This window comes from Corynebacterium tuberculostearicum (genome assembly GCF_022347385.1).
Classification (GTDB): domain Bacteria; phylum Actinomycetota; class Actinomycetes; order Mycobacteriales; family Mycobacteriaceae; genus Corynebacterium; species Corynebacterium tuberculostearicum_M.
Genome location: NZ_JAKRDT010000007.1, coordinates 1 through 57,671 on the forward strand (window position 1 = coordinate 1; position 57,671 = coordinate 57,671).

Annotated in this window: 49 protein-coding genes, 6 tRNA genes and 1 rRNA gene (1 of these 56 running past the window's edge); 21 read left to right on the forward strand and 35 right to left on the reverse strand. The window is 60.5% G+C overall.

Annotated features, from left to right (window positions below; all coding sequences use genetic code 11):
- The 3 genes from MHK00_RS05255 to ramA all read right to left on the reverse strand — a co-directional run.
- Window positions 1-106, reverse strand: a 16S ribosomal RNA gene (locus MHK00_RS05255); the annotation flags it as partial.
- A 597-nt stretch (window positions 107-703) separates the two neighbouring features.
- Window positions 704-1,972 (reverse strand): UDP-N-acetylglucosamine 1-carboxyvinyltransferase, encoded by a 1,269-nt coding sequence (gene murA, locus MHK00_RS05260; protein ID WP_005325837.1) that lies wholly within the window; start codon window positions 1,970-1,972, stop codon window positions 704-706.
- 21 nt (window positions 1,973-1,993) lie between these two features.
- Entirely contained in the window at window positions 1,994-2,833 is an 840-nt protein-coding gene (ramA, locus tag MHK00_RS05265) for an acetate metabolism transcriptional regulator RamA (protein WP_250410772.1), read from the reverse strand.
- Window positions 2,834-3,096: 263 nt separating this feature from the next.
- Here ramA and cysK point away from each other — a divergent pair, with 263 nt between their 5' ends.
- Together cysK and epsC are read left to right on the forward strand one after the other, a co-directional pair.
- Window positions 3,097-4,032 carry a cysteine synthase A gene (gene cysK, locus MHK00_RS05270; protein ID WP_005325832.1) on the forward strand — a complete coding sequence of 312 codons (936 nt, stop codon included), beginning with the start codon at window positions 3,097-3,099 and terminating at the stop codon, window positions 4,030-4,032.
- 70 nt (window positions 4,033-4,102) lie between these two features.
- A complete protein-coding gene (epsC, locus tag MHK00_RS05275; protein WP_034668818.1) occupies window positions 4,103-4,666 on the forward strand; it encodes a serine O-acetyltransferase EpsC in 564 nt (187 codons plus the stop codon).
- A gap of 39 nt (window positions 4,667-4,705) precedes the next feature.
- Here the strand turns inward: epsC and MHK00_RS05280 are convergent, their stop codons facing one another.
- The 6 genes from MHK00_RS05280 to MHK00_RS05305 all read right to left on the reverse strand — a co-directional run bounded on the left by MHK00_RS05280 (window position 4,706) and on the right by MHK00_RS05305 (window position 5,853).
- Window positions 4,706-4,996, reverse strand: coding sequence for a GNAT family N-acetyltransferase (locus MHK00_RS05280; RefSeq protein ID WP_005330054.1), 291 nt, complete (start codon window positions 4,994-4,996; stop codon window positions 4,706-4,708).
- A gap of 48 nt (window positions 4,997-5,044) precedes the next feature.
- A tRNA-Phe gene (locus MHK00_RS05285) sits at window positions 5,045-5,117 on the reverse strand.
- A 19-nt stretch (window positions 5,118-5,136) separates the two neighbouring features.
- Window positions 5,137-5,210: transfer RNA gene (locus MHK00_RS05290), tRNA-Asp, on the reverse strand.
- Between the two features lie 85 nt (window positions 5,211-5,295).
- The gene (locus MHK00_RS05295; RefSeq protein ID WP_005330052.1) at window positions 5,296-5,610 is read right to left on the reverse strand and encodes a DUF4288 domain-containing protein; all 315 of its coding nucleotides are present in this window, start codon (window positions 5,608-5,610) and stop codon (window positions 5,296-5,298) included.
- 58 nt (window positions 5,611-5,668) lie between these two features.
- Window positions 5,669-5,742 (reverse strand) — tRNA-Asp (locus tag MHK00_RS05300).
- Window positions 5,743-5,777: 35 nt separating this feature from the next.
- Window positions 5,778-5,853: transfer RNA gene (locus tag MHK00_RS05305), tRNA-Glu, on the reverse strand.
- An 82-nt stretch (window positions 5,854-5,935) separates the two neighbouring features.
- Between MHK00_RS05305 and MHK00_RS05310 the strand changes: the two genes are divergently transcribed.
- Entirely contained in the window at window positions 5,936-6,268 is a 333-nt protein-coding gene (locus MHK00_RS05310; protein WP_005325826.1) for a metal-sensitive transcriptional regulator, read from the forward strand.
- A gap of 31 nt (window positions 6,269-6,299) precedes the next feature.
- On the opposite strand, the gene MHK00_RS05315 is transcribed toward MHK00_RS05310, so the two are convergent.
- Window positions 6,300-6,372 (reverse strand) — tRNA-Lys (locus MHK00_RS05315).
- A gap of 108 nt (window positions 6,373-6,480) precedes the next feature.
- Window positions 6,481-7,983, reverse strand: coding sequence for a succinyl-CoA:acetate CoA-transferase ScpC (gene scpC / locus MHK00_RS05320; RefSeq protein ID WP_250410773.1), 1,503 nt, complete (start codon window positions 7,981-7,983; stop codon window positions 6,481-6,483).
- A 191-nt stretch (window positions 7,984-8,174) separates the two neighbouring features.
- Here scpC and dusB point away from each other — a divergent pair, with 191 nt between their 5' ends.
- Both dusB and phoU read left to right on the forward strand, forming a co-directional pair.
- Window positions 8,175-9,320, forward strand: coding sequence for a tRNA dihydrouridine synthase DusB (gene dusB, locus MHK00_RS05325; RefSeq protein WP_250410774.1), 1,146 nt, complete (start codon window positions 8,175-8,177; stop codon window positions 9,318-9,320).
- 101 nt (window positions 9,321-9,421) lie between these two features.
- The gene (gene phoU, locus MHK00_RS05330; RefSeq protein WP_250409067.1) at window positions 9,422-10,150 is read left to right on the forward strand and encodes a phosphate signaling complex protein PhoU; all 729 of its coding nucleotides are present in this window, start codon (window positions 9,422-9,424) and stop codon (window positions 10,148-10,150) included.
- Window positions 10,151-10,225: 75 nt separating this feature from the next.
- Here the strand turns inward: phoU and pstB are convergent, their stop codons facing one another.
- From pstB to mshD, 5 genes are all read right to left on the reverse strand, one after another.
- The gene (gene pstB, locus MHK00_RS05335) at window positions 10,226-10,999 is read right to left on the reverse strand and encodes a phosphate ABC transporter ATP-binding protein PstB (RefSeq protein WP_005325820.1); all 774 of its coding nucleotides are present in this window, start codon (window positions 10,997-10,999) and stop codon (window positions 10,226-10,228) included.
- A 51-nt stretch (window positions 11,000-11,050) separates the two neighbouring features.
- Window positions 11,051-11,965, reverse strand: a complete 915-nt coding sequence (gene pstA, locus MHK00_RS05340; protein ID WP_179386948.1) for a phosphate ABC transporter permease PstA — start codon at window positions 11,963-11,965, stop codon at window positions 11,051-11,053.
- Between the two features lie 14 nt (window positions 11,966-11,979).
- Window positions 11,980-13,026 (reverse strand): phosphate ABC transporter permease subunit PstC, encoded by a 1,047-nt coding sequence (gene pstC / locus MHK00_RS05345; RefSeq protein WP_250410775.1) that lies wholly within the window; start codon window positions 13,024-13,026, stop codon window positions 11,980-11,982.
- A 122-nt stretch (window positions 13,027-13,148) separates the two neighbouring features.
- A complete protein-coding gene (pstS, locus tag MHK00_RS05350; protein WP_179386949.1) occupies window positions 13,149-14,252 on the reverse strand; it encodes a phosphate ABC transporter substrate-binding protein PstS in 1,104 nt (367 codons plus the stop codon).
- Between the two features lie 214 nt (window positions 14,253-14,466).
- Window positions 14,467-15,384 (reverse strand): mycothiol synthase, encoded by a 918-nt coding sequence (mshD, locus tag MHK00_RS05355; protein WP_005325815.1) that lies wholly within the window; start codon window positions 15,382-15,384, stop codon window positions 14,467-14,469.
- A gap of 33 nt (window positions 15,385-15,417) precedes the next feature.
- On the opposite strand from mshD, the gene MHK00_RS05360 reads away from it, so the two are divergent.
- Window positions 15,418-16,245 carry an LmeA family phospholipid-binding protein gene (locus MHK00_RS05360; RefSeq protein WP_005330041.1) on the forward strand — a complete coding sequence of 276 codons (828 nt, stop codon included), beginning with the start codon at window positions 15,418-15,420 and terminating at the stop codon, window positions 16,243-16,245.
- On the opposite strand, the gene MHK00_RS05365 is transcribed toward MHK00_RS05360, so the two are convergent.
- On the reverse strand, window positions 16,229-17,254 hold the full coding sequence (locus MHK00_RS05365) for a diacylglycerol/lipid kinase family protein (RefSeq protein WP_251068492.1): 1,026 nt from the start codon (window positions 17,252-17,254) through the stop codon (window positions 16,229-16,231). The two genes, MHK00_RS05360 and MHK00_RS05365, sit on opposite strands and share 17 nt — an antisense overlap.
- A gap of 65 nt (window positions 17,255-17,319) precedes the next feature.
- On the opposite strand from MHK00_RS05365, the gene MHK00_RS05370 reads away from it, so the two are divergent.
- Window positions 17,320-18,015, forward strand: a complete 696-nt coding sequence (locus MHK00_RS05370; RefSeq protein WP_005325810.1) for a heme-binding beta-barrel domain-containing protein — start codon at window positions 17,320-17,322, stop codon at window positions 18,013-18,015.
- Here MHK00_RS05370 and MHK00_RS05375 read toward each other — a convergent pair.
- Window positions 18,012-18,875 (reverse strand): aminodeoxychorismate lyase, encoded by an 864-nt coding sequence (locus tag MHK00_RS05375; protein WP_250409057.1) that lies wholly within the window; start codon window positions 18,873-18,875, stop codon window positions 18,012-18,014. The two genes, MHK00_RS05370 and MHK00_RS05375, sit on opposite strands and share 4 nt — an antisense overlap.
- Window positions 18,876-18,905: 30 nt before the next feature.
- Between MHK00_RS05375 and ygfZ the strand changes: the two genes are divergently transcribed.
- Together ygfZ and MHK00_RS05385 are read left to right on the forward strand one after the other, a co-directional pair.
- Window positions 18,906-19,970 (forward strand): CAF17-like 4Fe-4S cluster assembly/insertion protein YgfZ, encoded by a 1,065-nt coding sequence (gene ygfZ, locus MHK00_RS05380; RefSeq protein ID WP_250409056.1) that lies wholly within the window; start codon window positions 18,906-18,908, stop codon window positions 19,968-19,970.
- A 140-nt stretch (window positions 19,971-20,110) separates the two neighbouring features.
- Window positions 20,111-20,308 carry a DUF3073 domain-containing protein gene (locus MHK00_RS05385; RefSeq protein WP_005330028.1) on the forward strand — a complete coding sequence of 66 codons (198 nt, stop codon included), beginning with the start codon at window positions 20,111-20,113 and terminating at the stop codon, window positions 20,306-20,308.
- A 90-nt stretch (window positions 20,309-20,398) separates the two neighbouring features.
- Here the strand turns inward: MHK00_RS05385 and purM are convergent, their stop codons facing one another.
- The 3 genes from purM to MHK00_RS05400 are packed head-to-tail and all read right to left on the reverse strand — an operon-like array spanning window position 20,399 to window position 23,381.
- Window positions 20,399-21,451, reverse strand: coding sequence for a phosphoribosylformylglycinamidine cyclo-ligase (purM, locus tag MHK00_RS05390; protein WP_250409055.1), 1,053 nt, complete (start codon window positions 21,449-21,451; stop codon window positions 20,399-20,401).
- An 18-nt stretch (window positions 21,452-21,469) separates the two neighbouring features.
- Window positions 21,470-22,966, reverse strand: coding sequence for an amidophosphoribosyltransferase (gene purF, locus MHK00_RS05395; protein WP_005325804.1), 1,497 nt, complete (start codon window positions 22,964-22,966; stop codon window positions 21,470-21,472).
- 10 nt (window positions 22,967-22,976) lie between these two features.
- Window positions 22,977-23,381, reverse strand: a complete 405-nt coding sequence (locus MHK00_RS05400; protein WP_250410777.1) for a sterol carrier family protein — start codon at window positions 23,379-23,381, stop codon at window positions 22,977-22,979.
- Between the two features lie 33 nt (window positions 23,382-23,414).
- Here MHK00_RS05400 and MHK00_RS05405 point away from each other — a divergent pair, with 33 nt between their 5' ends.
- On the forward strand, window positions 23,415-24,425 hold the full coding sequence (locus tag MHK00_RS05405) for an acyl-CoA thioesterase (RefSeq protein ID WP_250410778.1): 1,011 nt from the start codon (window positions 23,415-23,417) through the stop codon (window positions 24,423-24,425).
- 133 nt (window positions 24,426-24,558) lie between these two features.
- The gene (locus tag MHK00_RS05410) at window positions 24,559-25,722 is read left to right on the forward strand and encodes an asparaginase (protein ID WP_250410779.1); all 1,164 of its coding nucleotides are present in this window, start codon (window positions 24,559-24,561) and stop codon (window positions 25,720-25,722) included.
- Here the strand turns inward: MHK00_RS05410 and trhA are convergent.
- Window positions 25,719-26,381 (reverse strand): PAQR family membrane homeostasis protein TrhA, encoded by a 663-nt coding sequence (trhA, locus tag MHK00_RS05415; RefSeq protein ID WP_250410835.1) that lies wholly within the window; start codon window positions 26,379-26,381, stop codon window positions 25,719-25,721. The genes MHK00_RS05410 and trhA overlap by 4 nt on opposite strands.
- Window positions 26,382-26,550: 169 nt before the next feature.
- Complete coding sequence (locus MHK00_RS05420) at window positions 26,551-31,554, reverse strand: DEAD/DEAH box helicase (protein ID WP_250410780.1); 5,004 nt, start codon at window positions 31,552-31,554, stop codon at window positions 26,551-26,553.
- Between the two features lie 90 nt (window positions 31,555-31,644).
- Between MHK00_RS05420 and MHK00_RS05425 the strand changes: the two genes are divergently transcribed.
- Window positions 31,645-32,616, forward strand: coding sequence for a GIY-YIG nuclease family protein (locus tag MHK00_RS05425; RefSeq protein WP_250409050.1), 972 nt, complete (start codon window positions 31,645-31,647; stop codon window positions 32,614-32,616).
- Window positions 32,617-32,699: 83 nt separating this feature from the next.
- Here MHK00_RS05425 and purL read toward each other — a convergent pair whose 3' ends face one another.
- From purL to purS, 3 genes are read right to left on the reverse strand one after another with little or no spacing between them, the layout of a single operon-like run.
- The gene (purL, locus tag MHK00_RS05430; RefSeq protein ID WP_250410781.1) at window positions 32,700-35,009 is read right to left on the reverse strand and encodes a phosphoribosylformylglycinamidine synthase subunit PurL; all 2,310 of its coding nucleotides are present in this window, start codon (window positions 35,007-35,009) and stop codon (window positions 32,700-32,702) included.
- A gap of 13 nt (window positions 35,010-35,022) precedes the next feature.
- Window positions 35,023-35,706 (reverse strand): phosphoribosylformylglycinamidine synthase subunit PurQ, encoded by a 684-nt coding sequence (purQ, locus tag MHK00_RS05435; protein ID WP_200435770.1) that lies wholly within the window; start codon window positions 35,704-35,706, stop codon window positions 35,023-35,025.
- Window positions 35,707-35,949: a phosphoribosylformylglycinamidine synthase subunit PurS gene (gene purS, locus MHK00_RS05440; RefSeq protein ID WP_005330015.1), complete on the reverse strand. Its 243-nt coding sequence runs from the start codon at window positions 35,947-35,949 to the stop codon at window positions 35,707-35,709.
- Between the two features lie 232 nt (window positions 35,950-36,181).
- On the opposite strand from purS, the gene MHK00_RS05445 reads away from it, so the two are divergent.
- Entirely contained in the window at window positions 36,182-38,956 is a 2,775-nt protein-coding gene (locus MHK00_RS05445; protein ID WP_250410782.1) for an ExeM/NucH family extracellular endonuclease, read from the forward strand.
- 187 nt (window positions 38,957-39,143) lie between these two features.
- Here the strand turns inward: MHK00_RS05445 and MHK00_RS05450 are convergent, their stop codons facing one another.
- The 5 genes from MHK00_RS05450 to purD form a co-directional block, all read right to left on the reverse strand.
- A complete protein-coding gene (locus MHK00_RS05450; RefSeq protein ID WP_250409047.1) occupies window positions 39,144-39,827 on the reverse strand; it encodes a DUF2334 domain-containing protein in 684 nt (227 codons plus the stop codon).
- Between the two features lie 56 nt (window positions 39,828-39,883).
- Window positions 39,884-42,007 carry a S9 family peptidase gene (locus MHK00_RS05455; protein ID WP_250410783.1) on the reverse strand — a complete coding sequence of 708 codons (2,124 nt, stop codon included), beginning with the start codon at window positions 42,005-42,007 and terminating at the stop codon, window positions 39,884-39,886.
- Window positions 42,008-42,046: 39 nt separating this feature from the next.
- Window positions 42,047-42,940: a phosphoribosylaminoimidazolesuccinocarboxamide synthase gene (locus MHK00_RS05460; protein WP_250410784.1), complete on the reverse strand. Its 894-nt coding sequence runs from the start codon at window positions 42,938-42,940 to the stop codon at window positions 42,047-42,049.
- Window positions 42,941-43,101: 161 nt separating this feature from the next.
- Window positions 43,102-44,532, reverse strand: coding sequence for an adenylosuccinate lyase (purB, locus tag MHK00_RS05465; protein WP_005325782.1), 1,431 nt, complete (start codon window positions 44,530-44,532; stop codon window positions 43,102-43,104).
- 41 nt (window positions 44,533-44,573) lie between these two features.
- Entirely contained in the window at window positions 44,574-45,848 is a 1,275-nt protein-coding gene (gene purD / locus MHK00_RS05470; protein WP_250410785.1) for a phosphoribosylamine--glycine ligase, read from the reverse strand.
- A 35-nt stretch (window positions 45,849-45,883) separates the two neighbouring features.
- Between purD and MHK00_RS05475 the strand changes: the two genes are divergently transcribed.
- Complete coding sequence (locus tag MHK00_RS05475; protein WP_005325778.1) at window positions 45,884-46,312, forward strand: HIT family protein; 429 nt, start codon at window positions 45,884-45,886, stop codon at window positions 46,310-46,312.
- On the opposite strand, the gene MHK00_RS05480 is transcribed toward MHK00_RS05475, so the two are convergent.
- The 3 genes from MHK00_RS05480 to MHK00_RS05490 form a co-directional block, all read right to left on the reverse strand.
- The gene (locus MHK00_RS05480) at window positions 46,309-47,820 is read right to left on the reverse strand and encodes a sensor histidine kinase (protein WP_250410786.1); all 1,512 of its coding nucleotides are present in this window, start codon (window positions 47,818-47,820) and stop codon (window positions 46,309-46,311) included. The two genes, MHK00_RS05475 and MHK00_RS05480, sit on opposite strands and share 4 nt — an antisense overlap.
- A gap of 12 nt (window positions 47,821-47,832) precedes the next feature.
- Window positions 47,833-48,537, reverse strand: a complete 705-nt coding sequence (locus MHK00_RS05485) for a response regulator transcription factor (protein WP_150850895.1) — start codon at window positions 48,535-48,537, stop codon at window positions 47,833-47,835.
- 186 nt (window positions 48,538-48,723) lie between these two features.
- A complete protein-coding gene (locus MHK00_RS05490; protein ID WP_250410787.1) occupies window positions 48,724-50,469 on the reverse strand; it encodes a pyruvate dehydrogenase in 1,746 nt (581 codons plus the stop codon).
- A 172-nt stretch (window positions 50,470-50,641) separates the two neighbouring features.
- Here MHK00_RS05490 and MHK00_RS05495 point away from each other — a divergent pair, with 172 nt between their 5' ends.
- The gene (locus tag MHK00_RS05495) at window positions 50,642-52,153 is read left to right on the forward strand and encodes an MFS transporter (protein WP_250410788.1); all 1,512 of its coding nucleotides are present in this window, start codon (window positions 50,642-50,644) and stop codon (window positions 52,151-52,153) included.
- Window positions 52,119-52,673, forward strand: a complete 555-nt coding sequence (locus MHK00_RS05500; RefSeq protein WP_005325753.1) for a TetR/AcrR family transcriptional regulator — start codon at window positions 52,119-52,121, stop codon at window positions 52,671-52,673. Before MHK00_RS05495 ends, MHK00_RS05500 begins: the two co-directional genes overlap by 35 nt.
- Window positions 52,674-52,701: 28 nt before the next feature.
- Here MHK00_RS05500 and MHK00_RS05505 read toward each other — a convergent pair.
- Window positions 52,702-52,774 (reverse strand) — tRNA-Thr (locus MHK00_RS05505).
- A gap of 150 nt (window positions 52,775-52,924) precedes the next feature.
- Here MHK00_RS05505 and thrE point away from each other — a divergent pair.
- From thrE to otsB, 5 genes are all read left to right on the forward strand, one after another.
- Complete coding sequence (gene thrE / locus MHK00_RS05510) at window positions 52,925-54,661, forward strand: threonine/serine exporter ThrE (protein ID WP_250410789.1); 1,737 nt, start codon at window positions 52,925-52,927, stop codon at window positions 54,659-54,661.
- An 86-nt stretch (window positions 54,662-54,747) separates the two neighbouring features.
- A complete protein-coding gene (locus tag MHK00_RS05515) occupies window positions 54,748-55,119 on the forward strand; it encodes a hypothetical protein (protein WP_005325749.1) in 372 nt (123 codons plus the stop codon).
- 14 nt (window positions 55,120-55,133) lie between these two features.
- Window positions 55,134-56,576: an alpha,alpha-trehalose-phosphate synthase (UDP-forming) gene (locus MHK00_RS05520; RefSeq protein ID WP_200435759.1), complete on the forward strand. Its 1,443-nt coding sequence runs from the start codon at window positions 55,134-55,136 to the stop codon at window positions 56,574-56,576.
- A complete protein-coding gene (locus MHK00_RS05525; protein WP_005325746.1) occupies window positions 56,573-57,094 on the forward strand; it encodes an META domain-containing protein in 522 nt (173 codons plus the stop codon). Before MHK00_RS05520 ends, MHK00_RS05525 begins: the two co-directional genes overlap by 4 nt.
- A gap of 18 nt (window positions 57,095-57,112) precedes the next feature.
- Window positions 57,113-57,671: the 5' portion of a trehalose-phosphatase gene (otsB, locus tag MHK00_RS05530; RefSeq protein ID WP_250410790.1), read on the forward strand. It continues 224 nt past the right edge of the window; 559 of the gene's 783 nt are visible here — the first part of the coding sequence; its start codon is at window positions 57,113-57,115; its stop codon lies off the right edge, out of view.

The window sequence follows — 57,671 nt, forward strand, 5'->3', positions numbered from 1 at the left end:
CCGTTCGCCACTCGAGTACCCTGCAAGCAGGGCCTTTCCGTTCGACTTGCATGTGTTAAGCACGCCGCCAGCGTTCGTCCTGAGCCAGGATCAAACTCTCCACAAAAAAATTTCAGAACAAAATCCGAAACAGGCCGTGAAAAGCCCGAAACCCAACAAAAGAACAAACCACCACAAACCACAAAAGCCTGTGCTGGCGTCCAAAAAATTACTACAAAGAAAAAAATAAGTTCCCTCAACCCGACGGGGTCAAAAATAAGGAAACCAAAAAAGTTGAACACAATCACATGCCAACCAATCCATCTCAATGCAGCCGAAACACCAAACAGCATTCAAAAGAGTACGTGTTCCACATACCCAACCGGCACACACCAACCAACAAACCACTAAGCCTGCTGGCAGACAAACCAATCAACACACAACCATGCACACAAAAAATAAAAAGTACATTGGCACACTATTGAGTTCTCAAACATCATCCGCACACCACAAAAAATTAACCTACCGTTAACCTCTCGTTGGCGGCTCGTACAAACTTACTCAACTCAATGAACCCTGTCAAATCATCGAACCAAGTCCGTACAAAATTCGCTAGGAAGTAACCTCCCGGCTACCTCGCGGCGACTTCGATTAATGTAGTCCAACCCCTCCAACAATGACAAATCCCCAGCACACAACGGAAAACGGTGTGCTGGGGGCGTCGTTAAAAGAGCTCTTCTTCTTGAGTTCTTTCAATTGTGGCGCCGAGGCGCTGCAGGTTTTCTACAAAGTTGGGATATCCGCGGTCGATGTGGAAGACATCGTGGACCGTAGTGGTCTCATCCGCGCACAGTGCAGAAAGTACAAGACCCGCACCCGCACGAATATCGGAACTCCACACGTGAGTAGAAGAGAGTCGTTCTTTACCGCGGACTACTACATGGTGGCCGTCAACCTGGGCGTCGGCACCCAAGCGCAGCATTTCGTCCACAAAGCGGAAGCGGGATTCAAAGACATTCTCCGTAATGACGGTCGTTCCGTCCGCAATGGCAGAGATGCCAATAGCCATCGGCTGCAGGTCGGTGGGAAATCCCGGAAATGGCAGGGTCTGGTAGTCCACAGCCTGTGGTCGCTGATCCATGCGCACGCGGAAACCATTCTCATAGGTCTCTAGTTCCGCGCCGGCGGACTTCAGCTTTTCTAGCGGCAAGTGCAGGTGGCGCGGGGAAATTCCACCCACGGTGATATCGCCCTGGGTCATAGCGGCGGCATACGCCCAAGTGCCTGCCACAATTCGGTCACCAATAACCTCATGCTGGGTGGGCTGCAGCTTATCGACGCCGCGGATGGTCACCACCGAGCTTCCCTCGCCCTCGATATCGGCGCCCATGGACTTGAGCATGGTGCACAGATCGACGATTTCCGGCTCGCGAGCTGCGTTATGGAGAACGGTTTCCCCTTCAGCGAGGACCGCAGCGGTAAGGATATTTTCGGTTGCGCCTACGGACGGGAAGTCCAAGCGGATATTCGCACCCCGCAGGTGTGTAGCCTCTGCCACGACTGCACCGTGTTCAATACGGGTGGTGGCACCGAGCTTTTCTAGGCCGGTTTGGTGCATATCGAGCGGGCGGGAGCCAATCGCGTCACCACCGGGCAACGCTACCTTCGCGTGGCCACAGCGAGAGGTCAAAGGACCAAGCACGCAGACGGATGCGCGGAATTGGCGGACCGCGTCAAAATCCGCGTTGGATTGCGGCTGTGCAGGGGTAGTAATCCGGACCTCAGAGCCCTCGATGACTACCTCGCAGCCGAGCCCCTCGAGAACCTTCTTCATGAGGGGGACGTCCAGAATTTCTGGGCAGTTGGTCAGCGTCGTAGTGCCCTCCGCCAGCAAGGATGCGGCCATGAGCTTCAAGACGCTATTTTTCGCGCCATCTACTTTAACGGTGCCCTCAAGGCGGGCACCGCCGGAAACAATAAACTGATCTTTCACAACTGCCTACGCTACCGGTTCTTAGGGCAACGCGCCGATACGACGGGCTGCATTAACCGCCTCGTAGCGGGTATGCGCACCGAGTTTACGCATTACCGAGCGCAGATAAGACTTCACGGTTTCTGCGCCGATTCCCATTTCCTCAGCTGCTTCTACGTTGGTGTGGCCTAGGGCCACACAAGAGAGAACGTCGAGTTCGCGGGCGGAGAGCTTGGTGGATTGCTTCACGCGCACCGGCGAGACCATCTGGTCACACAGCGTCTCCAGCTCCTTGCGTAGCTCTTCGTCTTCTACGCGGTTGGCCAGCATGCGCAGCTTGGAGTGAGTGGAGCGCACTTGTTCCCACTCGGCACCGTTCATGACGTGGCCGCGGGCCGCTCCGCCCTTGGACCCATCGGCGCGTCGCATTGCGGAATTAACAGCCAGGTCTTGCTCGAGGGTGCGCGCGGTCATCGTCACTTCTTCGATGACCTTGTCACCCAAACGAACTGGGGAGTGCACGCCTACGTAGAGGACGCCGCGAATTTCGCGCTGCACCGTAACGGGCACGGCCACGATGGAGTGCAGGCCCTCATCTTGGATTACGCGGTCGTTCTCGTGCGAAATGGTGGTGGCACGAGTGTAATCGGATACACCTACCGCGCGGCGAGTGCTGACCACTCGCCCACCTACACCGACGCCAGAGTCAATGATCAGACTCTGCAGCGCTGGGGTGCGTAGCCCCACCCACTGTGTGATCTGCAGGCGATTATCGGGCAGCAGCGTGGCGTACATCGTCACTGGAATACCTGTAGCGGTCTTCAGGGACGACAGGGCCGCGCGTACGGATTCTTCATCATCTTTGAGGCGATGCGACTCCATGAGACTCTTTCCTCGTCGGGGGTAACCAAGCAGGTGTACCCGTCCTCCCCGGGAATTTGGGGACCAGCGGGCAACTGAGTGGAAGTATAGACAGCATGTGGGGGTAATTCGAAATCGCCCTCGGCTTATCCGGCGCTGCAATCCCACATGAAATGCCCGAATGCTCAGTCTAGAATTCATATACTGACTGGTCTACTTGTGTAGTGTACGCTTGCGTTGTACGCGATTTGAACCCAAATCTGATTCCCAAAGGAGTCCACAGAATGGCTGTCTACAACAACATCATGGAAACCATCGGCGGCACCCCGCTGGTCCGCCTGAACCGTATTACCGAGGGCAAGGGCGCTACCGTGCTTGCCAAGGTTGAATCCTTTAACCCGGCTAACTCCGTGAAGGACCGCATCGGCAAGGCCATCGTCGCAGCGGCCGAGAAGTCCGGTCAGCTCAAGCCGGGCGGCACCATCGTGGAGGCCACCTCCGGCAACACCGGTATTGCTCTGGCCCTGGCGGGCGCCACCTTGGGCTACAAGGTCATCCTGACCATGCCGGAGACCATGTCCAATGAGCGCAAGGTACTGCTGCGTGCCTACGGCGCAGAAATCGTGCTGACCCCGGGCGCTGCGGGCATGCAGGGCGCCGTCGACAAGGCGAATGAAATTGTCGCTGAGACCGATAACGCCATCCTTGCCGCACAGTTCGCTAACGAGGCGAACCCGAAGATTCACGAGGAAACCACCGGCCCAGAGATTTGGGAAGACGCCGAGGGCAAGGTTGACGCCTTCGTTGCTGGCGTAGGCACCGGCGGCACCGTTACCGGTGTGGGCCGCTTCCTGAAGTCCAAGAACCCAGACCTGCACCTGGCTGCGGTCGAGCCGTCCGACTCCCCTGTCCTGTCTGAAGGCCACGCTGGCCCGCACAAGATTCAGGGCATCGGCGCTAACTTCGTTCCTGAGGTGCTTGACCGCGAGCTTCTCGACGAAGTCTTTACCGCTACCACCGAGGAGTCCATCAAGGCATCCCGCGACCTGGCTACCCAGGAAGGCCTGCTGGTTGGTATCTCCGCCGGCGCTAACGTTTCCGCTGCTCTGAAGCTGGCGGAGCGACCAGAGTTCGAGGGCAAGACCATCGTGGTTGTCCTGCCGGACTTCGGTGAGCGCTACGTCTCCACCATCCTCTTCGAGGACATCCGCGAAGCTTAAAAGACTTCGCTTGAATAAAAGCACCCGCCAACCTTGGCGGGTGCCTTTTTTATGCCAGTACTATGTGGGCATGAACATTATGAGCTACATCCGTGAAGACTTAGCAAATGCAAGAGATCACGATCCGGCCGCGCGTGGCGACGTCGAAAATGCAGTAGTGTACTCCGGCCTCCACGCGGTGTGGTCTCACCGCATTTCGCACTGGATGTGGAAGCGCGGGCTGCGCGGGCCTGCGCGCATCTTGGCGCAGATTAACCGCTTCTTTACCGGCGTGGAGATCCACCCGGGCGCCACAATCGGCCGCCGCTTCTTTATTGACCATGGCATGGGCATCGTCATTGGTGAAACCGCAGAGATTGGCGATGGCGTCATGCTCTACCATGGCGTCACCCTCGGCGGCCAGGTGCTCACCCAGACCAAGCGCCACCCCACTATCGAAGACAATGTCACTATCGGTGCGGGCGCCAAGGTGCTCGGCCCCATTACGATCGGTGAAGGTTCGGCCATTGGCGCCAATGCCGTGGTGACGAAGGATGTTCCCGCCGAAAATATCGCGGTGGGCATTCCGGCCAAGAACCGTCCGCGCAACCCGAATGAGCGCATCAAACTGGTCGATCCCGACTACTACATCTAAATTCTTTCCCAGCGGCTCCCAGGCAACTGCGGGCCGCTTTTATATGCCTTCTGAGCGCAGCAGGTCGCGGTATTCGGGATTCTTTTCTATAAAGTGCGCCACTGCCGAGCAGGAAGCAATGACGTGCTTGCCGACGCCCCGGACGTCGTCAAGCGCTGCCTTAATCAGCGGCGCGGACAATCCTTGGCCACGGAAAGCATCCTTGATGACCGTGTGGTTGAACTCGCGGGTACTGCCGGCGTCTACGTAGTGGCACGCGCCCGCCTCAACACCGTCCACGGTAAGGACGTAACGGGACTTATCGGTCTGGTGTGCAATAGCGTGTTCCATGTGCCCATACTAAGCAAAAATGGCCCCTCTTACGAGGAGCCATTATTGTGGCCAGAGCCAGGATCGAACTGGCGACCCCACACTTTTCAGGCGTGTGCTCTACCGACTGAGCTATCTGGCCAGAAACCCGAAGGTTTCCGCGACCCTGACGGGACTTGAACCCGCGACCTCCGCCGTGACAGGGCGGCGCGCTAACCAACTGCGCCACAGGGCCATTTTTAATTGTGCGTGTGCTCTTGGGCACGGATAAATACTTTACAGAAGACTCCCAAGACTCACCAAATCAGCACGTCAGAACGCTATTTAGGCGGTGAAAGCGGATCTTTTCCACCCAAGTTCATCTCGAAGCGTTTGTAGTCTTCCAGCGAGGAAAAGTGCCGCGAATAGAGGTCACAATCTCGATCCACATGGCCGTAGAGGGCGGGTGCGACGTCGACAATGTGGCGCAGCTTCAGGCCCTCATATTCCTGCTCGCGAGTCCATTCAACGGCCTTGCGGTGCGCCTCCTCATCCGAATCTGCATAGATGAGAAAGAAGTCCTCTCGGAAGAAGTTAGAATGCTCCGAGCTTTCGGAGGCGAGCTCAAAGACAGCGATTCCGACGTATGGTTCCATGGCGCCAGCCTAACAAAACCAAAAGCAGCAACCGCCGAAGCGATTGCTGCTCATTCTGCGACCTTGACGGGACTTGAACCCGCGACCTCCGCCGTGACAGGGCGGCGCGCTAACCAACTGCGCCACAAGGCCAATCGAATATTCAATTCGAACCAACACTTTCGTGTTGGTACCCCCAACGGGATTCGAACCCGTGCCGCTGCCGTGAAAGGGCAGTGTCCTAGGCCGCTAGACGATGGGGGCCCGTCGCGCTAAGGCGACTTCTAGAAATATACTGGAGACCTCACCGAGTTACAAAATCGCTCCCCCAGAAAGATTAGGAACCATGTCTGACCAGCATCAAACGTGCTCCTGCCACGAGCCGCACGTGCACGGATATAACGCGGATTCTAAGAGCAAGGATCGCTACCTCGCCAGACTCAAGCGCATTGAGGGGCAGGCTCGCGGCATCCACCGGATGGTCGAGGAAGACCAATACTGCATCGACATCATCACCCAGATTTCGGCGGTGAAGTCGGCGCTGGAAAATGTCTCGCTAGCGCTCCTAGAAGACCATATTGAGCACTGTGTGGCCGGTGCCGCCGCCGAGGACGGTGAAGTAGCCACCGAGAAGCTAGAAGAGGCCATGCGCGCCATTAAGAAGATGGTGAAAAACTAAAAGGAGCCACCCGAAAAGGTGGCTCCAGTTGTGGGCCCTGTGGGGATCGAACCCACGACCTGCGGATTAAAAGTCCGTAGCTCTACCAACTGAGCTAAAGGCCCAACGTCGCTACATTTTAGCTTGCGGTATTTGCAAAGTCCTAATTAGGGGGCGTCGGCAAGCGAAAGGCGCCCAGCTCGCCGCTGAGCGCCTGCCGGGGAGTGGCTACATTAGCCGCGCATATCGCCCTTCTCCATGAAGCGGACCTGGAAGTCAAAGGCGGTCTTCAGGTCGTGCGGGGTGTGCTGGAACTTGTTTTCCTTGGCACGGTTGAAGTACTCCTCGAGCAACGGACGGTAATCCGGGTGCGCCACGGAGATGACCTTCTCCACGCGCTCCTTCGGCGCCAGGCCACGCAGGTCAGCCACGCCGTACTCGGTAATGATGACCATGGTGTCGTGCTCGGTGTGGTCCGTGTGGGACACGAACGGAACCAGCGCGGAAATTGCGCCATCCTTGGCCACGGACGGGGAAACGAAGGTGGAGATATACGCGTTGCGGGTGAAGTCACCCGAGCCGCCGGTGCCGTTCATGATGCGGGAGCCGGATACGTTGGTGGAGTTGATATTGCCGTAGATATCGGCCTCAATCATGCCGTTAGAGGAAATCAGACCGACGCGGCGAATGACCTCCGGGTGGTTGGAAACCTGCTGCGGACGGAGGATGATGTGCTTGCGGTAGCGCTCTGCCTCCTCATTCATCTTCTCCGCGTAGTCCGGGGACAGCGCGAAGGAGGTGGCGGAAGCCATGGTCATCTTGCCCGCATCGATGAGATCGAGCATGCCGTCCTGAATGACCTCGGTATAGGCCTGAATATTCTCAAACTTGGAATCCAGCAGGCCGGCCATCACGGCGTTGGGGACGTTGCCCACACCGGATTGCATGATGAACTTGTCATACTCAAGGCGACCAGCGGCAACCTCACCCTCGAGGAACTCGATGAAGTTGGCGGCGATCTTCTCGGAAATCTCGTCCGGTTCCTTAAACGGCGCGTTGCGGTCCGGAGCATCGGTCTTCACCACTGCAACAACCTTGTCCTCCGGCACCTCCATGTAGGTGGTACCGATGCGGTCGCCCGGCTTAGTGATAGGGATTGGCTGGCGGTTAGGCAGCTTTTCAATGCGGTAGATATCGTGCATGCCCTCGAGGTTGAGGGACTGCCACTCATTGATCTCAATGATGATTTTATCGGCAGCCTCGATGAACTCGAGGTTATTGCCCACTGCGGAGGACGGCACCACGTGGCCTTCTTCGGTAATGCGCACGGCCTCAATAATGGCTACCTGGAAGTCACCGTAGAAGCCCTCTTCTACCTGCTGGCCCGAGTGCGACAGGTGGATATCCTGATAGAGCGCGGTGCCATCATTGAACTGCTTACGCAGGGTGGGATCGGAGTTATAAGGAGAGCGGAAGCGAATCGCCTCGGCTTCCGCCAGAACACCATCGCAGTCCGGGGCGGTGGACGCGCCGGAGAAGACGTCGATCTTAAATTCCTCGCCCTTTTCATGGAGAGCCTTGGCCTTCTCTGCAATGGCGGTGGGCAGACCCTTGGGGTAGCCAGCACCGGTGAAGCCGGAAATGCCCACGCGGTCACCGTGGTTGACGTGCTGAGCAGCCTCTTCTGCAGAAACCACGAGCTTCTCGAATGGGGCGTACGCGATTCTCTCGGACAAGGGTAATCCTCCTTCATTAAGGGGCCAGCCAAAATAACGGCCGTTCTAATTAGTTACACAGCCCACATTAGCGAATCCTTGCAAGATTTCCACCACTTTTGTGTGACCTCTACCCCATAAAGCAGAAATAGGGAATGGCGCCACTGTGGGCCCGGTTGCTATTTTCCCCCGTTAACTAGCACAATTGGGGCGTGAATTTGCGCATTGGACACTACGACCTCTCCTCCCCCGTCATCCTCGCCCCGATGGCGGGGGTAACCAACGTTGCCTTCCGCACGTTGTGCCGAGAGCAGGAGCTGCAACGCACCGGCACGGTGTCGGGCCTCTATGTCTGCGAGATGGTCACCGCCCGCGCCTTGGTGGAGCGCAATGAAAAGACGCTGCACATGACCACCTTTGCGCCACAGGAAGATCCTCGTTCCCTCCAGATCTATACGGTGGATCCGGAATATACCTACAAAGCCGCAAAGATGATCGTCGACGAAAACTTGGCGGACCACATCGATATGAATTTTGGCTGCCCGGTTCCCAAGGTGACCCGCCGCGGCGGCGGTTCCGCGCTGCCTTATAAACGACGCCTCTTTGGCAATATCGTCTCCGCCGCGGTCAAGGCCACAGAGGGCACCAATATCCCGGTCACGGTAAAAATGCGCGTGGGCATTGACGACGAGCACCATACGCATCTCGACGCCGGGCGCATCGCCGTCGAGTCCGGTGCCGCCGCCGTTACCCTGCACGGCCGCACCGCCGCTCAGCGCTACTCCGGCGAGGCACGATGGGACGAAATCGCCCGCCTCAAAGAGCATCTGGCAGATACTGGCGTGCCAGTGCTGGGCAATGGCGATATCTTCCGTGCCGAGGATGCCCGCCGCATGATGGAACAGACCGGCTGCGACGGCGTGCAGGTAGGCCGCGGCTGCCTCGGCCGCCCGTGGCTTTTTGCCGAGCTCGGCGCCGCACTGCGCGGCGACTCCATTCCGGCAGAGCCCACCCTGGGCGAGGTCACCCAGGTAATCCTCCGCCACGCGGAGCTACTGGCGGAGCACGATGGCGAGGACAATGCTTCCCGCGATATCCGCAAACACATCGGTTGGTACCTGCGTGGTTTCCCAGTTGGTGGCCAGGTCCGCGCGGGCTTAGCCAAGGTCAATTCCCTCGATGCCTTGCGTGAGCTACTTGCACCTTGGGCAGAGTCCGATGCCCTGGCTGCCGACGCCGACGGAGCCCGCGGCCGCCAGGGCTCCCCATCCAAGGTGGCTTTGCCGGATGGTTGGCTCGACGATCCAGAAGACGACTGCGTTCCGGTTGCCGCTGACATTATGAACTCCGGCGGATAACCTAACAAAGATATAAGAGCAGCTAGGGGCACCCAGGAAACTCGCATTTATGCTCCACTTAAGTTGCGCAGGGGCCGAATTTTTTCGCTATTATCTTTGGCATGCGTGCCGCTTACAGGGAACACCTAGACAATTTCTCCCACGACCTCATCGTGATGTGCGATACCGTACGCGACATCATGGATAAGGCCTCCCTGGCGCTGCTGCAAGGCGCCTTGGACTCCGCGGAAGATGCCCTCACCATGACTGAGGAGCTAGATGAGATCCGCGCTAGGTGTTCTGAACGTGCCGTGAAACTCTTGGCCCTGGAAAACCCCATGGCACAGGACCTCCGTCAGGTGGTCTCCTCGATTTATATCGTGGAGGATCTCTACCGCATGGGCCGTTTAGCCCAGCACATCGCGGACTCCGCGCGCCGCCGCCACCCTGACGCCGTGGTACCGGCGAATTACATCGGCTACTTCGAGGAGATGTACCGCCTCACTGAAGAAATGGGGTCAGTGCTGCACGATATCCTCGTCACCCCTGATGCGGATTTGTCCGTCAACCTCCGTGCCGACGATGATGCGGTGGATGATATCAACTCCCATATTCTGCGCATCCTGACCCAGCGCGAATGGGAGGGCACCGTGCGCGAGGCAGTAGAGACCTCGCAAATTACGCGTTACTACGAGCGCTATGCAGACCACTGCGTCTCCGTGGCCGGCCACATCATCTATCTGACCACGGGTCTTTTGCCCAATGACTATGCCAAGAAACTAGAAGAGGACAAAAAGGACGCCGAATTTGAGGCACGGATGGCGGACCTCGAGCGTCAATTCCGCCGTTAGACGGATTTAAGCACCAAAGAAGGGGGCCGGTTCTTTCGAACCGGTCCCCTTCTCTCGGACAATCTCTCTTACTCTTTAGCCAAAGCGGCCAGAGATGTAATCCTCGGTCTCCTTCTGAGAAGGATTCTCAAAGATCTTGGTGGTGTCATCGAACTCCACCAGGTGGCCCGGCTTACCGGTTGCTTCTAGGGAGAAGAAGCCGGTCTTATCGGACACGCGGGCTGCCTGCTGCATGTTGTGGGTCACGATAACGATGGTGAAGTTTTCCTTCAGCTCGTGGATGAGGTCCTCCACAGCGAGGGTGGAAATCGGGTCCAGTGCGGAACAAGGCTCGTCCATGAGTAGCACCTCTGGCTCCACGGCGATAGCGCGGGCGATGCACAGACGCTGCTGCTGACCACCGGAGAGGCCGCCGCCTGGCTTGTCCAGGCGGTCCTTAACCTCGTCCCACAAGTTGGCGCCGCGCAGGGATTTCTCCGCGACTTCCTTGAGCTTCTTCTTGTTCTTTTCACCGGACAGCTTCAGGCCTGCCACGACGTTGTCCTCGATGGACATCGTGGGGAACGGGTTAGCCTTCTGGAAGACCATGCCGATGGTGTTGCGTACGGATACCGGGTCGACCTTCGGTCCGTAAATATTGGTGCCATCGAGCAGGATTTCGCCCTTCACGTAGGCGCCGGGGATGACCTCGTGCATGCGGTTGATGGTGCGCAGCACGGTGGACTTACCACAGCCGGAAGGGCCGATGAATGCGGTCACGGCCTGGGCCGGAATCTGCATATTCACGTTCTGCACGGCGTGGAAGTCGCCGTAAAAAATGTTCACGTCATTGAGCGCGAGCTTAGACATTTGGGAGTTTCTCCTCTAGCAAGTGTTTGGCGGAATCGAGTGGTACGGCGTTTACTTCTTAACCGAGAACTTCGCGGAAACGATGCGGGCCGCAATGTTGAGGACGGCGATGAGGATAACCAGCGTCAACGCTGCTCCCCAGAGCTTGTCCAGTACGGCGGGCTGTGCGCCGGCCTTGTACATATCCAGCATCATCAGTGGGAGCGAGGACTGAGAGCCCTTGAAGGCGTCCCAGTTGATGACGGAGGAGGAACCAACCAAGACCAGCACCGGCGAGGACTCACCCATCACGCGGGCAATCGCCAGCATGATGCCGGTGACGATGCCGGACAGGGCGGTAGGCAGAACGATGCGGGCGATGGTCTTCCACTTCGGAACGCCGAGTGCGTAGGATGCCTCACGCAGATCCATTGGGACCACGCGTAGCATCTCTTCGGTATTGCGCACCACGATCGGAATCATCAGCAGCACCAGGGACAGCGCCACGGCGAAGCCGGAGCGGCCGAAGCCGAACAGGGTGATCCACATGGCGAAGATAAACAGGGCAGCAACGATGGAAGGCACACCGGACAGGATGTCCACCATGAAGGTGGTGATGCGGCCGAGCCAGCCGCCCTTGGAGTACTCCACCAAGTAGATGGCGGTAAAGATACCGATCGGGATAGAGATAATGGAGGCCAGAATGGTCTGGACGAAGGTACCAACGATGGCGTGAGCGGCACCGCCGCCGGCAGAGCTATTCATGATGCCGCGCTGGGAGGCGGTCCACCACTCAGGGTTGAGGATGACGCCACTGCCGCGGGCGATGAGTTCCCACAGAACCCACACCAGCGGAATCATGGCCAGAATCATTGCGCCCCAGACCACCGCGGTGGCGATGTTATTGGTCATCTTGCGGGAGCCGGAGATATCCAGGAAGGTCGCGCCGCCTTGGGAGGCAGGCTTGGCATTAGTAGTCGTAGTCATTGATCCTCCCCTCCTTACTTATTCTTCACGATGGCGCGGGCAATTGCGTTGACCACGAAGGTCAGCAAGAACAGCATGAGGCCGGCGGCGATGTAGGCACCAGCGCGCATCTCGTTACCGAACTCGGCAGATGCCAGGGCGATGGCCGTGGCGAAGGTCGTGCCGCCGTCGAAAAGCGAGAAGCGGAAGTCAATCAGCGGGGAGACAACCATGTACAGCGCCATGGTCTCACCCAGTGCACGGCCCAGGCCGAGCATGGAGCCGGCGATGTAGCCGGACATACCGAATGGCAGAACGGTCATGCGGATAACTTCCCAGCGGGTAGCGCCCAGAGCCAGGGCGGATTCCACCTGGCCCGGAGGGGTCTGCACGAAGACCTCGCGCGCGGTAGCAGCGATGATCGGCAGAATCATCACGGCAAGCACGATGCCACCGGTAAACAGGTTGCGGCCGGTTGCAAACGACGGCGAGTTACCGAAGACGTGGAACAGGAAGAAGCCACCCGCCCAGGATTCCATCCAGGAGTAGAAACCGGACAGTGCCGGGCCAAGAACCTGCCAACCCCACAGGCCGTAGACGATGGACGGAACTGCAGCGAGCATGTCCACGAGGAAGCCGAGCGGCTTAACCAAGCGGGCAGGCGCGTAGTTGGACAGGAAGATGGCGATGGCTAGGGCCACCGGCATAGCCAGCAGAAGGGCGAAGACGGAGATGAGAACGGTGGTACCGAACATGGTCGGGATACCGAACTTCATCGCAGAGGTATCGGTGGTCTCCCATCGTCCGCCATAGGTGAAGAAGCCCATGATGCCGCCGTCGTTAACGCCTAGGGCGGGAACCGCACGCCACAGCAGGAAGGCGGCAATGGCGGCAATCATAACGGTGATGAGGGTTGCCGAAGCAGTGGACAGGAATTCAAAGACACGGTCGCCTGGGCGCTTAACGCCGCTATTGGAGCTGGTGGTAGCTACCTCGTCGTGTCCGCTGTTGGAGACTCGCTCGGCAGAGGTGGCGTTTGCATCCGTCTGCTCTGGAGCCGTGGTGAGATTATTGTCTGCCATGAGACTGTTAATCCTTTTCAGCGTTAAGAATGGAAAATATCGTTACATACCTGCGCCCCCAAAGCGCGAATCGTGTGCGGCAGTGGGGGCGGGGAGGTATTAAGCTATTGCAGCTTTAGCGCTTACTGCAGAGCGTCAACAGCAGCCTTCAGCTTGTCCAGGTGTGCACCCTCAACCGGGATGAATCCCTGCTCAGCCAGCTGGTCATCCTGGTGATCCAGGACGGTGGTGAAGAAGGACTTGACCAGCTTGGAGGTCTCCTCATCGTAGCCCTTGGAGCAGACGATGTTGTAGGTGGTCAGAATGAGCGGGTATGCACCCTCGTTGTCGGAGGAGAACAGTGCCTCGGAGTCAACAACCATGTTGTGCTCGGAGTCGGTCTTCTTGAACTCCAGGTTCTCCAGAGCCTTGTTGACGGACTCGGTGGACAGCTCAACCGGGCCGTGGCCGAAGTCGATCTTGGCCTTCTTGACGCCCTCGCCTTCCTTCTGGTCTGCGAAGCCAGCCTCGACGTAGGTGATAGCACCATCGATGCTTGCAACCTGGTCAGCAACGCCGGAGGAGCCGTTAGCACCCTCACCAACAGAGTCTGGGAACTGCTTGCCCTCGGAGTCCCAGTCACCGGTAGCGGCCTTCAGGAACTTCTGGAAGTTTGCGGAGGTACCGGACTCGTCAGAACGGAAGATGACGGTGATGTCCTTGTCCGGCAGGTCAGTGCCCTCGTTATCAGCAGCGATGGCCTTGTCGTTCCACTTCTTGATTTCGCCCTTGAAGATCTTGCCCAGGGTCTTGGTGGAGAGGTTAATCTCGGTGTCACCCAGGTTGTAGGCGATTGCAACCGGACCGATGGTGGTTGGCAGGTGCCATGCCTCGTTGCCATCGCAACGCTTAGCAGCAGCCTCGACCTCACCCTCGTCTTCCTTCAGAGCGGAGTCAGAACCAGCGAAGTCAGCCTGGCCATTGGTGAAGGCCTCAACGCCGGCGCCGGAACCGGAAGCGTTGTAGGACAGGGAAGCGTCTGGGTGATCCTCGGAGAACGCGGTCTGGAAGTAGGACATTGCGTTCTGCTGGGAGGATGCGCCGTCACCGACGAGCTCGCCGGAGACGTCCTCGCCACCAGCGGAATCGGAGGAGGAGCCAGACTCCTCAGAGCAAGCTACGAGAGCGGTGGAGGTTGCGGCTACGATGCCGAAGATTGCGGCAGTGCGCTTGAAGTTGCGAATCACGGGAAAACCCTTTCCGGTGCAGATCAGAGATTGATTGTCCGAGGAAACCGCATCTCCTAGAGAGATACTTCCTGCATCCCGCTCCGCCTTCTGGGGCGAGATGCAGGCGCACAGGTGCGGTTAACTCACAGGGTGTAAAGCTATCCGCAGGATCTGACCAAAAGGGTGCCAAGAGGTGAACACTGGGTGAACAAACGTCGTGCACCCCATGACGTTAGTCACACACGCCCCATACGACGTGCTCTTCATCGACTTCAAAGCCTAGGCGCTCATACGCCTTCAGCGCCGGATCATTATCCGCTTCTACATAAAGAATTACCCGCTGAGCTCCCTTTTCCACCATGCGGCGCAGGCCGATTTGCAGCAGCGGACCTCCCAACTTCTTGCCGCGGTAATCTTCCGCCAAGCCCACCACGTAGACCTCACCGAAGCCCGGAGTTTCCTCCGCATGCCACTTGGTCCAGTGGAAGCCGGCCAGGACCGGCTCCTCTGCCGTATCCCACAGGAAAAGCAGGTCTGCGGGGTCGAACCAGTCTGCCTCCATGCCACGGTGCAGGCGATCGAAATCCCAGCCGCCTTGTTCGGGATGCCAGGAAAAGGCCTCGTTATTGACCTTGAGCCACTGCTCTTCCACAAAATCCGTGCCCCACTTATCCACCGCTTCGGTGTAATTCAGGGCGGTCAGTGGCAAGCCTTCGGGGCGCGCAGCTGCTGCGAGCTCTTCTCCCCCGATACCCATGACCACCAGCTTGCGGGTGACCTGCAGATCGCGGGAGTGCGCCAGCGCCTGTGCCGCCGGCAGGTTTCCGTGGGCCCAAGCTTGCAGGTTGGGGGTCTTAGCGGCGGCGTCGTAAAGCGCGGCACCATAGCCCTGCCCACGGAAGTCAGGGGCAATGAATAGCTCGGCGGTAGAGCCCTCCAGACTGGCTACGCCGCATGGCTCCTCCCCTGCCCAGGCCACCAGGTGGCGGTGCTGCAAGCGGGAATCGCTAAGACCGTTGAGGAATTGCTCCGACAGCGGCGCCATCCCATCCTGGCGTTCGGCCTGCTCAGCCAGCGCTTTTACGCGGCGAGCCAGCTCCGGGGCGTCCGGCAGTTTTTCTTCCGTAATCTTAAAGGCATTGCTAGTCATAGGCCCCAGAATACGTAGGGTAAGAATGAAAGGGTGAGTGTTCTAAAGATTGACCGGCGCATCGTGCACGTCCTCCTCGTGGTGTGCGTGCTGATTGCGGCCTGGGTGGCGGATGCCTGCGTGGCTATGCACACGGAACACAAGGTGGCTCAAGCCGTGAAAGCCAATTCGCGGCTGGATAATACGCCGGATGTCTTCATCGGCGGCACCCCCTACGTGTGGGCGGCGGCTTCGAAGGAAATCCCTTATCTCGAGGTCAAGGCGCTGGACGTGGAGGTGCCCAAGCTGGGCATGGTCAACGCTTCGACCGTACTGCGCGATATCACCGTCACCCCAGAGCAGGTCATGAACGGAGATATTGAGGGCGCGCCCGTCTCCACCTATTCGCGCGGCATTTCCTTGGATGGTGTGGCCCTGGGCCGCCTGTTGGGAATTACCGATCTCTCGATTGCTAACCCGGACGATATTTCCCCCTCCGGTGGCACCTCTGCAGAAGCAGAGCTAACGGGCACCCTGCCTGGCGACGCCCACAAGTCCACCGCCAAGGTCACCCTCCGCCTGGTTGGTCCGGAGTTTCGCATGCAGGTCTATGACACGGACGATGAGCGCCTACAAAAGGCCTTTTCCCTCAACTTCGACACCCGCCAGCTGCCGCTTCCGGCGCAAGCGACCGCGGTAAAGATGCAGGGAGGAACCATTTCCTTCGAGGTACAGCGCCGCAATATCAAGGTGCAGCTGGCCCAGCTCTCCCCGCTAGAGATTGAAGGCTCGGAGCAAAAGGCCGTGGAAGAGGCGGAAAAGAAGGCCGCCGATACCAAGCACCGGGTCGGCCCCGCGCCGCAGACTAGCGCAGGCGAATAAAGTCCCGGAGAACTTCCTTCATCGTGCGCTGATGGGCCTCCCGCCTATCCTGCGGGGCGAATACCTCAATGGCATCCTTCACGGAGGCCAAGGTAACCGCGTCAAAGCGCCCCTCCGATTCTCCATCGGCTTGGAAGCGCTGCGGTTCGCGGCAGACTAGCGCTACCCGCATGGCGTCGTCGAAGGCCACCGTCTTTTCTTTGGTGAGCTTATTGAGCCATCCGCGCTTATCGGCACCGAAGAGGTGCAGCAGGCCGACGACGCCACCGAGCCCGCTAAACTCCTCCAGCCCAAAGAGGGCAAGGCCCTCGTCAAAGGAATTGCGCGGATTAGTTACTACCGGCAGCGGGCCCAGGAAGGTCCACGGGTTGGTATTGGAGGTAAACAGCAGTGGCACATCGTCCTTGTGCAGCTGCTCGCCGCTGCTGGATTCGGCCGTTACCGCGATATGCGGTGGGTTCTTCCGCGCACGGCTCCAGGCCCGAATGGCGACGTTGAGGTAGCGCAGCGGAGTTGCCGAAAATCCCTGCTCACGAGCGCGATCCACGCGGGCCAGGACATCCGCGTCCAAACCGAAGCCGGCATTTACGGCAAACCACCGCTCGTTCCACGTTCCTAGGTAAATGGTGCGGCGCAGATCCCGGTCGAGCATGCGAGCCAGCACATGGGTGGCCTCCATTGGGGTGTTGGGGAACCCTAGAGCGCGCACAAAGACATTGGCGGAGCCGGTAGGAATGACGGCCAGTGCCGGGATGGACTGCGGATCGGGGCGCTGCTCATCCGCCGGGCCGAGGAGCCCGTTGACTACCTCGTTGACGGTTCCGTCCCCGCCCACGGCAATGATGACGTCGTAGTCTTCCCTGGTCATTCCCTTGACCATCTCTTCTGCGTGGCCAGAGTAATGCGTAAATTTCACCTTGAGGTGCAGGCCCTCTACCGCTTGTAGGCAGGGAACGATTTGGCGGAAGAGGGCGTTAGTTTGTGAGGTCGAGTTTGGATTCGAGATCATCAATGCGTGCACGAGGTCCAAGTCTAGTAGTTAAAAAGGCGGGTGCACGACTAGGCTGGACGCCCATGAGCGAAAATAATAATGAAACCACCCCTGAAAACATCGAGACCACCGCGGCTTCCCACCCGGAAAACGATCCAGGAAAACTCAATGGCAACGATGCCGTGAACCAGGCTGCCGAGCAGTGGAAGGACGCCGCTAGCCGCAATATCCCCGCTCTCGAGCTGGGCGATACCCCGGTACCGGACGATACCGCGAACCTGCGCCAGGGCCCGTCGCTGCACGACGGCCTGCTGGGACTACTCCCCCTTGTCGGCGTCTGGCAGGGCGAGGGCCAGGCCCACGATACGAAGGGCCAGGAGTACACCTTTGGCCAGCAGCTGGTCATCGCCCACGACGGCGAGAATTACCTGACCTTTAGCTCCCGCACCTGGAAGATCGATACCGAAGGCAAGCCGGAAGGCCCATCCGTGCGCGAGACTGGCTTCTGGCGCATCTCGGAAAAGGATGAAATCGAGGTCACCTACACCTCTTCTACCGGCATCGTGGAAATCTTCTACGGCGAACCCTTCAATGACCGCGCATGGCAGCTGGAATCCGCCTCCACCATGGTCACTGAAACCGGCCCGAAGAACCTAGGCCCAGGCAAGCGCATGTACGGCCTCATGCCCAATAACAACCTGGGCTGGGTAGACGAGCGCATGGTTGATGGCGAGATGCGTCCCTACATGTCGGCGGAGCTCACCCGCATCGCAGGCTAAACTCCAAGCGCTGCATCAATAAGGTCTCGGATGACGTCCACGTTGTCCGGGGCCTTTAATTTTTTGTCATTGAGCCTAGTTACGCGCGCGGCAACGCGCACCGAGGACACCAACCACACCGAGTCCGCCTTTTCCAGATATTCCACGGTCAGCGGCTTGGCCTTGCAGCGATAGCCTTTCTCTTTGGCATGGGCGAAGAGCGCCGCTTGCGTGGTGCCGGGCAGGATCCCGCGCCCGGCCGCGGTGCGCAGTTTCTCGCCCTTGACGGCCACCACGGTAGAGGTGGCGCCCTCGAGAATTTCTCCGGTGTCCGGATCGGTGAGGATGAGATCCTCAAAGCCCTTCTCCCGCGCCATGCGCAGCATCGCCATGGTGGCCGCGTAATTGAGCGTCTTGGCGGGCAATTCCTCCGCTACGTGCCACAGGCGGGGGCTTGTCATGACGGCGACGCCGTGGGCGCGCTGCTCTAGCACCTTCTCCTCAATCGGCTGCACCACAACCCACGCGCTCGGCCGCCCCGTAGAAGCGCGCCCGCGGGTATAGGTCCACGTGCATTTAGCATCGCCTTGCTCGTCCCCGCAGAAGTCCGCGATGGCGAGCCGGGTGGCTTCTTCCCACTTGTCCATGGGCGGCTCCGGCAGGTTCATCGTGCGAGCTGAATCGCAGAAGCGCTGCGCGTGGCGCTGCAGGTTAGCGGCTTTGCCTCCGCGCACGAGCAGGGATTCAAAGATGCCGTCGCCGCGGGTGACCGCGGCATCATCGGCGTAGATGAGAGGCAGCGCGGGCATGTGCCTGCGTACCGACCCTCCAAAGGGCTCCACAACGTAGATGACCGGCTCTTTTCGCGGCGAAAACTTCATACTTTTGATTATGCCCTACCATCGGTAGTTGTGAGTTATTCTTCGCCTCTTCTGCAGCGCGCCGGTGCCGCGGAGCACCAGGACGCGACCGTACTCGATGCCCAGGGCGTAGCCTGGCACTATGGCAATCCGCTGGGCGAGCAACGGGCCGCCGATGGCGGCACCATCGTCATTGACCGCTCCCAGCGCCGCGTCATTCGCGTGAGCGGCAAGGATGCCGCCGAGTTTCTGAATAATCTGCTTTCACAGAAGCTTGACGACGCCCCCGTGGGTTTCACCGCCGGCGCCCTCGACCTAGACATCCAAGGCCACATCCTCCACCACATGGATATCGTGCGGACCGAAGATGCCTTTCTTATTGACGTCCCCGGGGCGCAATTCGACTCCCTCTTTAAGTTCCTCACCATGATGGTCTTTTGGTCCGAGGTCACCGTAGAGGAAGCCGATATCGCCATCCTTACCCTCCTGGGTGAGGCCGATGTTTCGCTGCCACCCATGGTGGAGTTTTCCCGCCAGGTCCAGTGGCCGGGAATCAAGCGCGTTGACCTGGGCATTCCGCGCGAATCCTTGGTCGAGGCAACGAAACACCTGGAGGAATCCGGTGCACGGCTAGCGGGGCTCATGGCGTTTACCGCCGAGCGCGTGCGTGCCCGCGAGCCGGAGCTGGCAGCGGACCTGGATAATAAGTCCATCCCCCACGAGGTGCCGCAGTGGATCAGCCGCAGCGCCGCTAATCCGGCCCACGTTCACCTCAATAAGGGCTGCTACCGCGGCCAGGAAACGGTGGCGCGCGTAGAAAATCTGGGCCGCTCCCCTCGCCTATTGGCGCAGCTGCACCTCGACGGCTCCGCGCCACAACGTCCAAATGTGGGCGATGACATTACTTTCAATGGACGTAAGGTAGGCCGCATCGGCACGATTGTGGATGACTGCGATTTCGGCCCCATCGCCCTAGGCCTAGTGAAGCGCTCTGCGCTGGACGCCGGCACCCTAGAAGTGGGCGATACCGCGGCGTCTATCGATCCTTCCTCCATCCCCGAGGATGAGGGCCCCAAGGCTGGGCGCGAGGCAGTAAACCGGCTGCGCGGGCGTTAGATCTCCCACTAGCTAGGGGGCGGTGCGGAATTTTTTCGTCACACAGGCTATTGTGTCTTACAGGAAGATACTCAATAGACAAGTCGATGGGGCGCCCAAGAATCCCTGGCGCGCCCTACTAACCCAAGGGGGTCATGCACATGGGACGCGGACGCGCAAAGGCAAAGCAGACCAAAGTTGCACGCCAGCTCAAGTACAACTCACCCGAGATGGATATCGAGTCCCTACAACGGGAACTCGCCGCACAGCAAGAGGGTGACTCCCGCGATTATGAAGAGGATGACCCATACGCCGACTACGTCGACGAATGGGACGATGACGACCGCGACGAACGCTAATCTTCCGCTCGCCGCCGGATAGCTCAAGGGCCCTAGGAAATCTCCTAGGGCCCTTCCTCATACCCTCCCCCTGGCAGGGGCAGGGCCCTGCTAGAAGTTGGGGTGCTCGCCGTGCATGACCACGCGCGGCTCCTCGCCGGAGGCGGAGCGGACGGTGCCCAGCTCCCACGCATCGATGTGGCGTGCGGTAAGCATTGCCAGGGCACGGTCACGGTCTTCGGGATTGACTACGGCAATCATGCCGACACCCATGTTGAAGGTCTTCTCCATTTCCGCCAGCTCCACCTTGCCCACCGAGGAGATGAGCTTGAAGATCTGGCCTGGGGTCCAGGTGGCGCGGTTGATATCGGCTGCGAGACCCTCTGGAATGACGCGCTCGAGGTTGCCTGCCAGTCCACCACCGGTGACGTGGCAGAAGGTGGATACGGAGCATTCGCTGGCCACAGCCAGGCAGTCCTTGGCGTAAATGCGGGTGGGCTCCAGCAGCTCCTCGCCGAGGGGACGACCGAGCTCTTCCACGTGGCCGTCGAGAGGCATGCCAGCCTGCTCCAGCAGGACGTGGCGGGCCAGGGAGTAACCATTGGAGTGTAGGCCGGAAGAGCCCATAGCGATGAGCACGTCACCCTCACGGACCTTATCTGGGCCGAGTACTCCATCGGCCTCAACGACGCCGACCGCGGTAGCGGAGACATCGTATTCGTTTTCTTCCATCATGCCGGGGTGCTCGGCGGTCTCACCACCCAGCAGCGCGGCACCGGCCTGCACACAGCCCTCGGCGATGCCCTTGACTACCTCGGCCACCTTTTCCGGCACGACCTTGCCTACGGCGATGTAGTCCTGCAAAAAGAGTGGCTCCGCGCCGCAGACAACGAGATCGTCCACACACATCGCGACGAGGTCGATGCCGATGGTGTCGTGCTTATCCATGGCTTGGGCCACGGCCAGCTTGGTGCCGACGCCGTCGGAACCGGCGGCCAAGATGGGCTCCTTGTAATCGCCGAGCTTGAACAGGCCAGCAAAGCCGCCAAGACCGCCCAGAACCTCAGGGCGGGTGGCGCGCTTAGCGTGCGGGGCGAAAAGTTCTACGGCGCGGTCACCCTCTTCGATGCTGACGCCGGCTGCTGCGTAAGTATTGTCACTCATGGTTTCAGGTGTCCTTTGTTATTCGGTGCCGAGCAGGGTGCGCACGGCGTCTGCATTGGAGTTTCCGGCGGGCAGGCCAAGCGGGTACTCGCCCGAGAAGCAGGCGGTGCACAGCTCGGAACGGGGCTGTTCGGTGGCGGCCACCATCTCCTCGATGGAGACAAAGCCCAGGGAATCGGCGCCGATGGTGTCACAAATAGTGGCGCAGACGGTTTCCGGATCGTCGGAGGGGCTGGCGTTAGCGATCAGCTCGCCCGGGGAGGCGAAGTCGATGCCGTAGAAGCACGGCCACTTCACTGGCGGGGAGGCGATGCGCACGTGCACCTCGGCGGCGCCGGCCTCGCGCAGCATGCGGATGAGCGCGCGCTGGGTATTGCCGCGGACGATGGAATCATCCACCACGACGAGCTTCTTGCCGTTGATGACTTCACGCAGCGGGTTGAGCTTCAAGCGGATGCCCAGCTGGCGCAGGGTTTGGGTGGGCTGGATGAAGGTGCGGCCCACATAAGCGTTCTTGACCAAGCCGTGGGCGAAGGTGATGCCGGATTCGCGGGCATAGCCCACGGCGGCCGGATTGCCGGATTCGGGAACCGGGATGACCAGGTCCGCGCCCTCGGCCGGGTACTCACGGGCCAAGCGGCGGCCGATGTCCACGCGGGAGGCGTTGACGGAACGGCCTTTGATATCGCTATCCGGGCGGGCCAAGTAGACGTACTCGAAGACACAGCCGTGGCGCTTGGCCGGCGCGAAGTTCACGGAACGGATGCCGGCCTCATCGATGGCGACGAGCTCGCCGGGTTCAATCTCGCGGATGAACTGAGCGCCGCAGATATCGAGCGCACAGGTCTCGGAGGCCACCACCCAGCCTTTGGCCAAGCGGCCGAGGACCAGCGGGCGCACGCCGTGCGGGTCGCGCGCGGCGTACATGGTGTGACCATCGGTAAAGGTTAGGCAGAATGCGCCCTTCACGCGCGGGAGGAAGTCACGGGCGGAGTCGAAGACGGAGGTGTCTTCATCCACGCCGTCAGCAAGCAGCATAGACAAGCACATGGAGTCAGATACGGACTCCTCATGGGGCTTAATCAAGCCGCGCTGCACGGCTTCTTCGCGCAGCTCCAGGTAGTTGATCAGGTTGCCGTTGTGTCCAAGGGCGATGTCTACCCCAGTGGAGGAGGTAGAAAACATCGGCTGGACATTGGACCATTCCTTGCCGCCGGCGGTGGAATAGCGCGTGTGGCCCACCGCTACGTTTCCTTGGAGGGCGGACAGGGTGGACTCATCAAAGATATTGGCCACCAGGCCCATATCCTTGAAGACGACGATGCGGTCATCATCGCCCACCGCAATGCCGGCAGCCTCCTGGCCACGGTGCTGCAGGGCGAAGAGACCAAAATAGGTCAGCTTGGAGACTTCCTCCCCGGGAGCCCAAACGCCATAGACGCCGCATTCTTCGCGGGGCTCCTGCTCATTCTGATCGTCGAGATTGGTGATACTAGGAGTATGTACTTCTACCACGGCGTTTATATTAGCCTGTCGCGCCGCCGGAAACTAACGGAATAAGCGGCAACCACTGCGCAATTTCGCCCGCGCGGGAGCCGGAAGCATCGACGCGACCAGTGTTTACGGCCTCTTCCCAGTCCGCCAATCCGGTGGCAAGGCGCAGCCAGGTTTCCGGGTCGGTCTCCACCACATTGGGTGGGGTGCCGCGGGTATGGCGGGGTCCTTCAATGCATTGCACCGCAACAAATGGGGGTACGCGCAGTTCCACGGAATGGCCCGGCGCGTCGGCCTCGAGGGTGCGGGCGGTGCAACGGACGGCGTCGGCAAGCAGGGCCCTACCTGGCTTATCATGCTCCGCCGGGGCGGCAATCCAGTCTTTGATGGCCATGACGGCCGCGCGGGTGACAGCGGGATCGACGGGCTTTTTCATAGCTACATCATAACTACTGTTATCTTGTTGTTTATGTCACCTACGCCTTCCGTTGCGGAAAATCAGAAATCGCCGGCGCTGACGCTGCGCTTTATGGCATCGCCAACCGACGTCACCATGGCCGGCGCCACCGGCATCAGCGGTGGCCGCGTTCTGGAATGGATTGACAAGGCGGCCTATGCCTGCGCCGTGCAGTGGTCCGGCCAGTACTGCGTGACCGCATACGTGGGCCATATCCACTTCACCCGGCCGATCCCTTCCGGGCACATCGTGGAGGTGCGCTCCCGCATCGCCATGACCGGCCGTTCCTCCATGCACATCGTCAACGAAGTGCTCTCTGCCGACCCGCGCGAAGGCATTTTTACCCGCGCCTGCGATTGCCTGGTCATCTTCGTAGCCAAGGACCCTGCCACCGGCAAGTCCACCCCGGTGCCGCCCTTCGTTCCGGAGACCGATGAGCAGCGCCGCGTCGAGGAGGCCGCCAAGTCCCGCATTGAGCTGCGCCAGGCCATCGAGGCGGAGATGGAAAAGCAAACCTACAACGGGCCTTCCGACGCCCCGCGCATGGTCAACCGCTTCCTGGCCAAGCCCACCGACGTCAACTGGGGCGGCAAGGTCCACGGCGGCACGGCTATGCAGTGGATCGATGAGGCCGGTGCAGCTTGCACCATGGAGTGGTCCGCGGAGCGCACCGTAGCCGTCTATGCCGGCGGCATCCGCTTCTACCGCCCGATTTCCATCGGTGACCTCATCGAGGTCGACGCCCGCATGATGCGCACCGATACCCGCTCCATGCAGATGTCCATCCACGTCCGCTCCGGCAACCCGCGCGGCGGCCGCGATAACCTGCAAACCGCCATCCATGCCACAGTGGCCTATATCGCCCTGGACCACGATGGCCAGCCGCAGGTAGCCCGCCCCTTCCACCCGCACACCGAGGAAGACAAGCGCCTGGCCGAGCACGCCACCGTGCTGCGCGAGCTGCGTGCCAAGTACTCGCCAAAGCCTTTGGTGGTAGCGCCGACAAATCAGCACATCGATTAACTGCTCTCCCCTCGTTTCGGTGTTAGCAAGTCCATAGTGGCAGCGGCCGACCCGTCTTTCTGCTTTAGATGGATTTATACGCGGACGACGTTTCCTGCCGTCTGCGCTTATATCCACACAGAAACGAGGGAATATGCACACCCCAACGTTGCGCCGCTCGGCCCGCGCCGGCCTCGCCCTAGCCGCTTCCGCTTGTCTCTTGGCGTCCTGCCAGAATCCGGATAACCGCCCGGAAGAGGAGACTTCGGCCGCCGCACCCGTGTCTTCCGCGCCGCAGAGCGCCACCAGTTCCGCGCTAGCAACCTCAGAGGAAACCACCGAAACCGCCACAACGGAAAGCGAGGGTCCACGCGCCACCGCCGAGGGCCACGTGGTGGTCCTTTCTACCGGCGGCACTATCGCCAGCACGCACGATAAGACAGGTGCGGTGGTTCCCACCGTTACCGGCTCCAAGCTGGTGGAGCCCCTTTCCGGCACCTTTGACCAGGACAAGCTCACGTTAGAGGTCAAAGACATTGCCAAGCTGGATTCTTCCGCGATGACCTTGGACGATACCGATACCATCATCGAGGCCGTAAATAAGGAACTACAGCGCGATGATGTCGATGGCGTAGTGGTCACCCACGGCACCGATTCCATGGAAGAGACCGCCATCGCCGTCGATACCTTCCAGGACAGCGATAAGCCGGTAGCCCTTACCGGAGCGATGCGCCCCTTTGATGACCCGGATCCGGATGGTCCGGACAACCTAGCACTAGCGATCACAACCGTCACCGATGCCGCCAACCAGGGCCGCGGTACCTTCATCGCCTTCGCGGATCACGTCATCCCGGCCCGTGGTGCTTTCAAGTCCGACACCACCAAAGCCGATGGCTTTGCCAATAACAATGGCAAGAAGCAGCCTCAGCGCCCGAAGGCCCTGAAGTTTAAGCCGCTGGGCAATACCCGCGTCGATATCATCGCCGCCTACCCCGGCGCGCCGGCCGATCTTATCCAGCGCTCCTTGGACAGCGGCGCCGAAGGCATCGTGATTGAAGGAATGGGAGCCGGCAATATCGGCGACGAGCTAGCCCAGGCCGCTAAGGCCGCGGCCAAGAAGGTTCCGGTTGTGCTCACCACCCGCGTGGATCACGGCCCAGTGGAGGGCATCTACGGCGGCGCCGGTGGCGGTGCCACGCTTGCCGACGCCGGCGTTATCTCCTCTGGCACCCTGCGCGCTCCCCAAGCACGCATGCTGCTAGCTGCTGCGATCAGCACCGACACCGATCCCGCGAAGCTCTTCCCCGACGCCGACTAAGCAGCCCCCTGAACCACGACCATCCACACCGCCACGAGGTGTACCACCGCAGCCGCGATAGTCGCGGTGTGGAAGTGCTCGTGGTAGCCGTAGTAGCGCGCGTTGCGCCCTGGCCACTTAAAGCCATAGACCAGCGCACCTAGCGAGTACACCACGCCGCCGGCAAAAAGCAGCCAGACCACAGCGGCCCCCGCCTGCGTCCACAGCGTGGGCAAGAGCGGCAGCACCAGCCATCCCAGCGCTAGGTAGACCACCACATCTAACCAGCGCGGATGGCTAATCCACACCAGGTTCAAAATCACGCCGAGAATCGCTCCTGCCCAGGCAACGCCTAGCATCCACGCCGCTTGCACTGGCGACAGCACGATGAGGCACAACGGCGTATACGTCGCCGCAATAAATACCGAGATGGTCGCATGGTCCGCTCGCCGCCACCACTGCACGGCACGCGCGCTCGCCCACGGGTAGCGGTGGTAGAGCGCCGAGACGCCAAAGAGACCCACCAGTCCCACGCCGTAGACGGTCACACCTAGCCCCTGCCACCACTGCAGCGTCATCCACGCATAGGTAATGAGCACGGTGGAGGCAATCACCGACAGCAATGCTGCAATCGCATGTCCCCAGCCGCGGCTCAGCGGCCTTGGTCCGCGGTCCGCCATCCAGTAAGTGCGCTGGACAAGGCCCGGCCCCGGCGCACTATCCGCATGAATCTGTGCCACGAGGTACTTCCCTTCTGCTAGCCGCAACGAACCCGAACAAGAAACCTACGATACCGTAAGTCTACGGACGTGGCCGGAGGGCTTCAAGGAAAATCGCCTCGAAATGCTGCTAACTTTCCACAGCAGAACCTTCCTCTGCCAGCCCATCAACAATGCGTACCGTCTCCATCGCCACACGCGTGACCTTGCCAATTAACTCCACGATGTAGCGCGGATTGCCCACCTCATCGGCCCAATCGTTCGGGTCATTAACAATACCGGAGGCCTTATCTTTCTTGACTTGATAGCGGTCAATCAGCCACGCCACCGCAGAGCGCGAGCCCAACATGTACTCATCCGCCTCCGCAGGAATACCAGCGATGGTCACCTGCTTGTTGTAGATCAGCTTGGTCACGTCATTGACGTTTTTGCCAGTCTCTGGGTCCTTGCGCTTGGCCCACTTCATCTTGACCACGCGCCACGTCTCACGGTCAGACTCATCACCCTTGACCTGAATATCCAGCGGCCACGGATCCACGGACTCGTAATCCACGTGCAAGTCCATTAATTCTTTACCAGCCGCAACAAACTTATCGAACTCCGCACGCGTCATCGGCGTCTCAATATGCGGCAGCGTCTTCTTCAAGTCAGCCGCATATTTCGTGCGGTAGACAGGGTCATGCAACTTGCCGTAGACAAAGTGGAAAATGTCATCACCCGTGATGTCAGCACCCAACGCATCGCGATAGAGAGCCTTAATTTCATCAGTGATGTTGTCCACGCGGACGTAGCCGTCGACGACCTCACCAATCGAGCCGTAGATGCTGGCCTCACCCTGCTTGACGACGTCCCCCTCACCAAACAGCCCACCATCGTAGGCCGAAACGGCGGCCCAGGTGAAGCGGGGGAAATACTGGCTAGCAGTGAACACGTTCAAATCCGGAAGCAGAGTTGTTGCCAACAGACTGCCCGCAACGTTTGGATAAGGTCCTGCAATTGAGAGCCCGATGTTGCTGTGTATTGGAGTCGGAAACATTGAAGGGAGTTGTGAACGTTCGTGATTCAACAACCTGTCGTAGTAAACATGCTGTGAACAAAATGGCCGGTAGAGACTTTTTACAATCCTGCCAGTATCAAAATCAAATTTTGTATTTCGGTAGACAGAATTCCGCAGCGAACGGCTCCACTTAATCCGACTAGCGTCAGCAAAAGCAGGATTGAACTGCAAGAAATCTGCAACCAGTGACTCCCCTTTTCCATCGCCTAGCAATTCTTGCTTATGAAATTCGGATCGCGCCTGTTCATATACGCGCCCGAAAGCTAGAAGTTGTTCTTCAAGTTGCAGCTTGTTGAATGAATAGACCCATGTATCTCTACCTGTCTCCAAACCACGGGTAAAAGACCCAAAAATCGTTGTTGATGAGGCTTTCTTCTCGCCTAACACTGGCCAAGTCTCGAACTCTTCCGATCGCTGATTCAGCCAGTCACCCTCTTTATTTGGTGTAATGGATTGCCAGTCAATGGTTTCAATTGAGGAAGAGTCGACGACGCCAAGCTTCTCCTCGGCGGTAAGATAGTCGCCGATGTCACGGTAGTGCAGCTCAAAGCCTGACTTTGTTGGATCTTTAACACCGACCGTTATGGCTACAGTACTGCGGGAACCAGATCCGAAGACTTTGCCGCCTTCCTTTCGTGATTGCTCACCTGCGGTACGTTGGTTCCCGCGAAGGTTAAACACATAAAGGTCGGTGAAATCCTCGGCCATCGATAAGCGCACGCCGTCGCCAGTGTTGCCGTCTATCCATCCGCCATTGGACACGAAGGCTACTACGCCTTGGTCACCGATGCGGTCGGTGGCCCACCTAAAAGCACGCAGGTATGAGTCGTACAAGGAGTTCTTATTGGTGGCTGTGGATTTCTCCGCATAGGTTTCCGCAATCCGCTTGTCCAGGCTCGGATATTTTTGGTTGGCGTTCAGGTCATTGGCGGACTTTTGACCGGCAGAATATGGCGGGTTGCCAATAACTACGTTGATGGGTGCATTCTTTTGGCGCTCGATGGTGGCATTGTTTTCGCGGAAGACGTTGAGATCCGGAATGTCACCGTCTTCGTGGATTTGGAAGGTATCGGCCAGAGCGATGTTGGTAAAAGGTACGTAGTCCGGAATTGGTTCCCCGTTGCGGAGAGCTGCTTCCTCACGCAGGGCGTTGTAGGTGGTCTCAATATTGACGGCGGAGACGTAGTAAGCCAGCAGCATGATTTCGGTGGCAAAAAGCTCGTTGGCATATTTGCGCGCGAGGTCCTCCGGCTTGATGAGGCCCGATTGCAGCAAGCGGACCATAAACGTTGAAGTGCCCGCGAAGGGATCAAGGATGCTTACGCCTTCATCGCTCAGGCCCCTACCGAAGTGTTTCTTGGATACGTCGTCAGCGGCGCGCAGGATGAAGTCAACGATTTCGACTGGGGTGTAGACGATGCCGAGCGCCTCAGCTTGTTTCTTGAAGGCCTTGCGGAAGAAGCGCTCGTACAGTTCCTTAATCACCTGCTGCTTACCGGAAGCGGAGGTCACCTCAGAAGCACGCACGCGCACGGACTCATAGAATTTCTCCAAAGACTCTGTTTCCGTGTCGAGGTTGGCCTTGGACAGAGCGTTAACCATTTTCTCCATCACCTGTGCCACGGGGTTATGGGTGATGAAGTCATGGTTTTCAAACAACGCGTTAAATACCGGTGCGGTGATGAGATGCTGCGAGAGCATCGAGATAGCATCGTCGTCGGTGATGCCATCGTTGAGGTTATTGCGTAGGCCTTCAACAAAGTCATCAAATTCTTGGCGCAGTGTGCCATCCGCACCTTCCAGCAGGGATTTAATGCGGGCGATCTGATTCTCCGCGATGGTGGCCACGTCATCGGCCCAATCTTCCCAGTAGGTGCGAGTGCCGACCTTATCCACCAACTTGGTATAGATAGCCTCTTGCCATTGCTCTAACGAGAACAATGCAATCTGCTGTGTCATAGCCGTGGCATCGTCGAACGCCTCAGGGGACTTGGTGCTATCTACCCCATCAAGCTTTTCTTTATCGCTTTTCTCTTTGTCACCAGACACGTGGTTGACATCAATGGGCAGTTCATCTTGCGCATTCGTTCCGTTAAGCGCAATCGAATTCACCTTGGCGTTAAAGCGATCATCGTGGGCACGCAGCGCGTTAAGGATCTGCCACACCACCTTGAAGCGCTGATTATCGTCAAGCGCTTCCGAAGGCGAAATATTCGGTGGCACCGCCACCGGCAAGATGATGTAACCGTAATCCTTGCCCGCAGATTTACGCATTACGCGACCAACGGACTGGACCACGTCCACCATAGAATTGCGTGGGTTAAAAAATACAACCGCATCCAACGCCGGCACATCCACGCCCTCGGACAGGCAGCGGGCGTTGGTAAGCATACGGCTTTCGTGTTCACCTGCCGGGGATTCGATCCAGGAAAGCTTGGTGCCTCGCTCCATGGCGTTCATACCACCATCAACGTGCTGTGCAGCAACGCGCAGATCAACGTTGGTCAAGGAGACATCGTTCAGCACTGCCTTATCCTTGAGCAGCTCTTGGTGGGTGGCAATGAGCGAAGGATACGTATCAGCGATGAGCTGTGAGGTCTTAATGTCCTTGGCAAAGGCCACAGCGCGCTGCATAGACTGGGCGTTTTCCTCAAAGCCGCCTTTCTTGCCCTGCAATTCACCAGAGCGCTTGGCCAAACCATTCCAAGCACCGATCATCGCCGAAGCCGTGGTGAGGTTTATCTGGTTGTCGTCGCTGCGAGCCATCGCTTCCGCGGCCACGGACTCATCGACCGTCATGACAAGAACTTTGTAATCAGTCAATAAGCCCTTATCCACCGCCTCCCCAAAGCCAAGGCGGTAGAACTCAGGACCGTAAATGCCCTCATCATCCATGGAGGTCAGCTCGGCGGAGTGCTCAGCGGCCTTGCCCTTTACCGCGTCATCATAAAGCCTTGGCGTGGCAGTCATGTAGAGACGCTTAGAAGCCCTGATGTAGTCAGCATCGTGGATGCGTACAAAGTTGCTGGCGTCTTCACCAGCCAAGGTGATGCCGGTGGTGCGGTGGGCCTCATCGCAGATGACCAAATCAAAATCATCTAGCCCTTGCTGCTGCGCTTCATGGACCGCCGGCAAGGACTGGTACGTAGAAAAGACGATATTGAGGCCCTTAGCGCGCTTGCCAGAAGCAAAGCGCTGCGTAATCTCCTCACCGTCTGTAGATACAGGAACCTCGAGGTCATAGACCGCAATGTCTTCCGCCTTCTTTGAGACCTTGGAGTCCGAGCACACCGCGAAGGCACGCATGTCTAGGCGGCCTTGAGCGGTCCACTCCTTTAGTGTCTGCGACAACAAGGAGATGGAGGGAACGAGGAACAGAATGCGGGCTTTACCACCATTCTCTTCGGCGACGCGCTCCGCCAAGCGCAGCGCGGTGAAGGTCTTTCCGGTACCGCAGGCCATGATGAGCTTGCCGCGGTCATGGGTTTCAAATCCCTCAATGGCTTTATCAATGGCCGTTTGCTGGTGCGGGCGCGGTTCGAAGGTTTCGCGCTGTGAAAGGTTGATTTGAATATTTTTGTCCCGAACCTCAGAGCCTGGGAACGCCACATCCCAGTTGATCGGGGACTCGGCAATGGTAGAAATTCCGATGCGGCTGGTGGGAATCATCTGGTTGGCCAACGCCGCTTCCGCATGTGAAGACCAATGATCCGTGGTGGAGATAATCATACGGCTGCCAAAGTATTCGCTGCCGTTTTCGGTCTCAAAGGAATGCCCTGAGGCCTCAAAGAAGGAATCGAGGTGGGATTTCTGGATACGCGCATTCGAAGCATAGAACTTGCACTGGATGGCCATCCACGTGCCGTCATCTACGCGGTGAGCAACTAAGTCAATTCCCGTATCCGCCTTGCCGCCGTTATAGCGCCAATCAACCCAGCGGGTGACCTCATCGAACTGCGCTTTCAGCGTGGGATCGGTCTTGAAATAGTTGACCATTAGCTTTTCAAAAGCTATGCCATACTTCGCCTTTGGTTGGTTTTCGCGCAGTTGATCCAGTACTTCAGAGAACTTTGACATACCAGTATTGTGCCTGAATTCTTTTGCACTCATGACCAAGACTTGGCAAAAATTAGGTCGGCTACTTAAGGATGTTCAAGGAGTTGGATTATGGACACACTGCGATTCAAACGATGGAACTTTACGTCGGATCTAGCTCCCTCTGCGGTGCTGTCCTTGAAGAACGAATGCGGCATCTACGTGCTGGAATTCGCCAACGGCGAGCAATACGTTGGACAAACAATTCACTTCCCTATCCGCCTTGCCAAACACCGGAGAACCTACCCGGATATTATCGCCATCAACTTCGCTGAGGTTGCTGCAAAGGACTTGAATATGGCGGAATATGGCGAAATTCAACGGCGGCGTAGATCCGGAATTCTCCTGCGCAATAAAACGCTCCTGGCACAGCCTTTGGGCGATTCACCTTTGGACGATCTCATCGACCAGCAAGAGCAAGCGGCATGGCTCGACGTTGCAGCAACCGATGACGAAGAAATCCACATCGGAGACAGGGCCGAAGTGGCTCGCGGACGCACCCTATCCAATAAGAATTTTGATCAGCTGCAGCAGCAACCTCACTTCGAAGAAGCGCTCAATTCTCTTGCTGCATACGTAGCCTATGTCATTCCCTACCCGCACCTGACCGAAAAGAAGACCTGGACTGTCACCGCCATGCCTTCAACCAACCGGCGCCCAACGGACAAACGCGTGGCCGCCCTTAGCGTCAATAACGTGGAAATGATCTACCTAAGACTCGTGCGTGGTTACCAGGACGGAGAATGGACGCCCGTCGCCACTCTCAATGTGGCCGATTCTTACCAGCCGCCCCTATATATGCGTGATTTTGTGTACCGGGGTAGCTATCGCTCAGCTGGTCCCGTCAAGGCCATAATCATGGACGAATTCCTCATCAAGGAATTCTTGATGGATGATGCCATCTTGCTCGCGGCACGCGAGCTTGCTTTGGGCCAGATGCGCAAAGGAACCACGATGTTTTCGAAGTATCACAATGATGCGCTCTCGGATGCCATCTTTGAGCGCATCGACCAGTGGATTGACGAGAATAACGGGCTCCACTAAGTGGCCTTGCGCAGAAGAAAAGCCCAGCCGAAGCTGGGCTTTTCGTGTTTTCACGTCATTGTGCGACGGGAATGAGCAGCGGTTTACTCCACCACGGAGTTAGCACCCACCGCGTGGTCAAAGAGGTCCGGCAGAGTGGCGGACCAGGCGGAGACCAGCTGGGAGATGGCGACGGACTCGCCGCCGAGGGTAAGTGCTCCGGTTTCTGTGGTCTCGCCAACGATGGCAGCTGGGATGCCCAGCTCGCCGGCGCGGGCGAGGACCTGATCGGCGTGGTCGGCGGTGGTGGCCACGAGCACGCGGGAGGCGGACTCGGAGAAGGCGGCGACGAACTCGTCCTCGTGGACCGCGGTGAGGTCTAGGTTGAGGCCGAGGCCGGCGCCGTCGGCAGTAGCACCGGCGCGCTTTGCCATCTCAAAGGCGGTGACGGCAAGGCCGCCCTCGGAGATATCGTGTGCGGCGGTGAGCAGCTCATTGCCGTGGAAGAACTCGGCCAAGCGCTTCTCGTTGGCCATGTCTACCTGCGGCGGCAGACCATTGAGGGAGGAAGCATCGGAGGTATCGGCGCTGACCTGCTGCCAGATGGAACCGCCGAACTCATCCTTGGTCTCACCCAGGGCGATGAGCACTTCCTTCTCGCCCACGGTGCCGAGCTCGTTGCCGATGGCCTTGTGCACGTCATCGATAACGCCCAGCACGCCCACCACTGGGGTAGGCAGGATCGGCTCTTCGCCGGTCTGGTTGTAGAAGGAGACGTTGCCGCCGGAGACGGGGATGGAAAGCTCCACGGCGGCGTCGGCAAGCCCATGCACAGACTCGCGGAACTGCCACATAACGTCGGGGTTCTCCGGGGAGCCGTAGTTCAGGCAGTTGGTGATCGCCACGGGCTTGGCACCGGTGACGGCGACGTTGCGGTAGGCCTCCGCCAGCGCGAGGCGGGCGCCCATGTTCGGATCCAGCTTGGTGTAGCGGCCGGAAGCATCGGCAGAAACGGCCACGCCGCGGCCGGTCTCCTCATCGATGCGCAGCACGCCGGCGTCCGCATGGTGGGACTGGACGGTATTGCCGCGCACGTAGCGGTCATACTGGTTCATGATGAAATCGCGCGAGCACAGCGCCGGGGAGGACACGAGCTTCTGCAGGGCCTCAACCAGGCCACGCTTGTCGGTGCCCTGGTACTTCTGCAGCTCGTCCTGCCACTCCGGGCGGGCATACGGACGGTCATACTCCGGAGCCTCATCCGCAATGGTGCCGGCCGGGGCATCCACGACGACCTCGCCCTGGTGGCGGATGACCAGGTGGTTACCCTCGGTGACCTCACCAATCTCAGCACAGGTGACGTCCCAGTGCTCGCAGATTTCGCGGAACTTCGCCACGTTCTCCGGAGCCACAACGGCGCACATGCGCTCCTGAGACTCGGAGGCGAGGATCTCGGCCGCGGTCATGTCCTTCGCGCGCAGCGGTACATTATCGAGGTTGACTTCCATGCCGCCATCGCCGGAGGCAGCAAGCTCCGAGGTGGCGCAGGCCAGACCCGCGCCGCCCAAGTCCTGGATTCCTACGACCACGCCGGCGTGGTAGAGGTCCAGGCAGCACTCGATGAGGACCTTCTCCGCAAAGGGGTCGCCCACCTGCACGGCCGGCAGCTTGCGCTCGGCGCCATCCTCGAAGGTATCGGAGGCCAGCACGGACACGCCGCCGATGCCATCCAGGCCGGTGCGGGAGCCGAAGAGCATGACCTTGTTGCCCTTGCCAGATGCAAAGGCCAGCTTGAGGTCATCGACCTTGAGGGTGCCCACGCACAGGGCGTTGACCAGTGGGTTACCGGCATAGGTCTCATCAAAGACGGTTTCGCCACCAATATTGGGCAGGCCCAGGGAGTTGCCGTAGCCACCCACGCCGGAGACCACGCCGGGAAGGACGCGCTTGGTATCGGGGGCGTCGGCAGGCCCAAAGCGCAGCTGGTCCATCACGGCAATCGGGCGAGCGCCCATGGCCATAATGTCGCGGACGATGCCGCCCACGCCGGTGGCCGCACCCTGGTAAGGCTCCACGTAGGAAGGGTGGTTGTGGGACTCCACACGGAAGGTCACCGCGTTGCCGTCTCCGATATCCACCACGCCGGCGTTCTCACCGATGCCAGCGAGGATCTTCTCCCCCATCTCCTCGGTCATGGTCTCACCAAAGTAACGCAGGTGCGTCTTGGAAGACTTATAGGAGCAGTGCTCGGACCACATGACGGAGTACATGGTCAGCTCCGCATCGGTGGGGCGACGGCCTAGGATATCGTGGATGCGCTGGTACTCGTCGTCCTTCAGGCCGAGCTCCGCGTAGGGCTGCTGCTCGTCCGGGGTGGACTGCGCCTTTTCTACGGTGTCATTATGAACGGTCATGAAAATGGCCTCCTTAAACCGCCGGCGCCTGCGCGACGGCCTTGATGGCGGATACGAAAAGTCCCAGTCCGTCGGTGGATGGGCCGGTTAGCGTGTCAATGGCGTGCTCGGGGTGCGGCATAAGGCCGACGATGCGGCCGGACTCATCGCTCACACCGGCAATGCCGTTGACGGAACCGTTGTAATTATCGGTATAGCGGAAGACCACGCGGCCCTCGCCCTCGATGCGGGCGATGTCATCATCGCCGGCCTGGAAGCGGCCCTCGCCGTGCTTGGCCGGCACCAGGATCTTCTGACCCTGCTCCAACTCGCTGGTCCATGCGGTGGTGGAATTGGCCACCTCGAGATAGGTATCGGTGCAGTGGAAGTGCAGGCCCTTATTGCGGGTCAGCGCGCCTGGCAGCAGGCCCGCCTCGGTAAGGATCTGGAAGCCATTGCAGATGCCGAGCACCGGCATGCCCTGCTTCGCACGATCGATAACGGACTGCATCACCGGCGCGAGCGCGGAAATCGCGCCCGAGCGCAGGTAGTCACCATAAGAAAAACCGCCCGGCACTACTACCGCATCCACGCCGTGCAGATCGGTATCTGCGTGCCAGAGGCTTTTGACCTCTGCGCCGGCGGTGCGGGCAGCGCGAGCGGCATCCACATCATCCAGGGTTCCGGGGAAAGTGATTACTCCGATTGTGGCGGTCACTTACTTGACCTCCAGCCCAACAACCTCGTAGTCCTCGATGACGGTATTGGCCAGCAGCGTGGCGGCTACCTTCTCCATGTCCTCTGCGGTAACGGAGTCATCGACCTCGAGCTCGAAGCGCTTTCCCTGGCGCACATCGCTGACACCGGATACCCCGATGCGACCCAGCGCGCGGACGACGGCTTGGCCCTGCGGATCCAGAATCTCCGCCTTGGGCATGACATTGACAACTACACGAGCCATGAAATATTTGCCTTACTGTATGGGGCTTTGGTCTGCGCGGCTTAGTTTAGTTGGCACCCCCGCCTTTTACCTAGACTCACCCCCGCAGTGTGGGTTTCACCCCGGTTGGGCAAACTCTACGTGAACCCCAAACGACGCTCTGGCAAACTTCGGCGCGCGCTCCAGCCTGGCCCGGCGCGGCCCTCTACTAATAAATAACGCACACTGTCGCTCTCTTTTTAAGGTTGAATCTATGTCTTCTCGCCGCCTGGGCGCGCTGGCACTTGCCACCGCCTTGTCTTCTGCCGCCCTTGCCGTTCCTACTGCCACGGCCGCCACCGATGGCTCCGCCGCAGTCATCTCCGAGGTCTACGGGGGAGGCGGCAATAAGGGCGCTGCCTTCACCCATGACTTCATCGAGCTCTATAACCCCACCGATGCCCCGATTGACCTGACCGGCTACACCGTGGAGTACTTCTCCGCCTCCGGCAATACCGGCGGCAAGGTGGACCTTTCCGGCACCATCGCCCCGCACGGCTACTTCCTAGTGCAAGGCGCGGCCGGCAATGGCGCGGGCGAGGCCCTGCCTGCCCCAGATGCCGAGGGCAGCCTCAACATGTCCGGCTCCAAGGGCTCCGTGCAGCTTGCCGACGCCACCGGTACCCCCATCGATGCCATCGGCTACGGCGCCGCTTCCCTCAAGGAAGGCACCGCCGCCGCGGGCCTGTCCAATGCCAAGTCCGCTTCCCGCGACGCCGAGGGCACCGATACCGATGACAACGCCGCCGACTTCACCACCGGCGCCCCTACCCCGACCAACTCCGGTAACGAAGCCCCCGCCCCGCAGCCTGAGGAGCCGGCCGAGCCCGAGCAGCCGGCCCCCGAGGGCGTCACCGCCATCGCGGATATCCAGGGCACCGGCGCCGAATCCCCGCTCAAGGACCAGACCGTGGCCACCGAGGGCGTCGTCACCGGCGTGTGGTCCGAAGGCGGCCTTAATGGCTTTACCATCCAGACTGGTGGCACCGGCGCCGAGTCCACCGATGCTTCCCAGGCCATCTTTGTCTACATGGGTGATAAGCCGGCCGACCAGTACCCAGCCCTGGAAGATTCCGTCGAGGTCACCGGCAAAGTCTCCGAGTTCTATGGCTCCACCCAGCTCACCGCCTCCACGGTCACGCAGCTCGATACCCCGCTGGAGAAGGTCACCCCACTCAAGGTGGACCAGCTTCCCGATGGCAACGAGGCCCGCGAGCCCTTCGAGCACATGCTCATCCAGCCTGGCGAGCACACCGTGACCAATAACTACTCGCTCAACCAATACGGCGAGGTCGGCCTCGCCCCGGGCAAGGAAGCTCTGCGCCAGCCTTCCGATATCTTCTCCCCCTCCACGGATCCCAACTCCGATATCCAGAAGCTCACCAAGGACAACGCCGATAAGCTGGTCACCTTGGATGACGGCCGCACCCGCGACTATCTCAAGACCGACCAGAATACCCCGCTGCCGTACATCGCCCAGGATGATGCCCAGACCATCAAGTCCCTGCGGACCACCGATACCGTGACTTTCCAGCATCCCGTCATCGTGGGCTTCTCTCATAAGCAGTGGCGCTTCCAGCCCACCACCCCGGTCACCGGCAACACCAAGGGCGCAGACCTGCCCATCTCTTGGGAGGATTCCCGCGCGGCCGAGCTCCACGCCATCGATGACGTTAAGGGCGAGTACACCATCGGCGCCTTCAACGTGCTGAACTACTTCACCTCCCTGGGCGAGGAATTCGGCGGCAGCGCCTACACCGACCGCGAGGGCAATAAGGTCACCGTCAACCGCGGTAAGACCCGCGGCGCCTATACCGAATCGGCACTAGAAGACCAGGAACGCAAGATTGTCGCCGCCATCAACGGCCTCGATGCCGACGTCATCGGCCTTTCCGAAATCGAAGATGGCTACGCCGTCACCGGTGACTTCGCCCAGCGCGATAAGGCGCTCAAGCACCTGACAGAAAAGCTCAACGAGGCCGCCGGTTCCGAAAAGTGGGCCTTTGTCCCCTCGCCTTCCCAGGACGCCGTACCGGACTCCCCGGACGTCATCCGTACCGCGTTCATCTATCACAAGGATGTGGTCAAGCCCATCGGCGAATCCCGCATCTTCCAGGATGATCGCTTCACCGGCACCGCTCGCGAGCCACTCGCCCAGGAGTTCCAGCCGCTAAAGGAGGGCGAGGAATCCTTCGTTGCCGTGGCCAACCACTTCAAGTCCAAGGGCTCGGTGGCCAAGGACGACGCCGACTCCGGCGACGGCCAGGGCAATAACCCGAACGTCCGCAACGCACAGGCCCAGGCCGTCCTCGATGCGTTGCACAAGCAGGAGGACTGGAAGGACAAGCCGCTATTCGCCCTGGGTGATTTCAATACCTACACCCACGAAACCGCGCTCGATGTCTTCCGCAACGATGGCTTCACCGTCCCTGCCGAAAAGTACGAGGCTGACCCCTCCTACCAGTTCTCCGGCCTGCTTGGCACCCTCGACCACGTGCTGGCCAACAAGGTTGCCACCGGCACGCTTGACGACGCCCAAGTGTGGAACATCAATGCCGATGAACCCGTCGCCTTCGAATACTCCCGCCGCAACTACAACATCGTGGACTTCTACGATGACTCCCCATTCCGCGCCTCCGACCACGACCCGGTCAAGGTCGGCTTCACCCTCGGCGCGGACGACTCCGCCGGCCAGCCGGATGATCCTGCAGACAATCCTGCAGACCAGCCTTCCGATGAGCCAGGTAAGCCAGAGGACAAGCCCTCCGAGAATCCTTCTGAGAAGCCGGGCAAGCCTGCCTCCGGCTCTAGCTCCAGCACCAGCTCCGTCGGTGCCGGCATCGCCGCCGCCATCGCAGCCATCGCCGGCCTCGTCGCCATCCCTGGTTTCCTCGCAGTAACCGGCAACCTCCAGAAGGCCATCCCGGCCCCCATCTGGGTCATGCTGCCAAAGGAAGTGAAGAACTTCATCACTAGCCTGCAGCGTTAATCACCCATTAGCCCTAGCCCCGCACGCTTCCGAGGAAGACTCCCTAGCGGCGGGGCCTTTTTGTCATTTCACGACTTTCGTCCATATAAACCACCACAACCGTCGACGGAAATGGGCGTTTATATGGACGAAAATCGCGAAGCTGTGCTTATTGCTCCGCGGAGCCTCTGGCGAGGGAATGCGCGGGCTACTTTGGAAGATAAGCGCCGTAATCGGCAGGGATCGCGCCGGCGTTGATAGCTCGGTCGGCGGCTTTGACGAAGTCATTGATTACTTTGCGGTCATCCAGGTTGCGTCCGGAAACCGAAAGGCGGACAGTGTTGCCACGCTGGGCTGAGCGCTCAGCAGCGCGAATAATGTTCTTGCGCCACCACTTGGCGGAGCCAAAGCCCTCACCAAAAGAAAGGTTGCGGGCCTGGTGGAACTTTCCGGAATTAATCTGGAGAATACCGCGGGTGGAGGCGGCTACCTCAAACTTGAACTGCGGTAAGACCTGCAAGGTGCCGGGCGACATGCGCCAGCGAGGGGGCGCGAAGATGGTGGGTTCGAAGCCGATCTTCGCCATCTGGCGGGTAGCTCCGGCGAGCCGCAGCTTCGCCTCGTGCGAATCGAGGTTGGCGAATTCCGCGCGGCGGCCCTGCACCGAGCGATCAAAACCGTTCAGGATAAGAACGCGGCCGGCATCGGCTTGGTCTTGCAGCCACTTCTTGGTGTCTTTGTCTTTGGCGAGGTGCCAGTTGCCGTCGATATGCGGGGCAATCAGCAGGGAAACAGGAATCTCCTCCCGATCAAGGATCGAGAGGAGCCGGCTAGCCTGCTTCCGTGTGTCATCAAAGATGCTGGAGATAGATACCAGAAGGTGGCCATTCATAAGGAAAATTATCGCACAGGAATTCAGGATTCGCGCGTTGGCCCCCTATCCGGGTTTTACTTCTCCAAGCCAGTGGCCTTGTTGATGGTCCACGCGTACTCGAAGGCATTCTGGCGCCACTTTTCATAGCGCCCGGACACGCCGCCATGGCCTGCGGCCATTTCGGTCTTGAGCAAAAACTCGCCGCCGGTGGCCGTCGTTCGCAGCTGGGCGATCCACTTGGCCGGCTCAACGTAGAGTACGCGAGTGTCATTGAGCGAGGTGATAGCCAGAATGTCCGGGTAGTCCTTAGCCTCGATATTTTCATACGGCGAGTAGGACTTCATGTAGTCATAGACCTCTGGATCGTGGTACGGGTCGCCCCACTCTTCCCATTCAGGGACCGTGAGTGGCAGCTCCGGCATGAGGATGGAGGTCAGCGGATCCACGAACGGCACGACGGCCTGGATGGCGGTGAAGCGATCCGGGGCCATATTGGCAATCGCGCCCATGAGCATGCCGCCGGCAGAGCCGCCCTCGGCCACCATCTGGTCAGCGGTGGTCACGCCGCGGGCGATGAGGTCATCGGCGACATCGATGAAATCGGTGAAGGTGTTCTTCTTCTTGAGCATCTTGCCGTCGTCGTACCAGGTGCGGCCCATCTCGCCGCCACCGCGGACATGGGCCACGGCGAAGATCATGCCGCGATCCATGAGGGACAGGCGGGTAACGGAGAAAGCCGGATCCACGCTGACCTCATAGGAACCGTAGCCGTAGAGCAGGGTCGGATTCGGCTGGGTGCGGTCGAGGTCGGCGCGGTGGACAATGGAGACGGGGATTTCGGTGCCGTCGGCAGCCGTGGTCCACAGGCGGTAGGCCACGTAGTCATCCGGGTTATAACCGCCGGGAACCTCCTGCTCCTTGAGCAGGGTAAATTCGCCGGTATCCACGCGGTAATCAAAGAGCTGGGAGGGCTGGGTGAAAGACACGTAGCTCACGCGCAGCACCGGTGCGTCCCACTCGGGGTTACCGGATACGGACACGGTGAAGAGTTCTTCGTCGAAGTTGAGCTCTTCGAATTCGCTAAAGCCGTCGTTCACGCGCATGATGGCGGCGCGGCCGATGCCGCCGCGGCGGTAGCCCACCACAATCTGATCGCGGTAGGTGTCCACGCCCTCGATGCGGGTGGTCTCCTCGTGCGGCAAGAGCGCCGGCAGCTCGCGTAGGGCGGGCAGCTCATCCTTGGCCTTGGTATAGCCGACCTCGAAGTTGGGGCCGGTGGCGTTGTGGGTGACGATCCAGTAATCCTCGCCCTTGACGACGGCGTGGTCGACGTCGTAGTCCACGCCGGATTCGCGCTCCCACAGCAGGCGGAATTCACCCTCGGGGTTGTCTTCTTCGAGGACCCACACCTCAGAAGTCACCTTGGAGCTCACGCCAAGGAAGAGGAACTTATCGGAGCGAGCGCTGCCTATGCCGACGTTGAAGTGTTCGTCTTCTTCCTTGAACACCTGCACGTCTTCGGACTGCGCGGTGCCGACCTTGTGGCGCCAGATGGCGTCGGGGCGCCATGCCTCGTCGACGGTCGTGTAAAAGATATAGCCGTCGCCAGCCCAGGTGGCGCCGTAGAAGATGCCCTTGAGGTGGTCGTCGAGAAGCGCGCCGCTTTCCAAGTCCTTAATGTAGAGCTCGAAGCGCTCGTCGCCGGCGAAGTCCACGGAATAGGCCAGGTAGCGGCCGGAATCAGAGATGGAGGCGGCGCCGAGGGCAAAGAAGTCCTTGCCCTCCGCCAGCGCGTTGGCGTCAAGAATAATCTCCTCGCCTGCCGGGGTGCCTTCCTCTGGGATAACCGGGGCGGTCCATGGGTCAGCCCCCTCCTCTACCGGGAGGCGGCAGGAGTAGCCGTAGCTCTTGCCCTCCTCAGTGCGGCCGTAGTACCAGTAATCGCCGCGGCGAGAAGGCACGGACATATCGGTTTGCTTGATGCGGGACTTAATCTCCTGGAAGATATTCTCCGTCATCTCATCCAAGTGCGCGGTCTTCGCCTTGGTGTAATCATTTTCTGCGTTGAGGTAATCCAGGGTTTCCTGGGATTCCTTATCGCGCAGCCACTCGTAGTTATCCACGAACTCCCGGCCGTGGAAGGAACGGGTCACGGGGTGGACGGCGGCTACGGGGGCGGAAAGATTCTCGTTGCTCATGCCGTCCCACTGTACGCGTGGCACCCCGTGGTGCGGGAGCTAGGCCTCGGGCGAGAGGAAATCAGCGAAATGCTTGCCGGACAGCCGCTCGTAGGCCTCGATGTAGCGCAGGCGGGTGGCGGAAACGACGTCGTCGGGAAGCTGGGGCGGGGTGCCGTCAGCGGCTTGATCCCACCCGGAGGCATCGGAAGTCAGCCAATTGCGCACGTATTGCTTGTCGAAGGATGGCTGGACCTCGCCCTCCACGTAGGAATCGGCCGGCCAGTAGCGGGAGGAATCTGGGGTAAGGACTTCATCGGCCAGCACGAGGGTGCCGTCTTGGTCGAGGCCGAACTCAAACTTGGTATCGGCGAGGATAATGCCCTTCTCCTCCGCGAGCGCGGCGGCCTCGGAGTAGATGCGGAGGGTGGCCGCGCGCAGCTCTTCGGCGCGCTCTGCGCCCAGCTTGTCCACCACGAAGTCGAAGGAAACGTTCTCATCGTGCTCGCCCTGTTCCGCCTTGGTGGCCGGGGTGAAGATGGGCTCGGGCAGGCGGGAAGCCTCAACCAGGCCCTCCGGCAGCTCGATACCGCACACGGTGCCGTTGGCCTTGTACTCCTTCAAACCTGAACCGGTGAGGAAGCCGCGGGCCACGCACTCGAAGGGCAGCATATCCAGCTTCTTGACCACCATCGCGCGGCCAAGGCACTCGGCGGGGATGCGCTCATCATCGAGCGGGCCGGCCAGGTGGTTGGGGAAATCGATGGAGTCGAAGAAGAACTTCGAGGTTGCGGTCAGCACGCGGCCCTTGTCCGGGATGGCCGGTTCGAGGGCGTGGTCGTAAGCCGAGATGCGGTCCGAGACCACCATCAACAGGGTGTTCTCGTCTACATCGTAAATATCGCGGACCTTGCCGGAGGCAAGATGGGTATAAGAAGAAAGCTCAGGTCGCATGACCTTCATTCTAGCGCCCAGGGGTAGCGAGCACGTTTCGATCAAATAAGCCCCGAAATCCGCGTGGGATTCGGGGACTATTTGATCGAAATGCGAAAAAAGGAAGGCGCACCGCGACAGGGGCGCACTGCGAAAGGAAAGCGCGCCCGGCGCGGCTCGTTTTAGAGGATCTCGCCCGGAGTATAGGCCGCGGCCTTGGGGTGTTCGCCTACCAGGGCGTTGATGCGGTTGAGGACCTGGCTGACCTGGGATTCGGCGGCGCCGATGAAGGCGTGCTTATCGGCCAGGGCGGCCTCGAGGTCGGACTCGTCCATGGGCAGGCGGTCATCGGCGGCGAGGCGTTGGACTAGGTCCTGCTCGCCGCCGTTTTCGCGCATATTAAGCGCGACGGCGACGGCGTTTTCCTTGATGACCTCGTGGGCGGTCTCGCGGCCCACGCCGGCGCGCACGGCCGCCATGAGGATGCGGGTGGTGGCCAGGAAGGGCAGGTAGCGCTCCAGTTCGCGGTCGATCATGGCCGGGAAGGCACCGAACTCGTCGAGGACGGTGAGGAAGGTTTCGAATTGGCCGTCGAGGGCGAAGAAGGCATCGGGAAGCGCGACGCGGCGGACGACGGAGCAGAAAACATCGCCCTCGTTCCACTGCTGGCCAGCGAGGTCTGCGGCCATGGTGAGGTAGCCGCGGAGGATGACCTGCAGGCCGCCGACGCGCTCACAGGAGCGGGCGTTCATCTTGTGCGGCATGGCGGAGGAGCCGACCTGGCCTTCCTTGAAGCCCTCGGTGACGGTCTCGTTGCCGGCCATCAAGCGGATGGTGGTGGCCAGCGAGGACGGGGCGGCGCCGAGCTCCACCAGGGCGGAGATGGCGTCGAAGTCGAGGGAGCGCGGGTAGACCTGGCCCACGGAGTTGAAGATGCGGTGGAAGCCCAGGTAATCCGCGATAGCGGTCTCCAGGGAGGCGAGCTTGTCCTCGGAACCGCCCATGAGATCCAGCATGTCCTGGGAGGTGCCCATCGGGCCCTTGATGCCGCGCAGCGGGTAGCGTGCCAAGAGATCTTCGACGCGCTCAATGGCCAGCAGCATCTCGTCGCCGGCCGTTGCGAAGCGCTTGCCCAGGGTGGTGGCCTGCGCAGCCACGTTGTGGGAGCGGCCCGCCATGACCAGGGACTGGTACTCGGCGGCGTGGCGGCCGATGCGGGAGACCACTGCGATGGCCTTATCGCGGATGATCTCCAGCGAGGTGTGGATCTGCAGCTGCTCCACGTTCTCGGTGAGATCGCGGCTGGTCATGCCCTTGTGAATGTGCTCGTAGCCGGCCAGCGCATTGAATTCTTCGATGCGGGCCTTCACATCGTGGCGGGTGACGCGCTCGCGCTCCGCGATGGACTCAAGGTTCACGTCCTCTACCACGGCCTCGTAGGCATCGATGGCCTTGGCGGGGATGTCTACGCCCAGATCCTTCTGGGCGCGCATGACCGCAATCCAGAGCTTGCGCTCCAAGATGATTTTATGCTCCGGGCTCCAGATATTGGACAGCTCCGCGGAGGCATAGCGGGAGGACAGGACGTTGGAAATCTTCTTCTTTTCAGCCACGTGGCTATTATTCCATGCCTGCCCCGCCGCGGGGTGAAGGGTTAGAGAGAAATCTCACCGTCTTCTGCTCGCTTGCCGATGTCCCGGCGCACAAAGCCACCCGCAAACTCGATGCCGTCGACGGTGGCGTAGGCGTCTGCGCGGGCGTCGGCAAGCGTGGCACCCTTGCCCAGCACGCTGAGCACGCGGCCGCCCGCGGTGCGGTAGGCGCCATCGGTATGCACGGTGCCGGCGTGGAGGACGCGCTGCGGATCGTCCAAGGCGGCGCCGGAAATGGCATCGCCCTTGCGTGGGGAGGCCGGGTAGCCCTCGGCCGCCATGACGATGATGACGGCGAAGCCATCCTCCCACTCCAGCGGCGGGAGCTCGGAGAGGGTGCCGGTGGCCGTGGCGTGGAGGGCCTCAGCCAGTGGAGACTTGAGCAGGGAGAGCACTGCCTGGGTCTCCGGATCGCCGAAGCGGCAGTTGAACTCGACTACGGCCGGGCCCTCTTCGCCCCACGCCAAGCCGGCATAAAGCAGGCCGGAATAGGGAGTGCCGCGGCGCGCCATCTCCTTGGCCACAGGCGCGCAGACCTCGTCCACGATGCGCTGCACGCCGTCCTCCGGCAGCCACGGCAGCGGGGTGTAGGCGCCCATGCCACCGGTATTGGGGCCCTCGTCGTTGTCATAGGCACGCTTGTGATCCTGGGCTGGCAGCAGCGGGACGACGGTCTCGCCATCGACTAAGCAGAAGAGAGAGACTTCGGGACCGTCGAGGAAGGATTCCAGCAGCACCGGGTTGCCGGCCGCGAGGACGGCGTCGACGTGGGCGCGGGCGGCGGCGCGGTCCGGGGTGACCACGACCCCCTTGCCACCGGCCAGGCCATCGTCTTTGACCACGAACTGCGGGCCAAAGCGGTCGAGCGCGGCCTCAATGTCGTCCTCGGTGGAGCCCGGACGCAGCTGTTCCGCGCGGGCGGTCTTGACGCCGGCGGACTCCATGACGTCCTTGGCAAAAGCCTTGGATCCCTCGATCTGGGCTGCGTCCTTGCTAGGTCCGAAGACAGCGATGCCGGCCGCGCGCAGGGCATCGGCCACGCCGGCGACGAGGGGAACCTCAGGGCCGATGACAACGAGGTCCGCGGCGATGCTCTGGGCGAGCTCCACCATGCGATCAGCGTCATCTACCTCGGAGTAATCCGGGTGGACGGTAGCGAGGGCGGACATGGCCGCGCTGCCCGGCGCGGCGTGGATTTCGGTGCTCTTGGGGTCGGCGGACAGGCCCTTGACAAGGGCGTGTTCACGGCCGCCCGAACCAATTACGAGAATGCGCATGCCCACCATCATAACCAGCGGGTAGCCTGGCACACATGGCTTCTGTATTTACAAAGATCATTAATGGTGAACTACCCGCTCGCTTTGTCTACCGCGATGAGACCTGCGTGGCTTTCCTCTCCATCGAGCCGCTGCGCTACGGCCACACCTTGGTCGTGCCCATCGAGGAAGTAGATAAGTGGACCGACCTGGATCCCCAGACCTGGGCCCACCTCAACGAGGTCGCCCTGGAAATCGGCGGCGCTATCAAGACCGCGTTTGATACCCCGCGCACCGGCTACATCATCGCTGGATTCGATGTCCCGCATACCCATATCCACCTCTTCCCCACCGAGAAGATGGAAGAGTATGACTTTGCCAAGGCCTTCGACGCCGAGAACACCGACGATGCCGCGATGGATGAGGCGGCCGCCCGCATTCGCCAGCACCTCGGCTGCAACGAGGAAGGCATTCGGGAGGACTAGGTCTCAGAGGGGGCGTCGGCAAGCGCGGGCAGGCGCACCGTAAAGGTGGTGCCGCGGCCGAGCTCGGAGTCGACGCTAATGCTGCCATCGTGTTGCTCCACCAGGGAGTGGACGATGGCCAGGCCCAAGCCGGAGCCGCCGGTATCGCGGGTGCGCGAGGTATCCGCGCGGTAGAAGCGCTCGAAGATGTGCGCCGCATCTTCCTGGGACATGCCCTTGCCATCATCGCTGACATCGACCAGCACATCATTGTCCTCGCGGCGCAGGCGCAGCGTCACCGTGGCTTCCTCGCCGCCGTGGCGGATGCCGTTGGTCACCAGGTTGAGCAGCACCTGGTGCAGGCGGCTGGCATCGCCATTGACCACCGGGATGGACTTGGCGTCATTGGCCACCTTAATCTCGCGGCCGGGGAAGGCCGCACGCGCAGACGAGCCCACGGACAGCGCCAGCTCCAGCAGGTCTACGGGGTGCAGGTCTAGGCGCGTGCCCTCGGCGCGGGTAAGGGCCAACAGGTCCTCCACCAGCAGGGACATGCGCTTGGACTCATCATCGATCTTGGAAAAGACCAGATCCACGTCCTTGGTGGCCCCGGAGCGATAGAGCTCGGTATAGCCGCGCAGGCTGGTCAGCGGCGTGCGCAGCTCATGCGAGGCATCGCCGACGAAGCGACGCATCTGCTCCTCTTTCTCCTGTGCGCGCACGACGGAGCGCTGCAGCTGTCCCAGCATGATATTGAGCGCGGCGGCCAACTGGCCCACCTCGGTGTGCAGCGGCCATTTGGGAACGCGCTTGTCTAGGTCGCCTGCCGCGATTTCCGACGCCGTCTTTTCCACCACCCGCAGCGGCCGCAACGCCCTGCGGATAAACCAGAAACCCACGGCCGCAATGGCGGCCAGGGCGATAGCGGCAATGGTCACCTGGACCATGGCTAGGCCGTGCAGGATTTCCTTTTCGTGGGTCATATCCTTGGCAATGACCGTGATGACGCCATGGGAGTCCGCGAAGGCGAGCGCGCGCCATTTGGTGTTGTTCTCGATAGAACCCACGGTGGTGGGATATCCACCGAGCGGGATATTTTCCGCATTCGGGGTGGTCGAGGATGGTCCCGAGTAGCGGATGGTGCCATCGGGCAGGTAGTTCAGCACCACGTATTCGGTAGGCGGGCGCTTGGTGTGATCGCCGATGAAAAAGTCATTGCTGATATCGCGCGCCCATGTGGTCGACGCGGAGCGCAGCTCATCATCGACGTTATTGAAGAGCACGTTGCGCATGATGGAATTCACCGCAAAGGACGAGCCCGTAATGCCGAGCCCGGAGACCACGACGAGGAGGATGACCAGCCACGTACGCAGCGGCATTGCCTGCGGAATCTGGGAAAACATCCGCCGCTTGGAGGACTTTTTCTCCCCTTCACCTTGGCCCAGGCCTTCATGCCACATGGACTGCGGGCGCGCCGTCGCTGTCGCGGGCGCAGGTTCCTGGCCCTGGGTCTCCTGTGAATCTTCCATTACTTAAGCACTTTAGGAGCGCGGGGTGCGCAGTACATAACCCACGCCGCGCACGGTGTGAATCAGCTGCGTCTCGCCGGTATCGATCTTGCGGCGCAGGTAAGAGATATAGGACTCGACCACGTTGCCATCGCCGCCGAAATCGTAGTGCCACACATTGTCCAAAATCTTGGACTTAGACAGCACCACTTCCTTGTTTTGCATCAGGTAGCGCAGGAGGTTGAACTCGGTGGGCGAAAGCTCGATGAGCTCACCGGCCTTGGTGACCTCATGGGTGTCATCGTTGAGGGTAAGGTCCGCGTAGCTCATGGTGGCATCGTTGGTGGATTCTTCCGCCGCGCCACCGCGGCGCATGATGACGCGCAGGCGAGTGATAACTTCTTCCAGGCTAAATGGCTTGGTCACGTAATCATCCGCGCCGATGGTCAGTCCGTGGATGCGCTGGTCCACACCGTCCTTAGCGGTGAGGTAGAGCACCGGGCCGTCCAGGCCTTCTTGACGCAGCTTGCCCAGCAGCTCGAAGCCATCCATACCCGGCATCATGACGTCCAGGATGTAGGCATCTGGGTTTACCTCGCGGGCAATGCGCAGCGCCTCGTTGCCGGAATTGGCGCTAAATACCTCGAAGTTCTGGAACTTCAGCGATACGGTAAGCAGCTCCACAATATTGGGTTCGTCATCGACGACAAGAACCTTGGCGAGTTTAGTGTCTTCCATGTTCTCCTCAGACTCCCTTAAAGGTTGTGATTTTCTAACACGTCATCATGGCACGCTTGCTTTCCAGCCTACTGAAGAGTTTCTGCCTGAATCCTGTGAACGTGGATGCTCGGCCTGGTCGGGGCAAAAGAAAACCACGCCCTTCCCCAGGTGAGGAAGGGCGTGGTAGCTAGCGCAGCGCGCTATTTAGAAGTCCTGCGGGCGCGGGATGTTGCGCAGGTTGGACTTTGCCATGGTGATCATCTGGCCAACGCCACCGTCCAGAACGGTGCGGGTTGCAGCCTTGGAGAAGCCCATGAGCTGCTCGATGGTCAGCGTCGGTGGCAGGGAGAGGGCGTTGGGGTCAGTAACGACGTCGATAAGAGCCGGGCCGTTATAAGCCAGTGCCTTCTTGATCTGCTCCGGTGCGTCCTTCGGATCCTCGATGCGGAAGTGCTTGATGCCGGAAGCCTCTGCAATCTTGGCAAAGTTGACGGAATCGTGGTCGGTCTCGTGCTCCGGCAGACCCTGCACCAGCATCTCCAGCTTGACCATGCCCAGGGAAGAGTTGTTGAACACGAACATCTTGATAGGCAGGTTGTGCAGCTTCACGGTGAGCAGCTCACCCATCAGCATGGACAGTCCGCCGTCACCGGAGAAGGTGATGACCTGGCGGCCCGGGTTAGCGGCCTGTGCACCCAGTGCCTGCGGCAGGGCGTTGGCCATGGTGCCGTGGCGGAAGGAGCCGATCTGCTCGCGCTTGCCGTTGGCGGTGATGTAGCGAGCGCCCCACACGTTGCACATGCCGGTATCGACGGTGAAGATGGCATCTTCATCCGCGTTCCTATCAATCAGGTCTGCAATGTACTCCGGATGGATCGGGGTGTGCTTGTCCACGTTGGAGGTATAAGCCTCAACGACGTGCTCCAGCTTGCCGTAGTGCTTCTTGAGCATCTTGTCCAAGAAGGAGCGATCCTTCTTCTCATCCACGTGCGGCAAGATGTTCTCGATGGTGGCGGCTACGTCACCGGTGACCGGGTAGGAAATCTTGGTGCGGCGGCCGATGTGGGAGCCGTTGATGTCCACCTGTGCCACGTTGGCATCCGGCAGGAAGTCGTTGTACGGGAAGTCGGTACCCAGCAGGATGAGCAGGTCAGCCTCGTGGGTGGCCTCGTGTGCCGCACCGTAGCCCAGCAGGCCGTTCATGCCTACGTCGAACGGGTTCTCGTACTGGATGTACATCTTGCCACCCAGGGCGTGGCCGATGGGAGCCTTGATCTTCTCGGCCAGCTTGAGCACCTGCTCGCGGGCATCCTTGACGCCGGCGCCAACGAAGAGGGTGACGGACTTAGCCTCGTTGATGGCCTGGGTCAGGGCAGCAGCCTCGGCCGGATCCGGGAAGACGACCGGGCGGCCAGCAGAGATCTTGGACTCGACGAAGGAGTCATCCTCAGCGTCCTGCATGGAAACGTCACCCGGGATAACGAGGACGGATACGCCATTGCCGGCCATGCTGGACTGGATGGCGTGGTGCAGGACAACGCCGCCCTGCTCAGCGGAGTTGACCATCTCGCAGTAGCCAGAGCACTCCTGGAAGATTGCCTCTGGGTGGGTCTCCTGGAAGAACTTGGAGCCGATCTGGCGAGATGGGATGTGGGAAGCCAGTGCCAGCACCTTGGCGCCGTTGCGGTGGGCGTCGTACAGGCCCTGAATCAGGTGGGTATTGCCCGGGCCGCAGGATGCAGCACATACAGCCAGCTTGCCGGTGGTCAGGGAGTCTGCCTCGGCAGCGAAGGCTGCTGCTTCCTCGTTGCGGACGTGAATCCACTCGATGGAGGAGCGACGAACGGCATCCACGATCGGGTTCAGGGAGTCACCGACGAGGCCATAAATGCGCTCGACACCCTGCTTTTCCAGGGTGTCAACTAGCTGTTCTGCATAGTTACGTGCCATTAAAAATCATCCTTAACTCTTAATTGGTGTTAATACCACTGTGCTACTTAGACCGCAGGAAAGTCCACTCATCTCCTATACACTCACACACTGCACCTAGCTGTGAGGAAGGCAATACTAACCTATCTTCGGCTGCAAACTGTAACGACCGTTCGGTACTGTTTACTGCGCTATGAGTATCCACCCGCCCCGCGCACAAGACCACGCCGCTGCGGCCTCCACGGCCGCCCAGCGGTGGTCTTTCTGCGCCGTCATCTCTCTGGGGTTACTCATGGTTGGGCTGGATAATTCCATCCTCTACACCGCATTGCCGCAGCTATCGCAGCAATTGCACACCACCGATACCCAGCAACTCTGGATTATCAACGCCTACGCGTTGGTGCTCTCCGGCCTCCTTCTTGGCGCCGGCACGCTGGGCGATCGCACCGGCCACCGGCGGATGTTCCTCATCGGCTTGGCCGTCTTCGGCGGCGCTTCCCTGCTCGCCGCGTATTCCCCCAGCGCCTGGACGCTGGTTGTAGGCCGCGCCTTCCTGGGCTGCGGCGCCGCCATCATGATGCCGTCGAGCCTAGCGCTAATCCGCCTGACCTTTCCCGATGAGGTGGAGCGCAACACGGCCATTGGCATCTGGGGTTCTGTCGCCGTCATCGGCGCGGCGGCTGGCCCCACCGTGGGCGGCTTCTTTTTGGAGCATTTCTGGTGGGGCTCGGTCTTTTTGCTCAATGTCCCGGTTGTGGTCGTGGCCATTGTGCTGACCTGGCTCCTTGCCCCGCCAAACGCTCCGAACCCCCTAAAACACTGGGACTTCCCTTCGTCCCTGTATTCCCTTATCACTCTCGCCAGCCTAGTGCTGGCCATCAAATCCCTGGCACATAATTGGCCGGTGAGCGCCGCCGCAGGCATCGTCTTCATCTGCGGCGCGCTCGCCTTCGGCCGCCGCCAGGCTCGCTTGTCAGATCCCCTGCTGACCTTCGACATCTTTGGCTCCCGTATCTTCAGCGGCGGGGCCCTAACGGCCGGGGGTGCCATGTTCGGCCTCGCCGGCCTGGAGCTGCTGAGTACCCAAAAGCTGCAGCTTGTCGACGCCCTCTCACCCCTCCACGCCGGCCTCATCATCTCCGCCATGGCACTGTCTGCCATCCCTACCTCCATCCTGGGTGGTGCCACCTTGCATCGCGTGGGGTTCCTCCCACTCATTAGCGGCGGATTCTTGCTCATGGCCGCCGGCATGGCCCTGGTGGTGGTGAGCCGGGGCGAGACGCTTCCCCTACTCGTCTCCGCCCTAGTGCTCACCGGCCTCGGCGCGGGCCTTGCCATGTCCGTGTCCTCCACCGCCATCATCAATGCCGCTCCCCTTCATCGCACCGGCATGGCCTCGGGCGTAGAAGCGGTTTCCTATGAATTCGGCACCCTGATCTCCATTGCACTGACCGGCACCCTCGTGCCGCTACTCATGGCCCGCGAACTGCCCCCGCACCTCGCGGAACTGGGTACCGACGCGCTGCATCACCCCGTTTCCCACGCGGCCGCCGCGAGCGCCTACAATTCCGGTTATCTTTCCACCATCGGCGGCCTAGCTTGCTTCGCCTTGCTCCTAGCCGCGATAACCGCCTGGTGTTTCCGCGATAACCCCAAATCAGGAGATCCCTATGCCGCGACTCAACAAAAAGACCGCAGCCCTTGAAGCTGCGCTCGACATCATCGCCGCCGAGGACGTCTCTGGCTTGACCTACGAATCCCTGGCGCAAGCAACCGGCATGTCCAAGTCCGGACTCATTTATCACTTCCCTACCCGCCATGATCTGCTCGTAGACTGCCATGGATTTTGCGCCGCACGCTGGGAAGCAGAACTCGAGAAGCTGGCCGGCGGCCACCCGGCAAGCGAGCTCAGCTGGGCCGAGCGTTCCCGCGCGCTCGTATTGTCGATGGGCAAAAATGATCCGCTCATCAAGCTGTTGATGTGTGTACATTCCCAGACCCACCCGGATTTTTCCGCCCAGTGGGCCGAGGTGGATGCGCGCTGGATGGTCGATCCTTCCGCCGCCGAGACGGACGAGGATAATCTGCTGATCATGCTTCTTAGTACCGGCCTGTGGGTGCACGATCACCTCAACCAGCGCAAGCTATCCCCCGCTAACCGCCAGCGCATGGTCGACCGGCTTTTTCGACTTATCGACGCCCCCTCAAAAACCACCGAAGGCTAGGCCCACACCGGGGCCCAGCCTCCTTTTGAGCTGGAGACGAGACTTGAACTCGCAACCTACGCATTACAAGTGCGTTGCGCTACCAATTGCGCCACTCCAGCACCGCGGGAGAAATCCCGCTCGTTGCATAGTACCCGAGCACCGCCGCCGAGGGGAAAGCCGGTCCCCCATCTATGCATTGACAGGGTGCAGGGGCTAAAGTTCAGGCAGAATCTATCCCACATTCCCAGCGCTTTTCGAGGGTTATTTCCGTGTCATTTTTGTCCGCTATGCGGGAGCGCCTGCGCGCTTCCTCGGGCCAGGTAGCCATCATCGACGCGGCTAAAGCCGCACCGCCGCCATCACCACTCGCCCCGGTCGATCTCACCGACGCCGCCCAGGTCAGCGGCGTTATGGAGATCGCCGCTCGCATTGGTGAAATCCTCATCGGAGCCGGCACCGCCAACTCGGATGCGCGCGCCCAGGTGCACCTGGCAGCGTCGTCGTATGGCTTGCACTACTGCCACGTGGACATCTTGATGAATACCATCACCATCCACACCACCATTGGCACCGGCGAGCAGCGCAAGAACCTGCACGTCTTCCGCGTAGTGCCGAGCATTGGCGTGGATTTTTCCAAGCTCGCGGCCGTCGATAAGCTCATTCGCTCCATCCACTCCGGCCAGATGCCGCCGGCCATGGCGGAGCAGCGCCTCGATGAGATCGACCGCATGCCCGCGCCCTATAAGCCGTCCACGGTGATGCTCGGCTGGGGCGCGATGGGTGGCCTGATTTCCATGATGCTTGGCGGCGACCTGCTCGTCGGCGTGGTGGCGTTTGTGGTCTCCGCGTTCATCATGGGCTTGAACGCCTGGTTGGCCAATTACCGCCTGCCGCCCTTTTATCAGAATGCGGTCGGCGGCTTTTTCGCCGTCTTCCCGGCCGCCATTTTGTACAACGTCGCAGCCTCCTTCGGCATTAATTTCTCGCCCACGCAGATCATTGCCTCCGGCATCATCGTGCTGGTGGCGGGGCTGACGTTGGTGCAATCGCTTGTCGACGGCATCACGCGCGCCCCCGTTACCTCCTCCGCCCGCTTCTTTGAGGCGCTGCTATCTACCGGCGCCATCATCGCCGGCGTCGGTGTGGGCATCCAGCTGGCCGATTCGCTGGGCTTTAACCTGCCGCCGCTGGCCACGCTGGCCCCACCGGTCTACCACGAAATTCCACTGCTAGTGCTGCTCGGCGGCACGGGTTCTGCTGCCTTTGCGCTGGCCTGCGGCGCAGCCTGGATTGAGATCACCATGTCTGGCCTTACGGCCGCAGCCGGCATGATTTTCTATTACTTCGTGGTGGTGCCCTTCGGCGTCGGCCCGGTGATTGCCTCTGGTCTTTCCGCGGTGGTCGTTGGCCTCGCCGGCGGTTTGATGTCGCGCCGCTGGGGAATTCCGCCGCTTATCACCATGATCGTGGGCTATACGCCGATGCTGCCCGGCCTCATGCTCTACCGCGGCATGTACGCCTCTCTCAATGAGCAGATGATTACCGGCTTTACCAATATGGCGATGGCGCTGGCCATCTCCGGCGCCCTGGCCGCCGGCGTAGTACTGGGCGAGCGTGTGGCTCGCCGCCTGCGCCGCCCGCAGTACTTCCGCCCGTACACCACCTTCAAGCGCATCGGCCGCTTCTCCTTCCATAAGGCCACGCACTTGGCCCGCAAGGCCCCGCGCATCCCGCGCGTGCCGATGTCCCCGTTTGCCCCGCGCGTCAATCGCCCGGAGTTACCACCCAAGCTCGGGCCGAAGCCGCCGCAGCAGCACCCGCGCCACGAGGCCCAAAACCATGCGCCGCATACCCGCTCGGCCGCGGACCTGTGGCCGGAAGATTCCCAGTGGCCGGCGCAGCCGCAGCAGCGCGAGAAGACCACCTATACCGTGCCCGGCACCGAAACCTTTCGTGCCCAGAAACCGGAGCAACCGGGCACCGAATCCGGACCCGAGCGGCCCTAAACGCCGCCGGTAGCGTACAATATTTGCTCTGATAGCTTTTCTTGCAAGCGCTTAAGTAGTTTCCACAACGTTCAGGAGGACACGTCGTGCCACCCAAGGTCCAAGACACCCACCCACAGGCTGACCAGAATCACGCCCTTGAGGAGGAGACCTCCCGCGCAGCCCGCCGCATCGTGGCCACCTATGCGCAGGACTTCCTCGACGGCGTGACCCTGATGTCCATGCTGGGCGTGGAGCCAAAGGGCCTGGTGCACAAGAAGGTGCTGGCGGAGCAAGCCGATGCCGCTCCCAAGAAGTCGACCAAGAAATCCAGCAAAAAGTCCACGAAGAAGTCGACGAAGAAGTCCACCAAGAAATCGACGAAGAAGTCGACCAAGAAGGCTACAAAGAAGGCCACCAAGAAGGCGACGAAGAAGGCCTCCAAGAAGGCAACGAAGAAGTCCACTAAGAAGTCTTAAGTTATTCTTGCACCATGAGTGAGCGTGGCAATGACTTCGTGGTGGTGGCCAACCGCCTGCCGGTAGATCTGGAAACCCGGCCCGATGGCAGCCATACCTGGACGCCCTCGCCGGGCGGTCTGGTCACCGCATTGTCTCCAGTCCTCGAATCACACCAGGGATGCTGGGTGGGCTGGCCCGGTGTGGCCGATGCCGCGCCAGAGCCCTTCCGCACCGATACCGGCGTGCTGCTGCACCCAGTCAAGCTCACCGAGTCCGATTTCGAGGGCTTTTATGAGGGTTTTTCTAATGCCACCTTGTGGCCGCTCTACCACGATCTCATCGTCACCCCTACCTATGACCGCGATTGGTGGCACGCCTATCGCGAGGTCAACCTGCGTTTTGCAGACGAGGTAGCCGAGGTCGCCGCCGAAGGCGCCACCGTGTGGGTACAGGACTACCAGCTGCAGCTTTTGCCTGGCATCCTGCGCCAGAAGCGCCCGGATCTCACCATCGGATTTTTCCTGCACATCCCCTTCCCTTCCGCCGATCTCTTCCGCCAGCTGCCCTGGCGCGAGGAGCTCGTGCGCGGGCTGCTTGGCGCGGATCTCATCGGCTTCCACCTGGAGGCCAATGCCCGCAACTTCTTGGAGCTTGCCCGCCGCCAGGGCCTCGACGTACAAGGCGAGGCCAGCACCCGCGAGGTCACCGCGCATATTCGCCTGCCGCAGGGGCGCACCATCGGCGTGGGCGCCTTCCCCATTTCCATCGCCGCGAAGGACTTTGCCGCATTCACTGGGGAGGAGAAGGGGGACGTCGCCAAGCTGCGCGAAGAGCTGGGCTCGCCCAGGCGCATTATCTTGGGCGTGGATCGCCTCGATTACACCAAAGGCATCCTGCAGCGGCTGACCGCCTTTGAGGAGCTGCTGGACACCGGCGCGCTCGACCCGGAGGAGGTGACGCTGGTGCAGCTCGCCACGCCGTCGCGCGAGCGCCTCGACCATTACAAGGCCACCCGCTCCAAGGTGGAAGAAGCCGTTGGCCGCATCAACGGGCGCTTCGCCCGCGTAGGTCACCCGGTGGTGCACTACCAGCACCGCGGCGTGGCCAAGAGTCTCCTGCGCTGCTACTACCGCATGGCCGATGTCATGCTGGTGACCCCCTTCAAGGACGGCATGAACCTGGTAGCCAAGGAATACGTGGCCTGCCACGACGATGGCTCGGGCGCGCTGGTGCTCTCCGAGTTCGCCGGCGCGGCCGATGAGCTCAACCAGGCCTACCTGTGCAATCCCTTCGATATCGAGTCCGTCAAGGCCGCCTTGCTCAATGCGCTCAAGGCGCTTGACGACGCCCCCTCCACCATGACCCAGCGCATGCTCACCATGCACCAGCAGGTCACCGAGCACGACGTGCAGCTATGGTCCCAGTCCTTCCTGGGCTGCCTGCGCCAAGCAGAAGAACAGGGGGCGGGCGCATGATGTCTCGCTTTCCCCGCCTGGCCGCAGTGCCCATTGCCGCGACCTGCGCCGCCGCATTACTGGCCGGCTGCGGCTCCGGCGACGAGGAGCCCCAAGCCCCTGGCGATGAGCAGATCTTGGATAAGCAGTGGCAGGTAGTCTCCATCAACACCACCCCGGATGCCGCCTCCACCATCCCGGAATCCATCCCGCAGGCACCCACGTTGAGTTTTGGCCAATCCACGATGGTGGGCACCACCGGGTGCGCCCAAATGGTGGGCAAGGTGACCTATTCCGCCGATGATGAGCGCCAAAACATCCGCGAGGGCAACCGCCTCCACTTCGATGAGGTGGAGTTTGACGAGACCGCCGAAGATTGCCACGGCGCGTCCGTGTGGGCCGATAACCTGCTGCGCAACCTGATTTCCGCGGACCACGATTTTCACTACACCGTCAATTCCAATAACCAGCTCGTCTTGGAACTGGTCACCGATGAGGTGGACTCGCCGTCTATCAAGTTGGTTTCCCTCGGCGGTTAGTTGCGTAGGCTAGAAGCCATGACGCTTTCAACTGCCATCAAGGCCCTTGCCGCCGCCGAGCACCTCGCGGTGGTCTCGGATTTCGACGGCACGCTCTCCCCCTTCGCCACGGCCATCTATGAGGTCGAAATGAACCAGGAATCACTGAGCGCCCTGGATAAACTGGCCCACCTGCCGAATACCACCGCGGCCGTTCTCTCCGGCCGCCACCTCGACGGCCTGCAGCGCGTGTGCCCTCTGCGGGAGCCCGTGCTCTTCGGCGGCTCCCACGGCGCCGAATCCTCGTGGGAGGAAACGAAACTGACCCCCGCGATGCGCGAGCACCTCGCCACCAAGGAAGCCGAGATCCGCGCGATCATGGAGCGCTTCCCCGGCGCGGACATCGAGGTCAAACCCTTCCAGCGCGTATTGCACCTGCGCGCGCTCGAGGATTCCGATCCAGAAGCTGCCGCCCAAGCCTATGAAGCCGCTCTCGCGCTCGATCCGGGCGGCTTCCCCCGCACGGCCGGCAAGTCCGTGGTGGAGTTCTCCGCCACCCAGGCCACCAAGGGCACGTGGATTGAGAACCTGCGCGAGC

Bases quoted from the DNA above. Each gene is read 5' to 3' on its own strand.
- ramA (WP_250410772.1), bottom strand. From the start codon at position 2,833: ATGGAGTCGCATCGCCTCAAAGATGATGAAGAATCCGTACGCGCGGCC.
- cysK (WP_005325832.1), top strand. From the start codon at position 3,097: ATGGCTGTCTACAACAACATCATGGAAACCATCGGCGGCACCCCGCTG.
- epsC (WP_034668818.1), top strand. From the start codon at position 4,103: ATGAACATTATGAGCTACATCCGTGAAGACTTAGCAAATGCAAGAGAT.
- MHK00_RS05280 (WP_005330054.1), bottom strand. From the start codon at position 4,996: ATGGAACACGCTATTGCACACCAGACCGATAAGTCCCGTTACGTCCTT.
- MHK00_RS05295 (WP_005330052.1), bottom strand. From the start codon at position 5,610: ATGGAACCATACGTCGGAATCGCTGTCTTTGAGCTCGCCTCCGAAAGC.
- MHK00_RS05310 (WP_005325826.1), top strand. From the start codon at position 5,936: ATGTCTGACCAGCATCAAACGTGCTCCTGCCACGAGCCGCACGTGCAC.
- phoU (WP_250409067.1), top strand. From the start codon at position 9,422: ATGCGTGCCGCTTACAGGGAACACCTAGACAATTTCTCCCACGACCTC.
- pstB (WP_005325820.1), bottom strand. From the start codon at position 10,999: ATGTCTAAGCTCGCGCTCAATGACGTGAACATTTTTTACGGCGACTTC.
- pstA (WP_179386948.1), bottom strand. From the start codon at position 11,965: ATGACTACGACTACTAATGCCAAGCCTGCCTCCCAAGGCGGCGCGACC.
- pstC (WP_250410775.1), bottom strand. From the start codon at position 13,026: ATGGCAGACAATAATCTCACCACGGCTCCAGAGCAGACGGATGCAAAC.
- mshD (WP_005325815.1), bottom strand. From the start codon at position 15,384: ATGACTAGCAATGCCTTTAAGATTACGGAAGAAAAACTGCCGGACGCC.
- MHK00_RS05365 (WP_251068492.1), bottom strand. From the start codon at position 17,254: ATGATCTCGAATCCAAACTCGACCTCACAAACTAACGCCCTCTTCCGC.
- MHK00_RS05370 (WP_005325810.1), top strand. From the start codon at position 17,320: ATGAGCGAAAATAATAATGAAACCACCCCTGAAAACATCGAGACCACC.
- MHK00_RS05375 (WP_250409057.1), bottom strand. From the start codon at position 18,875: ATGAAGTTTTCGCCGCGAAAAGAGCCGGTCATCTACGTTGTGGAGCCC.
- MHK00_RS05385 (WP_005330028.1), top strand. From the start codon at position 20,111: ATGGGACGCGGACGCGCAAAGGCAAAGCAGACCAAAGTTGCACGCCAG.
- purM (WP_250409055.1), bottom strand. From the start codon at position 21,451: ATGAGTGACAATACTTACGCAGCAGCCGGCGTCAGCATCGAAGAGGGT.
- MHK00_RS05400 (WP_250410777.1), bottom strand. From the start codon at position 23,381: ATGAAAAAGCCCGTCGATCCCGCTGTCACCCGCGCGGCCGTCATGGCC.
- MHK00_RS05405 (WP_250410778.1), top strand. From the start codon at position 23,415: ATGTCACCTACGCCTTCCGTTGCGGAAAATCAGAAATCGCCGGCGCTG.
- MHK00_RS05410 (WP_250410779.1), top strand. From the start codon at position 24,559: ATGCACACCCCAACGTTGCGCCGCTCGGCCCGCGCCGGCCTCGCCCTA.
- trhA (WP_250410835.1), bottom strand. From the start codon at position 26,381: ATGGCGGACCGCGGACCAAGGCCGCTGAGCCGCGGCTGGGGACATGCG.
- MHK00_RS05420 (WP_250410780.1), bottom strand. From the start codon at position 31,554: ATGTCAAAGTTCTCTGAAGTACTGGATCAACTGCGCGAAAACCAACCA.
- MHK00_RS05425 (WP_250409050.1), top strand. From the start codon at position 31,645: ATGGACACACTGCGATTCAAACGATGGAACTTTACGTCGGATCTAGCT.
- purL (WP_250410781.1), bottom strand. From the start codon at position 35,009: ATGACCGTTCATAATGACACCGTAGAAAAGGCGCAGTCCACCCCGGAC.
- purS (WP_005330015.1), bottom strand. From the start codon at position 35,949: ATGGCTCGTGTAGTTGTCAATGTCATGCCCAAGGCGGAGATTCTGGAT.
- MHK00_RS05445 (WP_250410782.1), top strand. From the start codon at position 36,182: ATGTCTTCTCGCCGCCTGGGCGCGCTGGCACTTGCCACCGCCTTGTCT.
- MHK00_RS05450 (WP_250409047.1), bottom strand. From the start codon at position 39,827: ATGAATGGCCACCTTCTGGTATCTATCTCCAGCATCTTTGATGACACA.
- MHK00_RS05455 (WP_250410783.1), bottom strand. From the start codon at position 42,007: ATGAGCAACGAGAATCTTTCCGCCCCCGTAGCCGCCGTCCACCCCGTG.
- MHK00_RS05460 (WP_250410784.1), bottom strand. From the start codon at position 42,940: ATGCGACCTGAGCTTTCTTCTTATACCCATCTTGCCTCCGGCAAGGTC.
- purD (WP_250410785.1), bottom strand. From the start codon at position 45,848: ATGCGCATTCTCGTAATTGGTTCGGGCGGCCGTGAACACGCCCTTGTC.
- MHK00_RS05475 (WP_005325778.1), top strand. From the start codon at position 45,884: ATGGCTTCTGTATTTACAAAGATCATTAATGGTGAACTACCCGCTCGC.
- MHK00_RS05480 (WP_250410786.1), bottom strand. From the start codon at position 47,820: ATGGAAGATTCACAGGAGACCCAGGGCCAGGAACCTGCGCCCGCGACA.
- MHK00_RS05485 (WP_150850895.1), bottom strand. From the start codon at position 48,537: ATGGAAGACACTAAACTCGCCAAGGTTCTTGTCGTCGATGACGAACCC.
- MHK00_RS05490 (WP_250410787.1), bottom strand. From the start codon at position 50,469: ATGGCACGTAACTATGCAGAACAGCTAGTTGACACCCTGGAAAAGCAG.
- MHK00_RS05495 (WP_250410788.1), top strand. From the start codon at position 50,642: ATGAGTATCCACCCGCCCCGCGCACAAGACCACGCCGCTGCGGCCTCC.
- MHK00_RS05500 (WP_005325753.1), top strand. From the start codon at position 52,119: ATGCCGCGACTCAACAAAAAGACCGCAGCCCTTGAAGCTGCGCTCGAC.
- MHK00_RS05520 (WP_200435759.1), top strand. From the start codon at position 55,134: ATGAGTGAGCGTGGCAATGACTTCGTGGTGGTGGCCAACCGCCTGCCG.
- MHK00_RS05525 (WP_005325746.1), top strand. From the start codon at position 56,573: ATGATGTCTCGCTTTCCCCGCCTGGCCGCAGTGCCCATTGCCGCGACC.